The 52,264-nt window shown below is 50.5% G+C and carries 45 protein-coding genes; 25 read left to right on the forward strand and 20 right to left on the reverse strand.

The window, feature by feature from the left end:
- On the reverse strand, positions 1–922 hold a 922-nt coding region (locus CAG64_RS15695; protein WP_161489336.1), incomplete at its 3' end, for an AHH domain-containing protein.
- Positions 922–2,442, reverse strand: a complete 1,521-nt coding sequence (locus CAG64_RS15700) for a PAAR-like domain-containing protein (RefSeq protein WP_161488828.1) — start codon at positions 2,440–2,442, stop codon at positions 922–924. The genes CAG64_RS15695 and CAG64_RS15700, both read right to left, overlap by 1 nt.
- Positions 2,443–2,772: 330 nt before the next feature.
- On the opposite strand from CAG64_RS15700, the gene CAG64_RS15705 reads away from it, so the two are divergent.
- The 3 genes from CAG64_RS15705 (at position 2,773) to CAG64_RS15715 (ending at position 7,133) form a co-directional block, all read left to right on the forward strand.
- A complete protein-coding gene (locus CAG64_RS15705) occupies positions 2,773–4,662 on the forward strand; it encodes a tetratricopeptide repeat-containing diguanylate cyclase (protein ID WP_237668260.1) in 1,890 nt (629 codons plus the stop codon).
- 158 nt (positions 4,663–4,820) lie between these two features.
- On the forward strand, positions 4,821–6,569 hold the full coding sequence (locus CAG64_RS15710; protein ID WP_237668259.1) for a M4 family metallopeptidase: 1,749 nt from the start codon (positions 4,821–4,823) through the stop codon (positions 6,567–6,569).
- Between the two features lie 177 nt (positions 6,570–6,746).
- Entirely contained in the window at positions 6,747–7,133 is a 387-nt protein-coding gene (locus CAG64_RS15715) for a hypothetical protein (RefSeq protein WP_161489121.1), read from the forward strand.
- Between the two features lie 102 nt (positions 7,134–7,235).
- Here the strand turns inward: CAG64_RS15715 and CAG64_RS15720 are convergent, their stop codons facing one another.
- Together CAG64_RS15720 and CAG64_RS15725 are read right to left on the reverse strand one after the other, a co-directional pair.
- The gene (locus tag CAG64_RS15720; RefSeq protein ID WP_021707086.1) at positions 7,236–7,829 is read right to left on the reverse strand and encodes a cysteine dioxygenase; all 594 of its coding nucleotides are present in this window, start codon (positions 7,827–7,829) and stop codon (positions 7,236–7,238) included.
- A gap of 237 nt (positions 7,830–8,066) precedes the next feature.
- A complete protein-coding gene (locus tag CAG64_RS15725) occupies positions 8,067–8,579 on the reverse strand; it encodes a superoxide dismutase family protein (protein ID WP_021707087.1) in 513 nt (170 codons plus the stop codon).
- Between the two features lie 311 nt (positions 8,580–8,890).
- Between CAG64_RS15725 and CAG64_RS23900 the strand changes: the two genes are divergently transcribed.
- The 5 genes from CAG64_RS23900 (at position 8,891) to ushA (ending at position 13,742) form a co-directional block, all read left to right on the forward strand.
- On the forward strand, positions 8,891–9,046 hold the full coding sequence (locus CAG64_RS23900; RefSeq protein WP_040903170.1) for a DUF5993 family protein: 156 nt from the start codon (positions 8,891–8,893) through the stop codon (positions 9,044–9,046).
- 11 nt (positions 9,047–9,057) lie between these two features.
- A complete protein-coding gene (locus CAG64_RS15730; protein ID WP_161457321.1) occupies positions 9,058–9,597 on the forward strand; it encodes a disulfide bond formation protein B in 540 nt (179 codons plus the stop codon).
- Between the two features lie 297 nt (positions 9,598–9,894).
- Positions 9,895–11,265 (forward strand): Na+/H+ antiporter NhaC family protein, encoded by a 1,371-nt coding sequence (locus CAG64_RS15735; protein WP_161457320.1) that lies wholly within the window; start codon positions 9,895–9,897, stop codon positions 11,263–11,265.
- A 229-nt stretch (positions 11,266–11,494) separates the two neighbouring features.
- Complete coding sequence (locus CAG64_RS15740; RefSeq protein ID WP_040903173.1) at positions 11,495–11,713, forward strand: hypothetical protein; 219 nt, start codon at positions 11,495–11,497, stop codon at positions 11,711–11,713.
- Between the two features lie 334 nt (positions 11,714–12,047).
- The gene (ushA, locus tag CAG64_RS15745) at positions 12,048–13,742 is read left to right on the forward strand and encodes a bifunctional UDP-sugar hydrolase/5'-nucleotidase UshA (protein WP_161457319.1); all 1,695 of its coding nucleotides are present in this window, start codon (positions 12,048–12,050) and stop codon (positions 13,740–13,742) included.
- 64 nt (positions 13,743–13,806) lie between these two features.
- Here the strand turns inward: ushA and CAG64_RS15750 are convergent, their stop codons facing one another.
- Positions 13,807–14,055: a DUF1289 domain-containing protein gene (locus CAG64_RS15750; RefSeq protein ID WP_021707092.1), complete on the reverse strand. Its 249-nt coding sequence runs from the start codon at positions 14,053–14,055 to the stop codon at positions 13,807–13,809.
- Between the two features lie 179 nt (positions 14,056–14,234).
- Here CAG64_RS15750 and CAG64_RS15755 point away from each other — a divergent pair, with 179 nt between their 5' ends.
- The 8 genes from CAG64_RS15755 to CAG64_RS15790 all read left to right on the forward strand — a co-directional run bounded on the left by CAG64_RS15755 (position 14,235) and on the right by CAG64_RS15790 (position 23,609).
- Positions 14,235–14,678, forward strand: a complete 444-nt coding sequence (locus CAG64_RS15755; protein WP_161457318.1) for an META domain-containing protein — start codon at positions 14,235–14,237, stop codon at positions 14,676–14,678.
- Between the two features lie 263 nt (positions 14,679–14,941).
- Complete coding sequence (locus tag CAG64_RS15760) at positions 14,942–16,087, forward strand: ABC transporter substrate-binding protein (RefSeq protein WP_161457317.1); 1,146 nt, start codon at positions 14,942–14,944, stop codon at positions 16,085–16,087.
- A 6-nt stretch (positions 16,088–16,093) separates the two neighbouring features.
- The gene (locus CAG64_RS15765; RefSeq protein ID WP_161457316.1) at positions 16,094–17,803 is read left to right on the forward strand and encodes an ABC transporter permease; all 1,710 of its coding nucleotides are present in this window, start codon (positions 16,094–16,096) and stop codon (positions 17,801–17,803) included.
- The gene (locus CAG64_RS15770) at positions 17,769–18,416 is read left to right on the forward strand and encodes an ATP-binding cassette domain-containing protein (RefSeq protein WP_161457315.1); all 648 of its coding nucleotides are present in this window, start codon (positions 17,769–17,771) and stop codon (positions 18,414–18,416) included. The genes CAG64_RS15765 and CAG64_RS15770 overlap by 35 nt, the downstream gene beginning before the upstream one ends.
- Positions 18,409–19,023, forward strand: coding sequence for a CDP-alcohol phosphatidyltransferase family protein (locus CAG64_RS15775; RefSeq protein ID WP_161457314.1), 615 nt, complete (start codon positions 18,409–18,411; stop codon positions 19,021–19,023). The genes CAG64_RS15770 and CAG64_RS15775 overlap by 8 nt, the downstream gene beginning before the upstream one ends.
- A gap of 132 nt (positions 19,024–19,155) precedes the next feature.
- Entirely contained in the window at positions 19,156–20,673 is a 1,518-nt protein-coding gene (gene norR, locus CAG64_RS15780; protein WP_443084070.1) for a nitric oxide reductase transcriptional regulator NorR, read from the forward strand.
- A gap of 171 nt (positions 20,674–20,844) precedes the next feature.
- Positions 20,845–22,506, forward strand: coding sequence for a hydroxylamine reductase (gene hcp, locus CAG64_RS15785; RefSeq protein WP_161457312.1), 1,662 nt, complete (start codon positions 20,845–20,847; stop codon positions 22,504–22,506).
- A gap of 53 nt (positions 22,507–22,559) precedes the next feature.
- Complete coding sequence (locus CAG64_RS15790) at positions 22,560–23,609, forward strand: hybrid-cluster NAD(P)-dependent oxidoreductase (protein ID WP_161457311.1); 1,050 nt, start codon at positions 22,560–22,562, stop codon at positions 23,607–23,609.
- A 32-nt stretch (positions 23,610–23,641) separates the two neighbouring features.
- Here CAG64_RS15790 and CAG64_RS15795 read toward each other — a convergent pair whose 3' ends face one another.
- The 3 genes from CAG64_RS15795 to CAG64_RS15805 all read right to left on the reverse strand — a co-directional run bounded on the left by CAG64_RS15795 (position 23,642) and on the right by CAG64_RS15805 (position 26,714).
- Positions 23,642–24,580, reverse strand: coding sequence for a class I SAM-dependent methyltransferase (locus CAG64_RS15795; protein ID WP_021707101.1), 939 nt, complete (start codon positions 24,578–24,580; stop codon positions 23,642–23,644).
- An 8-nt stretch (positions 24,581–24,588) separates the two neighbouring features.
- On the reverse strand, positions 24,589–25,284 hold the full coding sequence (locus CAG64_RS15800; RefSeq protein ID WP_161457310.1) for a TIGR01621 family pseudouridine synthase: 696 nt from the start codon (positions 25,282–25,284) through the stop codon (positions 24,589–24,591).
- Between the two features lie 86 nt (positions 25,285–25,370).
- Positions 25,371–26,714, reverse strand: a complete 1,344-nt coding sequence (locus tag CAG64_RS15805; protein WP_161457309.1) for a sodium-dependent transporter — start codon at positions 26,712–26,714, stop codon at positions 25,371–25,373.
- 355 nt (positions 26,715–27,069) lie between these two features.
- Between CAG64_RS15805 and cls the strand changes: the two genes are divergently transcribed.
- Both cls and CAG64_RS15815 read left to right on the forward strand, forming a co-directional pair.
- Positions 27,070–28,524, forward strand: a complete 1,455-nt coding sequence (gene cls, locus CAG64_RS15810; RefSeq protein ID WP_161457308.1) for a cardiolipin synthase — start codon at positions 27,070–27,072, stop codon at positions 28,522–28,524.
- Between the two features lie 163 nt (positions 28,525–28,687).
- Positions 28,688–29,893 carry a cystathionine beta-lyase gene (locus tag CAG64_RS15815; protein ID WP_161457307.1) on the forward strand — a complete coding sequence of 402 codons (1,206 nt, stop codon included), beginning with the start codon at positions 28,688–28,690 and terminating at the stop codon, positions 29,891–29,893.
- Positions 29,894–29,964: 71 nt separating this feature from the next.
- Here the strand turns inward: CAG64_RS15815 and CAG64_RS15820 are convergent, their stop codons facing one another.
- The 7 genes from CAG64_RS15820 to pspA form a co-directional block, all read right to left on the reverse strand.
- Positions 29,965–30,534 carry a DNA-3-methyladenine glycosylase I gene (locus tag CAG64_RS15820; protein ID WP_161457306.1) on the reverse strand — a complete coding sequence of 190 codons (570 nt, stop codon included), beginning with the start codon at positions 30,532–30,534 and terminating at the stop codon, positions 29,965–29,967.
- 62 nt (positions 30,535–30,596) lie between these two features.
- The gene (locus tag CAG64_RS15825; protein ID WP_161457305.1) at positions 30,597–33,698 is read right to left on the reverse strand and encodes an efflux RND transporter permease subunit; all 3,102 of its coding nucleotides are present in this window, start codon (positions 33,696–33,698) and stop codon (positions 30,597–30,599) included.
- A complete protein-coding gene (locus tag CAG64_RS15830; protein ID WP_161457304.1) occupies positions 33,695–34,777 on the reverse strand; it encodes an efflux RND transporter periplasmic adaptor subunit in 1,083 nt (360 codons plus the stop codon). The genes CAG64_RS15825 and CAG64_RS15830 overlap by 4 nt, the downstream gene beginning before the upstream one ends.
- Positions 34,778–34,779: 2 nt before the next feature.
- Positions 34,780–35,808, reverse strand: a complete 1,029-nt coding sequence (locus CAG64_RS15835) for an efflux RND transporter periplasmic adaptor subunit (RefSeq protein WP_161457303.1) — start codon at positions 35,806–35,808, stop codon at positions 34,780–34,782.
- 208 nt (positions 35,809–36,016) lie between these two features.
- The gene (gene pspC, locus CAG64_RS15840; RefSeq protein ID WP_021707110.1) at positions 36,017–36,406 is read right to left on the reverse strand and encodes an envelope stress response membrane protein PspC; all 390 of its coding nucleotides are present in this window, start codon (positions 36,404–36,406) and stop codon (positions 36,017–36,019) included.
- Positions 36,399–36,632 carry an envelope stress response membrane protein PspB gene (gene pspB, locus CAG64_RS15845; protein WP_021707111.1) on the reverse strand — a complete coding sequence of 78 codons (234 nt, stop codon included), beginning with the start codon at positions 36,630–36,632 and terminating at the stop codon, positions 36,399–36,401. The genes pspC and pspB overlap by 8 nt, the downstream gene beginning before the upstream one ends.
- Positions 36,633–36,702: 70 nt before the next feature.
- Complete coding sequence (gene pspA / locus CAG64_RS15850; RefSeq protein ID WP_021707112.1) at positions 36,703–37,383, reverse strand: phage shock protein PspA; 681 nt, start codon at positions 37,381–37,383, stop codon at positions 36,703–36,705.
- Between the two features lie 193 nt (positions 37,384–37,576).
- Between pspA and pspF the strand changes: the two genes are divergently transcribed.
- From pspF to CAG64_RS15880, 6 genes are all read left to right on the forward strand, one after another.
- On the forward strand, positions 37,577–38,566 hold the full coding sequence (pspF, locus tag CAG64_RS15855) for a phage shock protein operon transcriptional activator (protein WP_161457302.1): 990 nt from the start codon (positions 37,577–37,579) through the stop codon (positions 38,564–38,566).
- Positions 38,567–38,688: 122 nt separating this feature from the next.
- Positions 38,689–40,308, forward strand: coding sequence for an ABC transporter substrate-binding protein (locus CAG64_RS15860; protein ID WP_161457301.1), 1,620 nt, complete (start codon positions 38,689–38,691; stop codon positions 40,306–40,308).
- Position 40,309: 1 nt separating this feature from the next.
- Complete coding sequence (locus CAG64_RS15865; protein ID WP_021707115.1) at positions 40,310–41,272, forward strand: ABC transporter permease; 963 nt, start codon at positions 40,310–40,312, stop codon at positions 41,270–41,272.
- The gene (locus tag CAG64_RS15870; protein WP_161454876.1) at positions 41,259–42,146 is read left to right on the forward strand and encodes an ABC transporter permease subunit; all 888 of its coding nucleotides are present in this window, start codon (positions 41,259–41,261) and stop codon (positions 42,144–42,146) included. Before CAG64_RS15865 ends, CAG64_RS15870 begins: the two co-directional genes overlap by 14 nt.
- Entirely contained in the window at positions 42,146–43,141 is a 996-nt protein-coding gene (locus CAG64_RS15875) for a peptide ABC transporter ATP-binding protein (protein WP_161454875.1), read from the forward strand. Before CAG64_RS15870 ends, CAG64_RS15875 begins: the two co-directional genes overlap by 1 nt.
- Positions 43,138–43,923 carry a peptide ABC transporter ATP-binding protein gene (locus tag CAG64_RS15880; protein WP_021707118.1) on the forward strand — a complete coding sequence of 262 codons (786 nt, stop codon included), beginning with the start codon at positions 43,138–43,140 and terminating at the stop codon, positions 43,921–43,923. Before CAG64_RS15875 ends, CAG64_RS15880 begins: the two co-directional genes overlap by 4 nt.
- 61 nt (positions 43,924–43,984) lie before the next feature.
- Here the strand turns inward: CAG64_RS15880 and CAG64_RS15885 are convergent, their stop codons facing one another.
- Positions 43,985–44,890 (reverse strand): manganese-dependent inorganic pyrophosphatase, encoded by a 906-nt coding sequence (locus CAG64_RS15885; protein ID WP_161454873.1) that lies wholly within the window; start codon positions 44,888–44,890, stop codon positions 43,985–43,987.
- Positions 44,891–45,099: 209 nt separating this feature from the next.
- On the opposite strand from CAG64_RS15885, the gene CAG64_RS15890 reads away from it, so the two are divergent.
- A complete protein-coding gene (locus CAG64_RS15890) occupies positions 45,100–46,287 on the forward strand; it encodes a putative manganese transporter (RefSeq protein WP_161457300.1) in 1,188 nt (395 codons plus the stop codon).
- Positions 46,288–46,316: 29 nt separating this feature from the next.
- Here the strand turns inward: CAG64_RS15890 and CAG64_RS15895 are convergent, their stop codons facing one another.
- The 4 genes from CAG64_RS15895 to torE all read right to left on the reverse strand — a co-directional run bounded on the left by CAG64_RS15895 (position 46,317) and on the right by torE (position 52,127).
- A complete protein-coding gene (locus CAG64_RS15895) occupies positions 46,317–48,053 on the reverse strand; it encodes a glycoside hydrolase family 36 protein (protein WP_161457299.1) in 1,737 nt (578 codons plus the stop codon).
- Between the two features lie 175 nt (positions 48,054–48,228).
- On the reverse strand, positions 48,229–50,691 hold the full coding sequence (torA, locus tag CAG64_RS15900) for a trimethylamine-N-oxide reductase TorA (RefSeq protein WP_161489337.1): 2,463 nt from the start codon (positions 50,689–50,691) through the stop codon (positions 48,229–48,231).
- A gap of 24 nt (positions 50,692–50,715) precedes the next feature.
- Positions 50,716–51,900 carry a pentaheme c-type cytochrome TorC gene (gene torC / locus CAG64_RS15905; RefSeq protein ID WP_161457297.1) on the reverse strand — a complete coding sequence of 395 codons (1,185 nt, stop codon included), beginning with the start codon at positions 51,898–51,900 and terminating at the stop codon, positions 50,716–50,718.
- Between the two features lie 50 nt (positions 51,901–51,950).
- Complete coding sequence (gene torE, locus CAG64_RS15910; protein WP_021707124.1) at positions 51,951–52,127, reverse strand: trimethylamine N-oxide reductase system protein TorE; 177 nt, start codon at positions 52,125–52,127, stop codon at positions 51,951–51,953.
- Positions 52,128–52,264: the final 137 nt, after the last annotated feature.

The following is a 52,264-nucleotide window of genomic DNA, read 5'->3' on the forward strand; positions in this document are numbered from 1 at the left end:
CCATACTTCTTCTCACTGCTTTATGGAGTTTCTTTTTATAAAAACTATGTTCTAATTCAAGATGTTCTCTGTGAGATTCACAAGGAGCTTTTTGTGCATTAGGATCATCTAAAGGTAATTTTTTTGCAGATTCTCGTACCTCTATGTTTTCATCCCCTTGGCCGTAACCAGATATTAACATAGTATTCATACAACCATTATTGTTTCCCGGTTTATAGTCAATACCTTCTTCATGGAGTAACCACTGGAACTTACCTAGTTTCTTTAAAATCTTTTTGGACACCTTATTTAAATCATTTATAAACTCATTGTGGTTAATATCCGTTTTACACCTAAAATGCTTATGTATAATCGGAGTAACCAACTTAAATACTTTTGCATGGTACGCCTCCATCTGCACATTAGGTTTCCACACTCTTTTACCATCAATTAGACTGTTTGCTGCACGATTTAAGTTTCGAGTTTCCCTATCAGTTAAATCGTATTGATCATGTCCTCCTTCGTGTGGTGGAACACCAAGATGGCAAGCTACAGTTGTACTATTAGGAAGTATCACTAAGTTTTGAGGGCTATTAACGTTATATCCGATATCTGCTTCAATTACATCCTCATAATGACTATTCAATGCCGACATCACTTGACATGATATTAAGTGATGAGGCGTTAAAAGTCTCTTCGTAGTGTATGCTTTTGCTAGCCCATCAGTAGCCCATGGGTGACGCTTTTCCCACTCTTTCTTGGCTTGCGTACGAGATGTCACATTCGAAAATTGAGGGGTAGAGCATATAGGAGCATCTAGATTCGTTAATCGATTCAAACTTCCTTTGTATAAGCCTTGTTTACCCTTTTTGTCGACCCACTGGAAATAATCTCGCCAATCAACCACACCGCCTCGAGGTGCACTTTTAGATTTCGTTGTCATTAGACCACCTTATGTCCTACACATGTACCACTTTTCTTTTTAGAAGATTTTCTCTTTACTTTTTGACATATTCTGCATTTTGTTGCCCCGCTTTTTCTCTGGTTAGCAGTTGTAGATTTCTTACCACTTTGCGAAGTTCCCTTACCAGCACTGTGGTAAGTCTTTGCAGGAAAAACGTCATCAGATTTTTTCAGAATTGACTTGAATAAGTGATCAAAACTACCCATTGCTTCAGAGATCTTATCTGCACCGAGTTTATCAACAATTTTCAACTCCCCGACTAAATCTAAAAAGTATTTCGCTAATGCATCCGCACCGATTTTGTTTGCGGCGGAAGCCAACTCCACACCGACTTCACAACAAGGTTTAATTACATCTGATAAAATTTGAGATGTTTGCTTCGCATATTCATTCCACTTGAGGTTTAAAAGAAACTTCTCTGGATCTCCTTTACCTACAGCCCTCATACACGCTAATAAATCGTCCTTAGGAGTCTGTTTACCAAGTTTAAGAGCAACTTTTGTTGTCCCTTTCATTGCACTACCAAAGACAGGAATACAACCAATTAAGGTGAGCGCCAACATCAGCCAATTTTCGGGGTCATCGCGAGCGTCCTCATCAAGTAACCTCATAACATTTGCTGCCAAATCTCGCAAGTCACCTACTTGGTCAACGACAGGAATCATTGTAATTGCGGTATTCGCTATGATCTGTTCTACTGTCGCATCCTCGTTGAAATCACCTAAAGCGACTCCCCAAATCCAACTTGCAACACCCGAAGTTTTTCTCCAAGCATTTTCCCAAAACCCTACTTCACCTTGTTTGGCATTATCTAATAAGTCTTGAGGATCAGTTGAGGGATTATATCTAGGGTTGTTCATTGTCGGCTCGTTAGGTGTAAACTCACGCGTATCTTCACCAAACTCAACCGAGAACTCTCCAGGAGCGACTCCAGAAACAGCAGCTTTACCGTTTTTGTCCAAGTTTCCTTTAAATACAGCGCCTGTAGAGTCAACTAACTCATAGGATGCTCCCTGCACTGGATCTGAATCTTCGTATTGCAGACCTAGATCTACCGTATACGTACCTTCCTGATCTTCCGTTACCGTTACAGACGGGTTCTGAGCGCCTCCCAAACACATGGTGTTGGCTTTGTTCATGGTCATCTGATCAGAGAGGCGGCAAACGCCTTTGCCTTCTATTTTGACGGTAGGAGAGGCGGAGATAAACTCTGCTTCAGATTCAATGGTGCCGGATGCTACGCCTTTTTTGTCACCGCCTGCGTCACCCGTACTTTTGGCAAATTTACTGCCTTTAATTGCAATGCTGTTGCCACCGTCTGCAGCTACGGTGGTGGAACCGTCTGCCAGATCGGCGGATTTTGCGTTGTTTCCGTACGGAATAGGGACAACCGAGTTGCCCACCGTTGTCAGGCACACATCCGGCAACGTCGCATTGGCTTCGCCCCCAGACCCTTTGTGCACGACACTCAAGCCGTTTGCGTTGATCGTAACACCCATAGTGACTCTCGATATTAGTATTAGAAATAGACTGATAAAATATACCAAGAGTCATTGGCTACTATCTCACCAAAACCTTAGTCTTTTTAACTAATTATCCAGTGAATATGTAGATTGCATATTGCCAAGAGAAAAGCGACAACAAAGACTGGAAGTAAGATCTCAAAAACCAATCTTAAGATTGAAAATCGAGTATTTTGAACTGGAATCTTGATGGAATTTTAATAGCCCCCTGTCTGTTTTATTATCAATGGCTGTCAAATATGTTTATAAGAATGTTAAACTGTGCTCCCTTTGCTCTCTGTTGAGTTTTTACTCTTTTAGTCTGCTATGTCTCTCAAGTTTCCGACCATTGCGACCTTAGGTTTTGTTCTGCTCATCAGTGGCATAACAATGGCGACTGCACAGCCTCGTTACAGCTATCTGAACGATCTGGTAGACGATAGTGAGCAGCCCATGCTCGATTTTTATTACGAAACCATGTGTCACCCCGGCAGTATCAAAGCGGGTCAACTCGTGTTACCCGAAGACGCCTCTCCAAACGAAAAAGCGTTGTACTATTTTGGTCTGAAAAATCTTCAACGTTATGAAGGGTTAAGGAATGTTCATACCCCCAATTTGGTTGCATTGGGTGAGCAGGTTGAGATGCCTTGGATCGTCGCTGAAGCCAAGCTGAACCGAGCGATTGATTTGATTGATTCTGATCTGCTTCTCGAAGGTCAGGTCTTGTTGCACGAAGTGGTCAGTATTGCCAACGGAATCGGCTATAAGCGTTTGGCGGGTCGGGCGTACCGATGGCTCGGGAACGCCAAAATTCAGCGGTCCGATATCATTTCCAGCCTGCGCTACTACAAGAAAGCGTTTAGTCTTGTGACTGAAGTGGGTGACAGTTTTCAGTCGACGATGACACTGAACAACATTGCGACGGTGTACATGCAGTCAGAAGATTGGGAAAGCGCCCGAGACTATGTTGAGCGCGCGCTGAAGCTCTATCACAGTCACAACTATGGCAACAGTCTGTTTGAAGCCGTGATGAACTCCAACGCCAGCACAATCTATTTCGCGCTCAACGATGTCGACAAAGCCAAACAGTTTATGGCACTGGCACAAAAAGAGGCGGAGAAAACCGGCTCGAAAAAAGTGAAATACACTACGCTCTCCAATTTATCCCAATTACTCAGCGGTGTTGGTCAGGCCGACGAAGCGCTGGCCATCGGTCAACAATGCCTGGCTTTAGATACCGATGGAAAAGACCTTCCACTGCAAATCGCAGGATGCTTCCAGGCGTTAGCCAAGGCCTACCTGGTCAAGCAGAATTACAACGAAAGCATTTACTACGGCATTAAAGTGGTCGACATTTTGCACCAGTCGGAAACCCGCGAGGTGGCTTGGGAAATGGAAGTGTTGGGCATTCTGATTGACGCTTATGAGGGCAAACAGGACTATCAAAACGCGTTGCTCTACTTTCGTCAACAAGACAATATTCGCCGCGATTATTACAAAGACGCCTACGGTCAAGAGCTTTTAAGCGAAAAAAACGCGCTGGAAAAGCAGCTAAATCAACGGGATCTGGCACTACTGGAAGCCAAGAACCAGCTTCAGGAAGAAAAACTGAATGCGCAACGCACCCGGGAAATTCTTTACCTGGCATTGTTTGCTCTGGTTATCTACGTTGCCGCCAAGCGACTGTTTAAAATGAAACGCATAAATCGCGAGTTAGAGAATGAAAACACTCGTGATTCACTGACTAAACTGAACAACCGGCGCTATCTGGAAAAATGGCTGAAAGCTTTTCACGCCAAACCATTTGAACATCCATATGCACTGGCTGTCATCGATATCGATTTCTTCAAAGGTGTCAACGATCAGTATGGACACGAAGCCGGAGACAAGGTGCTTCAGGGTGTCGCGAAAGCACTAAAAAATGCCATACGCCCCGAAGACGTATTAGTTCGTTGGGGCGGTGAAGAGTTTGTCTTACTGCTGCAAAGCAAAGACAAATGGCAAACGGCTAAAACTCTCGAAAGATTGCGCTCTGCTGTCGCGTCCGAAATTATTGAACTCGAGGATGAATCCATCAAAGTGACCATCTCTCTTGGCGCGGCAAGCGTGAAAGCCTCAGAGCTGAAAGTGTCCTGGAAAGCTCTGTTCTCCAACGCCGATAGTGCGTTGTACAAAGCGAAAAACAACGGCAGAAACCGATTTGAAATCAGTGACTAAGTACAGGATACACAATCCGTTCCACTGGCCTGAGAAAAAACCGACGCTATTGGCTACTTGAGGGCATGGATATGCCCCACTACACTTATCTCGTCGTCAGTTGAAATACAACCGAGTGCATTCACCGCCAGAGTGAAGTGATGACAGGGAGAGAGCCGATGCGCCTCAAGTCCGTTGCATTCGCCATAATGGCGACAGTTTCAAGCACCATTTATGCATTACCTTCCAGTGCCCCCAGTCGTATTCAGATTCACCATAATCCGGCCAAATCATTCACCCTGCCAGTTGATGTGCACCCTATCAAGATGGTTAACCTCGCAAAGCCCGGTCATCAAGCTAAACGTTATCAGCAATTTGTTGGCCTAGCTGAAGTATGGGGCGCACAGCTCACGACAATCACCACAGCAAGCGGGCAAACGTTGTTCGTCATCGGTAAGCATTATCCCGGCATTATGGCGACCAATGACGTACGAATAAGCGCCGCCGCGGCCAAAGGGATTGCCATGATGAAAGTCGGAGGCAAAGGCACATGGAAGGTCACACTCGCTTTACATCCTCGTGACGGCCGCTATTTTTATATCACAGAAAATCGCCGTGATGACAGCCGTTGGATCCATTGGATCGATGCCGACACAGGCGTGATAAATAATGCTTACAATGCCCTAACCACCGGCAGTGGGATTGGAGTTTGGGGACAATCGCGAGATTTATCAGGACTGACGGATTACAACCGGGGACGCTTCGAAATGACCGCGCCAAGACTGTCAACTTACGACGCCGGCGGGAAAACACGCCTGCCCGGTTCAATCGCCACAGACGATGACGACCTCTGGGACAGAGCCGGACGCACATCCCCGGGACAAGCCGCTCTGGTGGACGCACACTATTATGCGCATCTTGCAGACAAGTACTTCCTCACTCACTTTAATTTTGACTGGCTCGACTATTATCCTCAGGGCATCCGTTCGTCAGCGCACGTCAAGCGGAACTACAACAACGCTTTCTGGAATGGCAGTCAAATGGCTTATGGTGACGGAGACGGGATCTCATTTACCAATATGTCCGGAGATCTGGATGTCGTCGGGCATGAACTGGCACATGGTATTACCGAAGCGACCAGTAACCTTATCTACCAGAACGAATCTGGTGCGCTCAATGAAGCGTTCTCCGATATCATGGGCACCAGCCTGGAATTTGCCAACAACAGCGGTAACTGGACCATAGGCGAAGACATCATGCTTTATGACGATGGAATCCGGAACATGGCAGATCCTAATGCTGACGGCGACCCGTCACACTATGCGCAGCGCTACACAGGCAGCGGTGACAATGGCGGTGTCCACATTAACAGTGGCATTATCAACCACTGGTTTTACCTACTCTCTGAGGGCGGAGTGAACGCTAATCCAGATTTTCAAGGACAAGGGGTGATTGGCGTTGGCCAGCAAACCGCCGTTGAACTGGTTTACGATGCGTTTACCTCACTTACGCCGGATGCCCGGTTCTGTGATGCAAGAGCAGCCACTTTGGCCTTTGCCGACGACGCTATCCTGACATCAGTGATTGAATCGTGGGCCGAAGTCGGACTGGATGAAACACAGTGTGGGGGCGGCAACGAATCGCAGGAAAACAACACCGACGGCCCCCTTATTTCATCCGTCGGTAGTGAAAAACTCAAAGGTGTAAAATTCCGGATTTTCTGGACCACCGATGTCGCGTCAACCACTGAGGTCACTTTCACCTGTTGCGGGAGCTATGTCAATTCAGCGCTAACCACCACCCATTCCTACTCGTTCAACGGTTCAAAGGGAGCCACATACCAATATTTCGTTACCTCTCGCCTGTACGATACAGCAGGCAATGAAATTGGAGCGACCACTGCCGGACCGTTTACCCACCAGAACTAAATACTCCGACCTGACTTAAGCCAGCCTTTCGCTGGCTTTTTCTTACATCGGTTGCAGGTATTTTGGTCACGATAACCGATTTTGTCGAACCCGACTCACACCCTCAGTATGCACTCACTTGAAACTGTATAAATATACAGTTATTGTTTGCGGTAGATCCCGTGATGAGGTGACGTGATGAGAGATTTTAAGGCACGCGACATCAATGGCGATGTGCACATTAATGACCAATCAACCAAGTATAAATTATTGATTCAATGCAATATAGAAGAGTTACTACAGGAGGAAAGACAACGTCGAGACAATTTGCGTAGAGAGAGAAAAAGGAAAAACAGCTTGCTGGTTAAACTGTTCTGCGCCTGCATTGCCGTTCTGTCATTAGCCGCATTGTGGTACTTCGCCGAAGGTCAAATGAACGCCGTAACTCTGCTGCTCGGTTTTGCCTCCATTATGATCGGTTTCACTACGATCATAAAAGCGGAGCAGCCGACAGAGTTTGAACGCCGCCAGCTTGATACATTGCATGAAATCCACATGATTCTGCGTGATCGCGGTGTGCGCTGATTAAAACGGCAGTCCCTGAGGACCGCCGTTTTTCTATACCAGTCGAGCAAAATTAGTCTTCTACCCTTTTCTGCCTATAACAGATTGATTTATCTATTATTTTCATATCTCATAAAACCAGGAGTCATGCTGAAGATCCAACAACTCAGCCGTCCCGCTTTCGAGTTGATAGAGATAAAACTGCTTCAGGGGCGGAGAGTAGATGTGTAACGTCACTAAGGGTTCATCCCCACCTTGCAAGTTGGATATCTGATGAATATCACTGTCGTGACTGACTGTCACTTCACCGCTTGGATAGTGATTCGACTGAGTGGCGTAAATATGGCCATTCGCTGCTGGCTTAAACAAGGTTTCTGTCGCCTGACCATGCAATACTTTAACCCCGCAAGCACTGCCAATGTGATCGTGTATTTTACTCCGTTGACCATTGAGCCAACTCAAGATCAATACTTCACAATGATCATTGCGAAAAAGACGTCGCCTCGAATATGTTTCCTGATCAAACTGTGCCAGTTGTTTGATCTCATCACCGTTCAGTTCGACTTTTTCCAGCATAAAGCGAATGGTCGCCAGAGACAGCGGTTTGTCAGCCAGTTCTACCTGAGCCAGGAGTTCCTGGTAGTTGAAACGGTAGTCTGCATCCAGTAATGCGGTTAAAGCCGGTGCCGTCTGATGTTGTGTAGTTGAAGGTTGCATCGTGATCTCCTAACGTTTTGTTTTATTCGTTATTGTTATTTCTTATGCCCATTTGACACAGTTAGTAGACCACTTTCTCACGTGTTCGGCTTATGTCAGTGTTGAATTCAGTGAACAGAGTCACGACTTAACACGTAATTAACAACTATCTAACTTGCATTTCACCTTTGAACCAAAAAACAAAAAGCCCCTGACTCACAGACGGTTAGTCAGGGGCTTGCGACCGAAACAGAGCAGCTACTTGATAACCCCGCAAATCACTCTGGCACCGCCACCACCAAGCGGGTTTGGGCTGTCAGAATGATTATCACCACCAGCGTGAATCATCAACGCTCTCCCCGGCAAGTCAGCCAGTTCGACACGCGGCGCCATCACCGGCTGGACGACATCGCCGTTCGAATCCGCGTAAATCGGCGGCAAATCCCCGAGGTGGTTGTTGTCACCCCATGGAGTGCCGTGCTGTCCGGTATTTGCGGGATCGTAGTGCCCTCCGGCCGCTCCCCCTAGCACTGTTTTATCGTCTTTGGTACTGGTGTCACAAGACGGATTAACATGAATGTGAAAACCATGCAGACCTGGGGTCAAACCTTTCAATGCAGGCGTGAACACACTGCCATACTGATTTTGGGAGATTTCAATCGTACCGGCGCTTTTCCCGGTGGCCAAATCCGTCATATCAACCGTCAAATCGGCCGCCAGTGCTGACGTAGAGAAGACAGAGAAAGCGATGAGCAGAAGCTTGTTGTTCATTATCATTGTCCTTTTGTTAGCGAATGCCACCTAAATATGTAGCATCCGATCCGTCAGTTCTGCAAAAAATCGTCACTATTCAATGCTGTATTCGGCGTTATACACCATACGCTCGATATGGAATCACGATGGCGGTTAGACCGCGCACCACGCACCACGCACCACGTCCTTGATTCCCAGACATGAAGTAATCTCACGTTGCATATTTGCCACTCGTTTATGGGCTGCATTATCCCCAGATCCACTACAGACGAGTGCAAATACTTGCCTATAGTTAACAATAATTATCACTTACCTGTAAGGTCACCATTATGATGAGTTTGCTTTTCCTTTTGTTGTTCATCGCTATGCTCTGTGCGTTCTGCAACAAAAAGTCGCTTGGTTACGCGGTTTTCACACTTTCAGTGATTGCCGGCCTATATTGGTTCCACCACCACGCCACCGATGCATTAGCCATCTTGCTGTAAGGAGCATCAGAATGAATCGAACTCACGTCACGCTGCTAAATACGCTCGGTTTGCTTGGCATTACCGTCGTATTGATGATTGGTTTCGTACTCCAGTTTGCCTGGAACGAACTTCCCTGCCCGCTGTGCTTGTTGCAGCGTATCGGCTTCGCCATGGTTATGTTTGGTTTCCTTTTAAATGTGGTTTATGGTCCGCAGCAAAAACATTACGGGGTGATACTGATTGGCGCTCTGTTCGGTGCCGCGACGGCATTAAGACAAGTCTCACTGCATGTTATTCCCGGCACCCCAGGCTACGGCAGTCCGATTCTTGGCATGCACTATTACACCTGGGCATTAGTGCTGTTCGCTGCCACTATTTTGGGCGTCGCCCTGTTATTGATGATGTGGAAAGAGGAGTGGCAAGACGCCCGCTATCACATGAGCACTGTGGGTCGATTTGTTTGCCTGCTGGCTCTGGCGGCCGTCGCTCTGAACGTCATTGCCACCTTTGCAGAATGCGGTCCGTATCAGTGCCCGGATAACCCGATAAGCTACTGGATATTCAGTTAACTTTTTGGCCGCTTTCTGCGCGGGCAAAAAGGTTACTCAGGTTGTGAATGGCGAAAGCATGAATGAACCGCTGTCCGCCCAACACGTCAGGCATCAGACTCATTCCGAGTAATCAAGATGACTTCCTTTGCGGCCTGCCCTGCAGATCGGCAGGCCGCTCTACGTAGAATCAGGCATACGCGCCTGACTGAATAAGGACATTTAAAAGTCTGGGCGTTTAGACGTCCAAAAGTTGACTTTCGACGCACATCACATTACTCTGCGCTCCTGTTCTCTATAACGATAAGTTGTCGCGTCATGCAAAACACAACATCCCGCTCGTCACACACAACTTCTTCCGCTCTGGCGTTATTACCGCTGGGCATTTTTTTGTCGCTGTTTATCGGCGTTGGAACTTACCTGACATTTCAAGGTGTCGACTTTGCCTTTTATCAGTTGCCCGCGCCGATTGCGACGCTGCCGGCCATCGTCATCGCGCTGCTGCTGAGTAAAGAGTCTCTCAATCGAGCCATCGAACAATTTCTGCGTGGTGTGGGTCACCAAGACATTATTGCGATGTGCATGATTTACCTGCTGGCCGGAGCCTTTGCCGCCGTTGCCAAAGCGTCAGGTGGCGTCGACGCAACCGTCAACCTCGGTTTGTCCCTGCTACCAACCAGCATGATCCTGCCAGGGATTTTTCTTATTTCGGCCTTTATCGCCACTGCCATGGGGACATCAATGGGCACCATCGCCGCCGTTGCTCCTGTCGCGCTGGGGATCGCCCAGTCGGCCGGCATGAGCCTGCCTCTGACCGCGGGAGTGGTGCTAAGCGGTGCGATGTTTGGCGACAACCTGTCTATCATCTCAGACACAACCATCGCAGCCACCCGTTCGCAGGGCTGCGAAATGAAAGATAAGTTCCGTGAGAACATTCGCATCGCCTTACCAGCGGCGATCTTCGCGTTGGTGTTGTTTGCGTTCAGCAGCAGTGCCACACAAACACCAGAGACAACCCCAATCGAATGGCTGAAAATTCTGCCTTACCTGACGATTTTGATTCTGGCCGTGTCCGGGCTGAATGTGTTTGTGGTGTTGTCGGTCGGCATTATGCTCGCCGGTGGTGTGAGCTTATTCTCCGTTGATCAGTACACATTGACCGATCTGGGTAAAGACATTTATACCGGCTTTGGCAACATGCAGGAAATTTTCCTGCTCTCCATGCTTATTGGTGGCTTAAGTGAGCTGATGCGTCAACAAGGTGGCCTCACGTTCCTGACTCAACTGGTCAGCCGCATCATTAATGTATTTGGTGCAAAACATTCGGCTCATGCAAATTCACGCGCCAGCGAAATGGGCATTGCGGGCTTAGTTTGTCTGACCAACACCTGCACTGCCAACAACACCGTCGCTATCATTGTGTCCGGCAGCGTTGCCCGCCAACTGGCAGAGGAAAACGATGTCAGTGCGCGTCGTTCAGCCAGTTTACTGGATATTTTCTCCTGCGTAACTCAAGGTGTACTGCCTTACGGCGCTCAGGTGCTGCTGCTCGGATCTGTATTCGGTTTATCACCATTGCAGGTAGTTGCTAACTCATACTATTGCTTTCTACTGGCGTTTGCAGCGTTGGTCGCTATTTTCCTCAAGCATCCTGCGCGTAAAACCGCTGCAGTAGCGGAGTCTCAATAGCGCCGATCTGGTGTGTTTTCTCCCCACTCCCAAAAACCACCGCTCGCGGTGGTTTTCTTTTTGTCAGGCATAGTCAACACCGCTTACTCCATGATTCACCAATCATTTCCAACATAACATTACATTTGGCTATAAAAAGGACATATTTTGAGCAATAAATGGAATTTGACACCAACAAATTAGACTTCTAAGGTTTTTTATTAGTCCCACAACCATGGAGGTCATCAAAGTGAAACGCGCCAGTAACAGTTATCGTCTTCAGCTGATCAAAGAGGTCGCCACCCGACGGCAACAGCAGCTCTCTCATGACCCCATGGCAGACTACATCCACCAGCTTCTTGAAAATCGCCCTCAGTTCGAACATCACACAGAGCAACATCGTTTTGCCGGTAATCATTTTGATGAACACGCTGGAGGCTGGGTCAGTGACAAGTGGGGGCTGAAGTAAGCCCTCTCACAATTAAGACTGACCGCAAAAATTCATCGGCCCGACATAAAAATGTCGGGCTTTTTCGTTGGATTAGCTCAGTTTGTTGGCAACAAAGGCTGTTGCTATCACGATATGTAATCAAATGCTATTAACTACGGCACACTCTTACTCTAATTGAGGGTTTTAACAATACAATTTAACTAAATATGTTTGATCAGGGGCATGTCTGATAATTCTGAAATTTAATTGCAATTACATGCTCTTATTTCACACATAGATCACAGCAACTTCATATTTCTTCATTATATTTGCCCGCCTGAAGCCCAAAAACCAAAAATAAAAGGAATTTCATATGAAATTGTATAAATCAGCGCTGGCGCTCTCCGTCGGTCTGGCATTGGCTGGTTGTAACGACAGCGACAACGATAGCCAGGTTGAATGCCAAATTGCGTCACCGTGTACGCAATTTACAATCATGCACACCAACGATAACCATGGCCGTTTTTGGGAAAACGACGATGGCGAATATGGTATGGCAGCACGTAAAACCCTGGTAGATTCCATCCGTGAAGAAGTCGAAAACAAAGGCGGCTACTCATTGTTGCTGTCTGGCGGCGACATCAATACCGGTGTACCAGAATCGGATTTGCAAGATGCCGAGCCTGACTTTATCGGCATGAGTGATATCGGCTATGACGCAATGGCGGTTGGTAACCACGAGTTCGATAACCCGCTCAGCGTATTGGACAAACAGCGTGACTGGGCTGACTTCCCGATGCTGGCCGCCAACATCTATAAAGCCGACGGCAGCCGCTATTTCGAACCTTATACAGTGTTCACGCTGGGTGACTTACGTATTGCCGTTGTCGGCTTGACCACGGAAGACACTGCGAAAATCGGCAACCCGGAATACATCTCTGAACTCACTTTCACTGACCCTAAAGAAGAGATTAAAAAGGTTATCGCCGAAATCGAGAAAAACGACGAAGCGGATCTGGTTATCGCTACCACTCATATGGGTCACTATGCAAATGGTCAACACGGTTCGAATGCACCAGGTGACGTGGCGCTGGCTAAAGCTCTAGAGGAAGGTCAGCTCGCAGCCGTGATTGGTGGGCACTCTCAAAACCCTGTGTGTATGGAAGCCGATGGGTCTGGCTACGATGCCGACTTTGAGCCTGGCGACGATTGCAAACCGGATCAGCAAAACGGAACCTGGATCATGCAGGCCCATGAATGGGGTAAATACGTGGGTCGCGCGGATTTCGAATACGCCAATGACGAACTCCACCTACTGAGCTACAAACTCATTCCGGTCAATCTGACCAAGGAACTGGATGACGGCTCTCGCGAACTGATCGGCGACAAGATCGAACCGAACCTACCGCTGAAAGAAAAACTGCAAGTGTATCAAGACGCAGGCCAGGATAAGCTGGATGAAGTCATCGCAAGTTCAGACGGTAAACTGGAAGGTGACCGCAGCGTAGTACGGAATCAGCAGACCAACCTGGGACAACTAATTGCTGTTGCCCACAAAGAAAAAGTCTCCGCAGATTTTGCCGTCATGAACTCCGGTGGCGTACGCGATTCTATTGCGGCAGGCGACATCACATACCGTGACGTGTTAACGGTACAGCCTTTTGGCAACCAAGTGACCTACAGTGAGATGACGGGAGCAGAGATCAAAGATTACCTTGGCACGGTCGCCACAATGCAAGTGGGTTCGGGCGCCTACGCACAATTGACCGGCCTGACCATGACCGTCGACTGTATGGCCAACACCGTTGATATTTCCGATATCAACGGTAAGGGCTTTAGCGACACAGCCACCTACTCCTTTACCGTACCAAGCTTCAATGCGGCCGGTGGTGACGGTTACCCTGAGCTGGATCCGGTTCAAACTGGTTATGTGGATGCCGATGTCCTTTACGGCTTCCTGAAGAGTAAGGGCTCTATCGCCGTAGGCGACTACACGCCTCCAGCAACCGTAACTTACACCAACACGGAAGATCCGTTGGCTAATGGCTGCTTGATCACTACGCCTTAACCGGGATCACACGGTAAACAATCAAAAAGCCAGCGCAACTAGCTCTGGCTTTTTACATCTGAACTTAAAACAGATCCCGTTGCGGACTTTCCGGTTCCACCGGTGATTGAGGTGTCAGTTTCCCCTGGCGGACTTTGCGTAAATAACGTTGTCGACACAATTTAATAATGTGCTGTTTTTCCGCCACGGTGTAGCTCAGCCAGTTAAAGCGCTCTTCCCTTTTGCGCATACATCCCTGACAGTAACCTTTATCGTCAACCGTACATACACCAACACAGGGGCTGGGTACATCGAAGAAATCCAGCTGTTCCATGCCTATTCTACCTTCCTCATCTGCTGACTTTACATTATGCCAAAGCGTCACAATTGTCACTTTTTCGCTCAATTTAACCGTACGCCTCTAACGACAAACTGACAAAATTTGCAGGTTGTTTTCTATACTTAAGCTTTTGATGCGCCGTCCTCACTGTTGGCAAATTAAGGAGTCTTATTATGAAGCTTAGTGTCACCACTCTGCTGGTTGGTATACCGCTAGCGTTACTTTCCGTCGGCTGCAGTATGTATTCAGGCAGTGCCGACCTCACCCCGCAGGATCTCCAGCATCACAACTGGGAGCTGATTCAGGTCGATGGTCAGGCGATTACTCAAGGTGATCGACAGCGCATGCCACGCCTTGAAGTGGGTGAAAAAATGACGGTCAATGGTAATGCTGGCTGCAATAATTTTTTCGGCCAGGGTGAACTCAAAGACAACCAGTTTCGGGTCGATAAAATCGGCATGACCATGAAATCCTGCTCTAGTGAGGCGATGCAGATCGAACAGGCGGTGGCCGAAACATTATCAACCTGGAGCACGATCACTCTGACCAAAGAACATCTGATTCTGCGTGATGAAAACCATGAATTAACCTATCGACTGCGAGATTGGGTTAACTAAACCGTCCTTCCTTCTTAGCGAGCGGCATGCATGCCGCTCGTTTTTACGACCACGCATTTTTTTCTTATGTGATGTAAGAATCTCCAGCCTTATCCGGTCATAACTAGCAAGCAATAAAAGTCTTGTGGCAGAAGTTGTTACGTGAAGAGTGGGTGAAATCACACAAGCGTCAACGACCAGCACGGTTGAGGTTGATAGTCCCTGCCCAACGATTACTATTTCTTATACAACACTCCATCATCAGAGCTTCAAACGGAATAATTATGAAACAACTGCTCACCACCGTCGCCGCAGTCGCCACTGCCTTCTCACTGTCAGCGGAACCGCTAGACTGGAAACAAGTAGAGCAACAGGCCGAAGGACAAACCGTCTATTTTCATGCCTGGGGAGGCAGCCAGGAAATTAACCGTTACATCCAATGGGCAGGTGCACAGTTGCAACAGCAATACGGTGTCACGTTGAACCACGTTAAAGTCACCGATATCGCTGAGACCACCACACGTCTCATCGCTGAAAAAGCAGCAGGTAAAAACGACAAGGGCAGCGTCGATTTGGTCTGGATTAATGGTGAAAACTTCAAGTCTATGAAAGACAACCAACTGCTGTTTGGGCCGTTCACACACTCTTTGCCCAATTGGCAATACGTTGACCAAGGCCTGCCGATCGATGCAGATTTTTCTGAACCAACAGAAGGGTTAGAAGCGCCATGGGGAGTGGGCCAACTGGTGTTCATTCACGACCAAGAGACACTCAACAACCCGCCACACTCCTACGCTGAGCTGCTCAGCTACGCTCAAGCCTACCCGAGCCGGGTGACTTACCCCAAGCCGCCAGAGTTTCATGGCACCAGTTTCCTCAAATCATTACTGATTGAACTGACTGACAATGATCCCCAGCTCGAGCAACCAGTCAGTGAAGGCGACTTTGCCGCCGTGACCGCGCCACTTTGGCGTTATCTGGATCAGTTCCACAAAGTGGCCTGGCGGGGTGGCAAACAATTCCCTGCCGGTACGGCCGAAATGATTCAGTTGCTGGATGACGGTCAACTGGATTTAGCCATCACATTCAATCCTAACGCCGTCTATTCAGCACAGGCCTCCGGTAAACTGGCCTCTTCCACCAAAGCGTATGCTTTTGATACCGGTGCCCTCTCCAATATTCACTTTCTGGCCATTCCCTGGAACGCGAATGCGAAATCCGGCGCTTTGGTCACCATCAACTTTCTACTCAGCCCACAGGCTCAGTCACGTAAAGGGGATCTGAACATTTGGGGCGATCCTTCGGTACTAAGCAAACAATACCTGACAGGCAGCGCCAAACAGACACAGCAATTCAAATCGGTTTCAGAGCCCCACCCAAGCTGGCAATCTGCTATCGAAAAAGAGTGGCAAAAGCGCTACGGAAGCTGATTTGAAATGCTAAGAACCCTGTATCTGCTCATCGTTGTCGGCTGTATTGTTCCGACGATTCCGGGACTGCTCGGTGTGCTGGCATCGTCACTGGGCTACCTTCCACCGCTGGACATGCAGACGATCAGTCTGACGGGCTTTCGCCAGGTGTTCGAATGGCAAGGCGTCTGGCACTCTATCGGCTTAACCCTGTACTCATCGGTGATCAGCAGTTATCTGGCGTGCGTGCTTACATTTGCGGTCCTGCAAGCCAGTTGGGGGACGCGCTTCTGGCGCAGAATCGAGTTGATGTTGTCCCCGCTCTTAGCCATGCCGCACGTGGCATTTGCTATCGGATTTGCCTTTTTGTTTGCTCCGACAGGACTGGGGGCGCGTTGGCTGCATGAACTGATTGGATACGACCCCAATGCGCGTCCTGTCGACGCGCTGGCGCTGCTGGTTAACGATCCGCACGCCCTTGGGCTGATTATAATGCTGGCGCTGAAAGAAGTGCCCTTTTTATTGTTGATGAGTATTCCCATCGTACAACAACTGAATGTCTCACAAGTTACCAAAGTCAGCGCGTCATTGGGGTACAGTCGCAACGCCATGTGGTGGAAGTGCCTGTTACCACAGTGGTTGAACAAACTGCGCTTTCCTATGCTGGCGGTCATGGCGTACAGCCTGTCGGTGGTGGACATTGCGCTGATCATCGGCCCGACGAATCCCCCCACATTCGCCGTGTTGGTGTGGCAATGGTTCAGTGATCCGGATCTGACACTGCTCCCGCGAGCGGCCGCGGGTGCTGTGGTATTGTTTGCCCTCGCGGCACTGGTGATTGGCCTTGCACGCATGGTGGAATGGCTGCTCACACGCGGCATTCGCCGCTGGCAATGGTCTGGTCGAAGTGGTATTTCTCTGGCTGGGCGTTCGCTGTTTAGTGTGATCCTGTTCATCAGCCTGATAATGATTCCATTGTTAACGCTATGGAGCTTTGCGCAGCGCTGGCGTTTCCCGGATGTACTGCCCAGCAGTTATACTCCGCGCTTCTGGCAGTACGAATGGCAGTCGGTTGCCAGCACCGTGCAACAAAGCCTGCTGCTGGCGTTGGTGTCAGCCACCGTCGCACTGGTCTTTGCACTTCTGGCCCATGAGTACCGGATCCGGTATCGAATGCAGATACCGGGATACATCATCGCCGTGCCGATGCTTCTCCCGCAGCTGTCCATATTATTCGGCCTTCAGATCATGACGCTGTATCTTCATGACAGTGCACATTGGTTTTGGGTTTGCTGGGCACACCTCTTTTTTGCATTCCCTTATGTCTATTTGTCACTGGATGGCCCTTGGCGAAGCTATGATCACAACCTGACCCGAGTATCACTCAGCTTGGGTCAATCGCCCCTGCGTACCTGGTGGCGGGTTAAAATGCCGCTGCTACTGCCCGCCATTGTTTTTGCCTGGGTGATCGGAATCAGCGTCAGCCTGGCACAATATCTGCCGACGCTGATGCTTGGCGCAGGCCGGATCCGCACCATCACCACTGAAGCGGTGGCGCTGTCGAGTGGCTTCGATCGCCGTGTTACCGCCATTTACGCCCTCTGGCAAGCGGCGTTGCCGCTGCTGTTTTTTGCTTTTGCGATCACCATTAGCCGTTTACAAGCTAAATATCGCCATTTATCGATTAAAGGTCTGTTGCCGAATGAGTCTTTGTCTAGAAAACCTCGCCATTCATAAACACAATGGAGAGGCACTGTTTTCTTCCCTCTCCTTACAGATAGAAAAAGGGGGCATTGTGACGCTGATGGGCCCGAGCGGTTGCGGAAAATCCACCCTGCTTGACGCGATTGCCGGACACTTATCGGAGGAGTTTCGTCTTACTGGCAGCATTCTACTGGATGATCGCCCACTCAACGCACTACCAGCCCACAAACGTCAGGTAGGAATCCTGTTTCAGGATGATCTATTGTTCCCGCATTTAAATATCTGGGAGAATCTGGCGTTTGCCCTGCCCGATGCCATTAAAGGCCGCGAGCGCAAAGAGCGCGCGCTGGATGCGCTCAAAAATATCCACCTGACGAAATTGGCTCAATCCTATCCGGACCAGATTTCCGGAGGTCAGCGAGCACGCATCAGCCTGACCCGAATGCTGCTCGCCCAACCACAGGTCGCATTGCTTGATGAACCGTTCAGCAAGCTCGACAAAGCGCTGCGAAGCCAGTTTCGTGACTGGGTAATGGCGCAATTGCAATCGGCCAATATTCCCGCGCTGATGGTCACGCACGATGAGGCCGATGTTCCGCCGGGCAGCCAGGTATTGCGCTGGCCTTGGGAGGTGAACCATGCTTGATCGCCTGAGTATAAAACTGATCCGCAAGCCGCTGTCTGCCACTGCCGGCGTCATAGATAAAATGGGCCTGAGTGCCAATCAGGTCACGCTGCTGGGTTTCGTTGTCGGTTGCTTTGCCCTACCGGCACTGCTCAATCAGCAATACCTGCTGGCACTGGTGCTTATCCTCATCAATCGGGTTTGCGATGGATTGGACGGTGCACTGGCAAGAATCCAGGGCATCACGGATGCTGGTGGGTTTCTCGATATCAGTCTGGATTTCTTATTTTATTCGTTGATCCCGTTTGGCTTTGTGCTTGCAAGCCCGGAGCACAATGCTGTCGCCGGTGCATTTCTGATCTTCGCGTTTATCGGCACTGGCAGCAGCTTTCTCGCGTTTGCGGTCATGGCCGGGAAACGCGGCATTGAAAACCCGATCTACAAAAATAAATCGCTTTACTATATGAGCGGACTGACCGAAGGAACCGAAACCATCGCCTGTTTCATTCTGTTCTGTCTCTTTCCTGCCCATTTCGCCACCATTGCCTACACGTTTGGCGCCATGTGCTGGTTTACCACACTGACGCGTATTTATTCTGGCTTTCATACTCTGACCAACAACAAATAGGCTCTGTCGCAGGCGGAATTGATCGTCGTCAAACAGACATCATTCTTCACCAAAAGAGCGATGTTTAAATGACATCCGCCTGATACCATCGGACAACTCAGTCCTGATTATCCTTCGTTTATGCGCCCGAATATGGAACACGCCCTACTCAATATCGCCCTGAACCTCAGCTCTAATCTGGCCAGTGAAAAACAGTACCAACACTTGATTGACGGGATCAATCAGGTTTTTCCCTGTGATGCGAGCGCTCTGTTTATTCTTGACCAAGATGGCTTTCTGACTCCGGTAGCCGTCAACGGCTTGGCCAGCTCAGTGCTCGGACGACGTTTTTTTCCTGCCGCTCACCCGCGGCTGGAGAAAATCATCATCAGCCGCACCCCGGTGCGTTTCGATGCCGATTGTCCACTGCCTGATCCGTTTGACGGCGTGCTGCTCTCAGCGGAAAGCAGTATTGATGTCCATGATTGCATGGGTTGCAGCTTGTATGTCGATGACAAGCTGGTGGGCGTGCTCACAATGGACTCGTTGACCATTGGCGCATTCGATCACATTGAACCCGTAACGATGGAAACGTTCGCAGCTCTGGCAGCCGCAACGCTACGTAACATTGGTCAGCTTAAAGCGTTGAAAGCCAAACATAAAAAACAACAATCCGTCACAGCCACGCTCATTCAGCAAGCCCGTTCTAAACAGGGTGAGATGGTCGGGCTCAGCCCACAAATGCAGCAGCTTCGCAACAACATCGCAACCGTCGCACAATCAGACTACGCGGTACTGATCACCGGCGAAACCGGAACAGGAAAAGAACTGGTCGCTCACCAGCTCCACGCACAATCGGCACGCCGCGACAAACCCATGATTTACGTCAACTGTGCGGCGCTGCCGGAGAGCCTGGCTGAAAGCGAATTGTTCGGTCACGTAAAAGGCGCATTTACTGGCGCCAATACACACCGTGCCGGTAAATTTGAACTGGCCGACGGCGGTACGCTGTTTCTGGATGAAGTCGGTGAATTGCCATTATTGCTTCAGGCAAAGCTGCTGCGGGTGATCCAGCAGGGCGAGCTGCAACGGGTCGGCAGTGACCAACATTTACTCGTGAATGTGCGGATTGTTGCCGCGACCAACCGTCACCTTGAGCAGGAAGTCGAAGCCGGTCAGTTCCGTGCCGACTTATTCCACCGCCTGAACGTGTTTCCTATCGCCGTCCCCTCATTGCGCAGCCGCCAAGGTGACATACCGGTCCTGGCGGGTTACCTGCTGGAAAAAGTGCGTCAGCAGTTCAATGTCCCTAACCTGCATCTGCACCCGAAAGCACTCATCATGCTTGAAACACAAGAGTGGCCGGGCAATGTGCGTGAGTTGGAACATACGCTCACCCGCGCCGCGCTGCGCGCGATTCAGGCGCAAAGTCACACCATCCAGTTACCCCACTTTGATGTGGCAGTGACCGACAGCGATGTCAAAAGTACAACCCACTATTTTCCGGTGCAAAGTCAGGGAATGCGCCCTTTGGTCGAGCGTTATCAGAAGGATTTGATCCTGCATGCACTCAATAAATCGAACGGAATTTGGGCGAAGGCAGCGGAATTCCTGCAGATGGACCGGGGGAACTTGTACCGGATGGGTAAAAAGCTGGGCATCGGCCACTAGCAACGAACACAGCATTGATGTCATTTACACAACAAGACTGCTGTAAAAAGAACATCACCACCAAGTAGTGGAAGTACTACTTTTACAATAAAAACAATAGGATAGAACTTGGCACAGAGATTGCCATTCAGTAGGCACCGGATTACTCAATCATAATACTGGAGACCTGCAATGTTCTGTATTCAATGCGAACAGACGATTCAAACCCCAACCGTCAAAGGCTGCTCATTTACTCAGGGAATGTGCGGCAAAACCTCTGAAGTTTCAGACCTGCAAGACGTGCTGGTGTATTCATTACAAGGGGTTTCTTACTGGGCGGATTTGGCACGCCAGTTTGATATTATCGACGACGAAATCAATCAATGGGCTCCCAAAGCGTTTTTCTCAACACTGACCAATGTCAACTTTGACCCGGAACGGGTTCTGGCGTTTACCCATCAGGCGTCCCACTATCACCAGCGCCTGAAAACACAGGTTGAAGCCGCTGCAACGCTGGCCAACCGGACTCTGGAACCTCAACCTGCCGTCGCCCACTTCGTGCTGCCAGAAGATGCCGACGCGATTCTGGCGTTCGCACCTGAGGTTGCGGTCAACCGTGGTAAAGAAACCTTGCATGAAGACGTCATTGGGCTGCGTCTGCTCTGTTTGTATGGCCTCAAAGGCGCGGCCGCATACATGGAACATGCCCGTGTGCTGGAGCAAACGGATAACGCGATTTACGCCGAATACCACGAGATCATGGGGTGGCTGGGACGCGATCCGGACGGGCTCAATGCCTTATTGGACTGCTCCATGCGTATTGGCCTGATGAACTACAAAGTGATGGAGATGCTTGATCGCGGTGAAACGTCTACCTTCGGTCACCCAGTGCCGACCCAGGTTAACGTCAAACCGATCAAAGGCAAATGCATCCTGGTCTCCGGGCACGATCTGCACGATCTGGAGAAAATTCTTCAGCAAACCGAAGGCACTGGCATTCAGGTTTACACCAATGGTGAAATGCTGCCCGCACACGGCTACCCGGAACTGAACAAATATCCTCACCTGGCCGGTAACTACGGCAGCGCATGGCAGAATCAACAGAAAGAATTCGCCAACTTTCCGGGGGCGATTGTAATGACATCCAACTGCCTGCTCAATCCCAACGTCGGCCAGTATGCTGACCGCCTCTTCACGCGCAGCATTGTCGGCTGGCCGGGCGTATCGCATGTCGATGGCGACGACTTCAGTGCCGTGATTGACTGTGCGTTGGCGCAGCCTGGTTTCCAACACAATGAAATCGAGCAGATGATCACCGTCGGTTTTGGCCGCAATGCATTGATGAACGCAGCGCCAGCGGTGATTGATGAAGTGAAAAGAGGCAATATTCGCCACTTTTTCCTGGTCGGTGGGTGTGACGGAGACAAAGCAGAGCGTAGCTACTATACCGATTTTACCGCCCAGGCGCCGGACGATACCGTGATTCTGACCCTGGCATGCGGTAAGTTCCGTTTCAACAAAAATCAGTTCGGCGACATCAATGGCATTCCCCGCCTGCTGGATGTTGGCCAGTGCAACGACGCCTATTCCGCCATCCAGCTCGCACTGGCACTGGCCAAGGAATTTGACTGCGGTATCAATGAGCTGCCACTGACACTGGTACTGTCCTGGTTTGAACAAAAAGCCATTGTGATCCTGTTGACTCTGTTTGCTCTGGGCGTCAAAGGCATTTACACCGGCCCAACCGCACCCGCGTTCCTGACCGACAATCTATTGGCCATCATTCAGGAAAAATTTGATATGCGCGCCATCTCAAGCGTCGACGCCGACATGAGTGCCATTCTGGCGGCCTAAATTTCACAGCCCTCCATGGCGGAGGGCTTCGTATTATCTCTTCAGGATCAGATATGTTTAGCGAATGGGAACACAATCAACCCGTCGAAATGACATGCATCGAAAAATGGGCCGAAACCGGGGATTGCGTCAGCATTAAGCTGGCGCATGCCTCACTTGCCCGTTTTAGTTTTAAGCCCGGTCAGTTTGTCACATTGGGAGTGTCTATCGATGGTCAGAGCGAATTCCGGGCGTATTCCATCAGTTCACAACCCGATGAGGCGTACATTCAACTGACCGTCAAACGGGTGTCAAACGGTAAAGTCTCAACATTTATCGTTGACCAGCTGGAAGTCGGACACAGCGTCCAAGTGATGAAACCAAGTGGCGCGTTTAACTGCCTCGACCTTGCCCCCTGGCCATCGGAAGACGGTATCGCCAAAGTACTGCTGATCAGCGCAGGTTGTGGCATTACGCCTGTCTATACCATGGCCCAGTATTGGATAAACCAATCTCATCCGGTGGATATTGAGTTTCTGCACGTTGCGAAAAGCGCAGCGCACGCGATCTATTTTGATCAACTGGCCACGCTGGATGAGCAATATGCTCAGTTCCATCTCAGGCTGCTGCTCAAAGATGCCACTGGTACGCCCTACCCACAAGGACGCCTCACCTCTGATTGGCTGATGCAACGGGTTCCGGATCTGCAAGACAGACAAGTTTATCTGTGCGGGCCGGAACACTTCATGTGCGATGTAAAACAGTGGTTAGAACAGGCGCAATTCGATATGGCCGCCTTTCATCAGGAGAGTTTTACCCCCGCAGCAACACCCGAAGCCATATCCGAAACCGTGCACACCGAGGTGGAGATTGAGGTTCCCGCGTTTGCCAGGAGATTGACGGCTCAACATGGCACTGTTCTGGCCGACGTCCTCGAACAAGCCGGTTTACCTGTGATTGTGGCCTGTCGCAGCGGAATCTGTGGCTCGTGCAAATGCAAAGTCACGCGTGGCAGCGTCAATACCTTCAGTCATGAAGCGCTGACTGAACAGGAGGTGGCACAAGGATACATTCTGGCTTGCTCGTCGACACTAAGCGAAAACATCGGCGTTGACATCGGATAAAAAAATCCCCTCAACTTTGGAGGGGGTACTCATTACTGACGACGGAACATCATCACTTTCAAACTGGCTTCATGATCAACATCAGCAAACTCCGGCGGATTGTCAAGGCGTTCGACAAATTGCAGCTCCGGCGCTTCCTGTGCCATAGCATCAATCAAAAACTGGCTGGAAACCGCAGGTGAGTTGACACAGGCCATCACCTCACCGCTGGCGGTCAGCATATCGGGCAGACGGCGAAGGATCTTGGCGTAATCCTTAGTGAGTGCAAAGCTGCCCTTTTGAAATGACGGTGGATCGATAATGATCAAATCATACGGACCGGACTTCTTAATTTTTCCCCAGGACTTAAAAATGTCATGGCCGAGAAAGCTCACTGCATTGAGATTGTGGTCGTTCAGTTTATGGTTGTCCCGACCTTTACTCAAAGACGCTCGCGCCATATCAACATTGACCACTTTGTCTGCTCCTCCTGCCATCGCGGCAACGGAAAAGCCACAAGTGTAGGCAAACAAGTTGAGGACACTTTTGTGTCTTGCATGTTGTCTGACCCAATCGCGGCCAAATCGCATGTCGAGAAACAAACCGAAGTTCTGGTTGCGACCGATATCCAACTGATACTTCAGCCCGCTCTCTGCTACTATCGGGCGCTCCGTCAGTTCACCCGCGAGAATTTGTGTCGGTGCGCCGTTTTCATAGCGGTGCTGCACCGCTATGCAGCGACCCTGTTTCTGTTGCCAAAGTTCACTGTGCGCTAACGCCGTCAGGCCTTGTTCAAGTTGACGAAGAAATGCGTCGTCAACGCCTTTGAACAGGTTGACGATCAATTGCCCCTGAAGCCAGTCACAAGTCAGTTGCTCCAATCCGGGCCAACGTTGGCCACGACCATGGAACAACCGACGAATTTCATCCGGTGCCTGACGTAACTGCTCCGTCAAATGGTCAAAAAAAACCGGTAACGCCGCAGTTTGCATTGTGTTATTTATTTCTTGATGGTCGGCCATTGCAATTCCCAAGGTGTGAGCCAAAGTTCGATCGTGTCTGTGACTGGATGATGGCGCCATTTATCGCCCAATTGCGCATGTTGGCGGGGATCACAAACCAGCTCGTATCTCTGCTGCTGATATTCAAAACGCAGCGAAAAAGCATGCAGGTAGCCGCGATCGGCATGAGAGGCTGGGTTGTAAATAGCGTCGCCGACAATCGGTGACCCCAGCGACTTGAGCGCCACACGGATCTGATGCGTTTTTCCGGTATGCGGCTTGCATAAAAACAACCGTTCTCCCGCCTCAGCAGCGGCAGAGAAAAACTGGGTAATGGCAGGATTGTGCTGCGAGTTCAACAGTTTCCACGACGCCCGACGCGAGCGTTCCATGTCCCCTTTGACTAATCCCTGTTTCTTCTTTGGTTTTTTAGCCCCAATCGCCAGATAAAACTTTTCTACCTGACGCTGCGCAAATGCCGCAGACAGAGCACTGGCAGCCTGGGCATGACGTCCAAGCAACAGCAAACCAGAGGTCATCTTGTCCAGGCGATGAATCAGATACAGTTGTTCGTCTCCGGTAGCTCGGGCGACTTCCTGCAACAACATGGTGTCGCCATCGTCTTTGTGAACCGATACACCCGGATGTTTGTTGATGACCAGAAAATCATCGTGTGTATAAAGAATATCGAACATAGGCCCTCTTCATTTCAGGCGACGAAGTATAACCAACCGAAACGAAAAAAGCTGCCCGCAGGCAGCTTTTGATGATGTGTTTTCAATCAAACAATCGAGAAGATGAAGACAGACAGAATCGCCACCGGACAGACAAAGCGTACGTACCAAGGCCAAATCTTCCAGAACAGCCCCGTGGCTATCTCAGGGTTCCCTTCTTTCAGCTCATTGAGCAGGTTATTGCGATTCCAAATCCAGCCAACCACAATGGCCCAGATTACGCCCAGTAGTGGCTGCATGTACACTGTCGAAACATCAGCGACGATGCCAAACAATGCACCGAAATTGAGCGATATAATAATACTCAGAACCAGAATAGCGCCACCGATTAGCCAGGTCGCTGTCGTACGTTCCATGTTCAGTTCGTCCTGAGCGCAGGAAACTGGCACTTCAAGTAGCGAGATGGATGACGTCAGCGCGGCGATCACCATCAATACAAAGAAACCGATCCCAACGACAACACCCACACCACCCATGGTATCGAACATAGAAGGCAATACAGCAAACACCAGATCGCCAGAGCTGAGGAGCTCACCGGCCTCATTGAAGATTTCCACACCATTGTGCTTGGCCACGTACATCGCAGGCAAGATCAGTAAGCCCGCCGCAAACGCTACCCCGGTATCAATCGCTGCAACCTGACCCGCAGTTTTGGGGATGTTGACGTCTTTAGTCAGATACGAACCGTAGACCATCATAGAGCCGACGCCCAAAGACAGGGAGAAGAACGCCTGCCCCATAGCATCCACAACCAGGCCTGGGTGTACGTGAGACAGATCCGGGACCAAGTACATCTTCAGACCTTCCATCGCGCCATCTTGCGTAAAGATATAGATGATCATGACAGCAAACAGTACAAATAGCGCTGGCATCAGACGGGTTGACCACTTTTCGATACCGTCGGCCACGCCTTTTTGTACCACCAGAATGGTCAGAACCGAGAACAGGACCGCTAATATCACGTTGCGTGGTCCACCGAAATTCACCAACCAGTCGGCTGCCGTTTGTAACCCGATGACATCCAGTGCTGGTGCGGCCGCAAAACCCATCAACCAACCTGCCAAGATGGAATAGAAACTGAGAATCATTGAAGCCGCAATCATTGCAATCAAACCAAAGAAACCGGCGGCTGCACGGTTTTTAGTCCAAATCGACTTTAGTGACGCTATCGGGTTAGCCTGTCCGTGGCGACCGATCGTCAGCTCTGCGACCAGCATTGGAAAGGCGAGCAGAAACACCATCGCCAGATAGATGACAAGAAACGCCGCACCACCATTACTGGCAGCTTTAGTTGGAAAGCCCCATACGTTCCCCAAGCCGACGGCAGAACCTGCTGCCGCCATAATAAAGCCAATTCTCGACGAGAAGTGACCACGATTACTGTTTGCCATAGTTGTTACCACTGTTGTGTTTGCATTGACGGCGCCGAATAATGTTATGTGTAAAATTTTATATACACTTTATAAAAAGTTGAGTGGCGCTCATGTGGTGGCAAGTAAATCAGTTTGGGCTTAAAATTGAAAGCCCGCACAGCCTAATTTTCCAACACACATCAATTTTACAAGTTTAAATGCTGAACTTTTAATCAATTGTTAAATATTCCACTAGTTTTTACAAGCTTGTAACATACAAAATCTTTTGCATATTCTTACTATTCTTAACAGTGGTGGTTAAGGTAGTGATTCCTTTCCCCCGAGTTTCGATTTACTATTCAACCAGTTGTTGATTGGAGTTCCAGAGAGCGGAATGGACAAGTTTTACCATTTTCTAACCCTTGCAAGTATTGGTCTGTATTGGCTTTTGGTGGCCGGCGTGACCTTACGCGTAGTGTTTAAACGGCGTGCAGTGAGTGTGTCGCTTGCCTGGCTGATGATCATCTACATCGTGCCAGTAGTTGGGGTCGCTTGTTACTTCTTGTTTGGCGAACTGAATCTGGGGCGCAAACGTGCCGATCGAGCCAAAGAGATGTTTACGCCGTTTGCCAATTGGTTTTCGCAGCTCAACGAATGCCACGCCCACACCCCAGAACGAATGGGTCGGCACATCTACCGTATTGACGAACTGTGTAACAATCGTCTCGGCTTACCCGCATTGAGCGGTAATACGCTGTCACTGCAAAGCTCCCCTCATGACATTCTGCACTCCATCATTGAAGATATTGAGCAGGCACAATCCAGCATCCGGATGGTGTTTTACATCTGGCATCCTGGAGGTCTGGCCGACTCGGTAGCCTCTGCCCTGATCCGCGCAGCAAAGCGGGGAGTGGACGTTAAGCTGCTGCTGGACTCTGCTGGTAGCCCTCGCTTCTTCCGTAGCTCCTGGCTGAAAATGATGAAAAATGCCGGTATCGAGGTCATTCAGGCACTGGAAGTCAGCCCATGGCGTATCTTCCTGCGTCGACTCGACTTGCGTCAGCATCGCAAAATCATCGTGATTGACGACAACATCGCCTACACTGGTTCGATGAATATGGTCGATCCGGCCTACTTCAAACAAAATGCCGGCGTCGGTCAATGGATCGATATCATGGTACGAGTGACCGGCCCAACAGTGAACGTTCTGTCCGCTATTCACTGCTGGGACTGGGAAGTGGAAACCGGAGCACGCATGCTGCCTGCAAACCCAGAGTGCAAACTGGATCCAAACCAGCCCCATCATCCGGTGCAAGTGGTTCCATCCGGACCGGGGATGCCGGATTATCTGATTTCGCAAGTGCTGACATTGGCTATCAATCAGGCCAATGAATCGGTACGGATCACAACGCCTTACTTCGTGCCGAGTGCCGATTTGCTCGAGACGCTGAAAATGACAGCGCAACGCGGCATTAATGTGGCGTTGATTATTCCACACAAAAACGATTCGATGATGGTGCAGTGGGCATCGCGGGCTTTTTACACCGAGCTGCTTGAGGCCGGGGTGAAAATCTACGAGTTTTACGGCGGCTTGCTGCACACAAAATCTGTGGTGATCGATAAACAGTTCTGTCTCGTCGGCACGGTCAACATCGACATGCGCAGTTTGTGGCTCAATTTCGAAGTCACATTGGCAATCGATGACGAAGCGTTTACCAAAGAGATGCACTGGTTGCAGGAGAGCTACATCGAACAGTCACACTTTGTCGAACTGAAAAAATGGGAGCAACGCGGCATGTACTATCGTTTTCTGGAGCGTTTGTTCTACCTGTTCAACCCATTGCTGTGATTCTGCTGTCCGTATCACTGGACACAATGCCGTGATGCGGACACTAACCCCATCCATAACCTGCCGGCATAACATGTAGGGATAAATTCCTTCGCTATACTTGCCAATCAGGTCAACAACATGGTTTAAATAGAGAAATCATTCGTAATGACAAGGATTTCTCATGTCGGAAGGCAAAAAAACCAAATACATCAACGCGGGTCGCGATCCGAAATGGACCAACGGGGTGGTCAACCCACCCGTGCAGCGTGCTTCCACCGTGGTGTTTCATACCGTGGCAGAAAAAAACCATGCGGCCATCAACCGCACCAATAAAACCCTGTTCTACGGTCGACGCGGTACCCACACCCACTTTGCCTTTCAAGATGCGATGGTCGAGATTGAGGGCGGTGCAGGCTGTGCGCTGTACCCGTGCGGCACTGCGGCGATTTCCAATACGATTTTATCCTTTGTAGAAAGTGGCGATCACATTCTGATGGTCGATACCTGCTACGAACCAACTCGTGATTTCTGCGATAAAATCATGAAGAAGATGGGCGTAGAAACCACCTATTATGATCCCACCATCGGTGAAGGCATCCGTACGTTGATTCAGCCCAATACCAAGATCCTGTTTACGGAATCGCCAGGTTCTATCACGATGGAGGTGCAGGATATTCCAACACTGGCTCGCATCGCCCATGAACATGATATCATCGTGATGCTCGATAACACCTGGGCTGCCGGGGTAAACTTTTCACCGTTTGAACACGGTGTCGACATTTCGATCCAAGCAGCGACCAAGTACATTGTCGGTCACTCGGATGTGATGTTAGGAACTGCGGTCGCTTCAGAAAAATACTGGGATCAATTGCGAGAGCAAAGTTATCTGATGGGACAATGCGTATCGCCGGACGACGCCTACCTTGGCTTGCGCGGTATCCGCACACTGGATGTCCGCCTACGTCAGCACGCAGAGAATAGCCTGAAAGTCGCGCAATGGCTGCAGACCCGTCCAGAAGTGGATCATGTACGCCACCCTGCGCTGGAAAGCTGCCCGGGTCACGAGTTCTTCAAACGCGATTTCACCGGGGGCAACGGCCTGTTCTCGTTTGTACTCAAGACCAGCTATCCGCGCGCAACCACCGCTCTGCTTGACGGTATGCAGCACTTCAGCATGGGTTACTCCTGGGGTGGCTATGAGAGCCTGATACTGGCCAACGAACCACGCAGCTTCAACAGCCTGCGCACTGTGGCCAATCCAAACTTTGAAGGTACGCTCATCCGGCTTCACATCGGCCTGGAAGATGCCGATGACCTGATTGCCGATCTGGCTGCCGGCCTGGAGCGCTACAACGTGGTGATGCAAGAGCACGCGTCGGTGAGCTAATTCAAGCGTAATAATAAAAAAGTCCGCCTCAATAATCCGGGCGGACTGTTTACTGTCAGCGCTTTGCATTCTCAAAGGCAAGACTGTCGCTGCGGACAGTTCACCAAGTGATCATTGACCATCCCGGTTGCCTGCATAAAGGCGTAGCAGATGGTTTCTCCGACAAATTTGAAACCTCTCTTCTTCAGAAACTTACTCATCGCTTTCGATTGCTCTGTTGAAGCCGGAACCTCACTCATCTCCGTCCAGTGGTTGATTTGCGGAACGCCATCCACAAACTGCCACAACGCATTCGACAGCGAGCCATACTCTTTCTGCAGCTCAAGAGCAGCCCGGGCATTGTTGAATACTGAGGCAATCTTGCCTTTGTGCCGCACCACATCATAATCAGCGATGATTTGCTCAATTCGCTCTTCACCGTATCCGGCCAGTGTATCGATGTTAAAACCCTCGAATGCCTGACGGTAGCCCTCGCGCTTTTTGAGGATAGTGATCCAGCTCAGGCCAGCCTGAGCACCTTCCAGGGTCAGAAATTCAAACAGTACCGTGTCGTCATAGACAGGTACGCCCCACTCCTCATCGTGGTAAACCTTCTCCAGTTCATGATTCAGCGCCCAGGCGCAAGTGTGTTGCAATGTCATAACTTTCCTTATCAAAAACGCCTCTGCGAAGAGAGGCGCTGGCTTTTCCTCATTGGCAGGGATCAGTGCGGCACCTCGACCTTATGGAACAGACGGTACAGCACAGGCACGACAATCAGTGTCAGGACAGTCGCAAACCCCAGACCAAACATAATCGTTACCGCCATCGGTTTGAAGAAGATATCCGGCAACAAGGGAATCATCCCCAAGATGGTGGTAATTGCCGCCATACACACCGGACGGACCCGGCTCAGCGCAGCGTCCACCACCGCAATGTACGGATCTTTACCGGACTTCATTTCGATTTCAATCTGATCAAGCAACACAATACCATTTTTCAGCAACATGCCCGATAAGCTCAGGAACCCAAGTAGTGCCATAAAGCCGAATGGTGTATCCAGCACTAGCAGGCCAGTCGTCACCCCGATGATGGCCAATGGTACAGTCAACCAGACAATCAAAGGCTCTTTGACAGAATTGAACAGGAACACTGTAATCAAAAACATAAACAGGTAGCCGAGTGGCATGGTAGTAAACAACGACGCTTTCGCATCTCCGGAAGATTCGTATTCCCCACCCCACTCCAGTGAATAACCTGATGGCATCTCAATGGCTTCTATTTGTGGCTGGAGACGAGCTTGCAGTGTCGCGGCCGTCTCTTCACCCAAGATATCCGGGTCAGCCATTACCGTCAGCATACGCTTACGATTTTTACGCATGATGATGGGATCTTCCCAGCGCATGTCGTAACCGAGCGTCACTTGCTGCAACGGAATAAACTCAGTCAGCGCCGGGCTCCAAATCTTCATTCCTTCGATGTTGCGAATGTCCACCCGCTCATCGTCCGGTAAGCGCGCTACGATCGGCATCAATGTAGTCCCATCACGGTAGATACCCACGTTTAGACCGGAAAATGACATCGACAGAAAATCATCCACGTCCGATTTAGTGATACCGTAACGGCGGGCCTGGCTTTCATTGAACTGCGGCTCCAACACTTTGGTCCGCTCTCGCCAGTCATGGCGAATATTGGTCGCAGCCGGATCGGCGTACAAGATATCACTGACCTGCTTCGCCAGACCGCGCAACACGTCCGGATCTGAGCCGATAAGACGCGCTTCAATTTTTGCACCGCCTCCAGGGCCCAGTTCAATCTGTTTGAGTTTGAAATTGATTTGCGGATAGTGGGCTGCCACATGCTCACGGAACTTCGCCATCAAAGGTTTGAGTGCTTCGTATGAGGTCACCCGGGTCGTAATTTCACCGTAGGCGGCGTAGCTCTTTTCTGGTGAATAGGTCAGCATGAAACGCTGCAGCCCTCTGCCCGCAGTCGAAGTAATATGTTCAACGCTGTCCTGTCTTGCCAACCAACTTTCCAGCTCTGTCAGCGCCTCATTGGTCGCGCGAATATCCGTACCTTCCGGTAACCAGATATCGGTTTGAAACATCGGCGTGGTGGAAGAAGGGAAAAACGCCTGTTTGACCAAAGTGAAACCATACAGGCTTACGCCTAAACCGACGACCAGCACCACCATGGTCAGCCAGGCTCGCTTGAGACAAAACTCAAGAAAACCTTTGTAAAGAACAAAGATCATTCCGTTGTACGGATCCTGATCAGCGCCACCTTTCGGTGTTTTTTGTTGCTTAAAGAAAATGTCAGCAAAAAATGGCGTGAGAGATATGGCCGTAAACCAGCTTAACATCAGCGAAATCAACAGTACGGTAAATAACGTTCTACAGTATTCGCCAGTTGAGTCCTCCGACAAACCAATTGGAGCAAACGCCGTTACCGCAATCACGGTCGCCCCCAGCAACGGCCATTTTGTCTGAGTCACGATATCCGTCGCGGCTTGCATGCGGGTGCGACCTTTTTGCGTCCCAATCAGTATCCCTTCAACCACCACGATGGCATTGTCCACCAGCATACCCAATGCAATCACCAACGCGCCGAGCGAGATCCGCTGTAGATCGATTTTAAAATATTGCATGAAAATGAAAGTGCCAAACACCGTCAGCAGCAAAATCAGTCCGATCAGCAGACCCGAGCGCAATCCCATGAAAAACAGCAGTACAATGATCACAATTGCCACCGCCTGCCCCAGGCTGATCACAAAGCCACTGACTGATTTATCCACCTCTTTCGGCTGACTGTAAATCTCTGCAATGTCGATACCAACAGGTTGCTGATATTTCAGCTCTGACAGCCGGCGATCAAACCGTTGCCCGACTTCCACCACATTGACACCCTGTGCAAAAGACACACCCACATTAAGCGCCAACTTGCCGTTAAAATTGATGATATTGCTGGGAACATCAACATAACCACGTTTGATATCCGCCACATCACGCAAATAAATTAGCCCCTGCGCGCCACTTTCTGTGATGATAAGGTCGCCGAGTTGATCCACATTCTGAAACTCACCAGTCGGCTGAATACGGATATATTCACTCCCGATGCGCACTGCCCCTGCATCCGACACCACATTTTGAGTCGACAGCAGATTAAACACGGTATTCGGCGCGAGCCCGAGAGAACTCAAACGCTTCATCGAGATCTCAATAAACACCTGTTCTTGCTGCTGACCCGATACCGACACTTTGCTGACACCGTTGATCAACTCCAGCTCCCGGCGCAGGTAATCGACGTAGTCGAGCAGTTCCTTATATGAGTAGCCATCCCCGGTGACCGCCAGCAAGATCCCATACACATCGCCAAAATCATCGATCACCTGAGGTTCATTGACACCAGGCGGCAGCGAGCCTTTCAGGTCATTCACTTTTCGCCGCAGTTCATCCCAAATTTGGGGTAAGTCATTCGGGCCATAGTTGTTTTTCATGGTCACCGTAATTTGCGACAGTCCGCGACTGGAAATCGAATTGACTTCATCCACATACATTAGCTGTTGGATGGCTTTTTCAAGCGGATAGGTAACCTCTTCTTCCACCTGTTGCGGGGTCGCGCCCGGATAAGACGTCACCACTAAGGCATCTTTGATAGTAAAAGCGGGATCTTCAAGACGTCCGAGGTTGAAAAAGGCGGCCACACCACCAATCAGAAAGATCAGCGATATCATCCAACTGATGACACGGTTGCGGATAAAATACGCAGCAATGCCCGTAATATCCTCGTCCTTTTGAGGCGGTTCTTGTTTTTGTTCGCTCATTGGCTAGCCTCCTGCGGCACCACTTCCACTTTCATGCCTTCCCTTAACCGACTGATCCCAGCGACGACAACACTCTGTTGATTCGTCAGACCGCTGAGGATCTGTAAGGTAGTTTGCGACGCTGAGCCTACCGTTACCGCTTGCTTAGATACGGTTTGGTCATCGTTCAGCACCCAGACAAATTTGTTGTCGCGCGACAACTCATCGCCGTCGGCGTTAAATACCGCTTCCACTGGCACCCGCACCCCTACATTCAGATTGAGTCCGATATTCTCTCCTGCCGTTGTCACATCAACCGCCATCCCGTCCAACACATATTCTTCTTTGGGCATTGGCATCGACAGGGTGGCGGTAAAGGTCCCCGTTGACGGGTCCGGCTCGGTGGTAAATTCTTTCACCCGCGCGGTATATTGATTACCACTTGGCAGGCGCACGACGGCGCGCACGCTGTCAAGGTGGTCTGGTCCGGGCTGGTTGATGTATAAACGGTCAGGAAGCTGAATCAGCACTTCAACATTATCAAGACTGTGGATATTAACCACTTGCTGGCCCACCTGAATGTTTTCAAACTGGTCCACATTGACCCGCGAAATGATGCCGTCCATCGGCGCCATAAGCTGGGTAAATGACAGTCTGAGCTTGGCCAACTGCAGTTCGGCAGAGGCAATCTGGCGTTCGGCTGCAATTTCATCAAACTGAGATTTGGCCAACAGGCCTTTTTTGACCAGCGGCGCAGAGCGCTGATACTGACTGTTCACAACAGAATAACGCGCCGACGCATTGTCCACATCAAGCTGATAATCGGTCGGATCGAGTTCTGCCAGCACATCGCCCTGTTGGACCCTGTCCCCTTCTTTCACAGCGAGTTTGCTGACCTCACCCGCGACACGAAAACTGAGACGAGAACGTTCTGCGGCATTTGCCACCGCAGGAAAGTACAGCCGGTCCGGCGCATGTTTGCGATCCAGACTGACGGCTTTCACTTTGGGTACCACGGAAACCGCAGGCTCACTGTGTTTGCTGCAACCACCAAGTACGATGGTCGTCGAGAGCAGGCTAAATACCAGGTATCGATTCATCGTTATAGTCCCCGCTCTTTGATCCATTCACGCACTTTAATGCCCGGCTGAATACCACTGACACCCGACACGATGATCTGGTCGCCATCGTTAAGCCCGGACATGATCTGACGCTGGTCGTTGATCGTAATCGCCACTTGCTCCACGATGCCCTGAGTATTGACCCGCCAGACATAGGTCTGATCGTCTTGTTGAAACAGCGCCGCTGCGGGCACTGGGATCGCACCCGACGAGTCTGCAGATACCAGAACGTTTCCCGACATGCCTGGCAAAATACCGACATCTTCAGGGCGCTCCATCACCATGGTCACTTTGTAACTGGCTGTTTTGGGATCGGCCTCAGTGTCGATTTCCTGATACGTCAATTTGAACGACCGCTCTGGAAATGCATCGAAGGTCACTTGCGCATCGGGTTGCGCCGCCGAGTACCGATTCAGAAGATAATCCGGGATCTGGAAAATCACTTTCAGTAAGCGATGCGACTGAATGTTCATGACTCCTTGCTTGGCGGCGACAAACTCATAGTTCTCCGCGGGCAGAATGGAGATGGTGCCATCATAAGGCGCGACTAGTTGGGTATAGCGGAGATTGGCTTTGGCCTGAGAGAGCGTTGCCTGAGCGGAATTGAGATTGGCTTGGGCTTGGTCGAAGTCCTGTTCAGAGACCACCTGATCTCTGCGCAACTTCTTAAAGCGATCGTACTGCACTTTAGCCAGTTGGAAGTTGGCCTGAGCCTTTTTCTCCAGTAACGCATATTCATCAGGATCCAGTTTGGCCAACACATCGCCTTTTGTGACTCGCTGACCAGCCGTGACATCGATCGACATCAGTTGTCCCGGGACACGAAAGGCCAGAACCGCTCGATCACCCGCTTCTGAGGTGGCAGGAAAAGTACGTTCAAACTTGGAATTACCAACAGAAACCGAGAATAATTTTGCCGGTCTGGAGTCGGGCTCTGGAACCGGAGGAAGTTCTTTCCCGCAGCCTCCCAGAGCAGAGGCTACGGCTATCAGGATCATTGCCTTACGCATGTCAGGACATCCATTCAAATTCAATAGCTAAAAGATAGATGAATGCCCAGCCAGTTTCCACACCAGCAGTATGGAGTTCTTTTGAAATGAACGGTTTGAGCGGGGAAAAACAACTCGGGTTTCATTTATGAACCGTATCTGAGTCTCAATCCCGTGCAATGACAACCCCAATCCGATATTGATGAGGCGTTCGCCTCATCACCTGACGTTACAATTTGCTGAATTCACGGTTCACTTTAAATGCATCAGAGGTAACGTATGCTTCCACATCTCTGATCCGGTTTTCGATGCGGTCAAAATCCGCTTCCAGTGTGTGCAGTAGCTGTTTCGGCGTCTGCCCCTGTTGCCAAGGCTTATTTTTCAACGAGTGTTGCTGCTGGGTTTTGATGCTTTCACCGTAACCGGCCGGCTGCTTTTCCAACATCAGAGTCAGCGCAATATAGGCCAGCAGCACCAGAAAGCTCCCGCCCAGCAACGCGGCCGAGATCACCAGAATACGCACCAGCCATACTTCGGCACCAATGTAATTGGCTAACCCGGCACACACCCCCGTGATCTTGCCGTTCACTGTGTCACGATACAGCTCTCGGTTACTCATAGCGTTTTCTCCAGTTTGGTGACTCTGCGTCCAGAATTCGCTCCAGGGTTTCGATACGTTGCTGCATCGATTCTGCCCGCTCAGACAGCGTATTCAGTGTCTGTTGTTCATCCTGAGATAAACCGCTGGCAACTTTGCGTTTACTGCGATAATGCAGAAACAGCCACAATGGGGCGACGAAAATCAAAAAGACAATCAATGGTCCTGCAATCAAAAATGATGACATTGGCAACTCCTAACTCAACCAGATTCTGTGACGCGCCGGAGACGATATCCGGCGCACTCTATGACTGTAATTATTCAGTATCTGACTTCTTACCTTCAACCTGAGCTTTCAATTTAGCCAGCTCTTTTTCAATTTCATCCTCAGCCTGCAACTCGGCAAATTCCTGCTCAAGTGATTTTGCCTGACCAGATTGTGCATACAGATCCGCTTCCGCTTCCAACTCATCCACTTTGCGTGAGTACTGCTCAAATTTTGCCATGGCCTCATCTGTGCGGCTGGCATGCAGATGCTTTTGTACATCACGGCGGTTATGCGCAGTCTGATTACGGATAGCAAGCGCTTGTTGCTTTGCCCGGGTCTCCGCGATCTTGGTTTCCAGCTTGCCAATTTCACCGGTCAGTTTATCGATGGTTTCGTCCACCAACGTCTGCTCGGTGTGCAAACCTTTGATCAGGTCCTGTAGCTTCTGCTTTTCAATCAGGGCTGCACGAGCCAGATCTTCACGCTGCTTGGTTAGAGCCAGCGTGGCTTTATTCTGCCATTCACCAATCTGCGCTTCCATTGCGTCTACTTTACGCGCCAGTTCTTTCTTATCAGCAATCGCTTTCGCGGAATTGGTGCGCACCTCCACCAAGGTGTCTTCCATTTCCTGGATGATCAGGCGGATCATTTTTTCTGGATCTTCCGCCTTGTCGAGCAACGCACTGATGTTTGAGTTCACAATATCTGCAAAACGAGAAAAGATACCCATGATGATTCTCCTGTCGATAGAGTTTATGAATAGACCATTCACGGCCATTTCCCCTTTACATATCAAGTCTCGTGCCAGCTTTTAAAGTTAAATATATTCAATAGGTTAACTTTAACACCTCCCAGCGCGACCGTTGTGCTAAGATGTGATTCACTAACAGTTGGTAAATTTAACCACTTCTCTGAGGTCCACGATGCAACAGAACCTAATTGGCGAGTCTCCACGCTTTCTGTCAGTGTTGGATAAAGTATCAAAGCTGGCGGCAATCGATCGACCAGTGCTCATTCTGGGCGAACGCGGTACCGGTAAAGAACTGATTGCCCAGCGTTTACACTATTTGTCTAAACGCTGGGATCAGCCGTTGGTGTCGCTTAACTGCGCCACATTAAGTGAAGGCCTGATTGACTCAGAGTTGTTTGGTCATGAAGCTGGCGCCTTCACTGGCTCCAAAGGCCGGCATCAGGGCCGCTTCGAGCGCGCGGAGAATGGCACTCTGTTCCTGGATGAACTCGCCACCGCCCCTCTGCTGGTTCAGGAAAAGCTGCTGCGGGTCATCGAATACGGCCAGTACGAACGCGTAGGTGGCAATCAGTTGCTCAGCGCCAATGTACGATTGATTTGCGCCACCAATGCCGACCTCCCAGTTCTGGCGAGTGCCGGGGAATTCCGCGCTGATTTATTAGACCGTCTGGCGTTCGATGTCATTCATTTGCCGCCACTGCGAGCGCGCCGTGAAGATATCCTGCTACTGGCCGAATACTACGCCATCAAAATGTGTCGCGAATTGGATCTGGCGCTGTTTGTCGGCTTCTCTACCCGAGCCATTGAGCAGTTGTTGGCTTATCAGTGGCCGGGCAATGTGCGTGAACTGAAGAATGTGGTCGAACGGGCGGTGTATCAGCATGGTATCAGTGACGCGCCAATCGACGAAATCGTACTGGATCCCTTTCAGGTCGAGTGGCAGGAAGAGGCAAAAACGGAACCCCCAGAGAAACCAAACGAGCAAGAGTTCAGCTTTCCGATGGACTACAAACAGTGGCAAGAACATCAGGATAAGTGGTTGTTAGGTCAGGTGATGGAAGCGGCTAAATTCAATCAACGCCGCGCAGCAGAACTGCTCGGGCTCAGCTATCATCAGTTCAGAGGCATGATGCGTAAATACGACATGACCGGGCAAAAATAGACAATTTTTTGAGGAATCCCCTTTCTACTCAATGTTTTTGTGCGTTTTAGTGATACATTGGCAAAAATCTGGGGCATAATATCAGGCTTTGTTCCGCCGTGAACCACTTTACTGTTCTTTCTATGAAAGCGATCATTCGACTGACACTTGGACTATGCAGCCTCGGCCTGCTGGCTGGCTGTGGCGACAAAATCGACCATAGCAAGGTACGCCAGACGGGCTTTGTTTATTGCGGTCAGGGTAGTCCGGACACATTCAACCCACAGCTGGTCGACAGCGGGATCACCTCTGAGACACTGAGCCCGCAGCTATTTGATACGCTGCTGGTTCTGGATCCTAAATCTCACCGACCCATCGCCAATCTGGCGAAAAGCTGGCGGGTCGATGCGTCCGGGACGCAATACACTTTCACCTTACGCCAGGACGTCTGGTTTCAGACCACCCCATGGTTTACGCCGACCCGCACGCTGAACGCAGACGATGTCGTGTTCAGCTTCCGCCGTATTATCGATTCGTCGCACCCCTTTCATTACGTAGGTAACGGCCAGTATCCCTGGTTTCACGGCATCGGCTTCTCCAACCTGATTCAGGAAGTCCGTGCGCTGTCTGACTCTGAAGTATTGTTCATCCTCTCCCGTCCGGATAACACCTTTTTGTCGAACATCGCCACCAGCCACGCTGTGATTCATTCGAAAGAGTATGGCGACGAGTTGGTGATCAACGACGAAAAGCCGTTAATGGACTCACAGCCGGTTGGCACCGGGCCATTTTATCTCGATGACTATCAGGTCAACGATCTGGTGCGTCTCAAGCGCAACCCAACCTACTGGAAAGGTCCGGCGAAAATGGAGCAAGTCGTCTTTGACATCTCCCACCGCGGCACTGGTACACTGGCGAAACTACTGCGCAAAGAGTGCGACGTACTCAATTCGCCAATTTCAAGCCAGTTGCCAGTCATCGAGCGCCAACCAGGGCTCGATTTGGTGGCCAAACCGTCAATGAACATCTCGTTTATCGCCGTGAATACATCGCATCCGGCACTCAATGATAAGCGGGTGCGAAAAGCACTTAACTTCGCCATTAACAGGCAGAACATTCTTGATTCTGTGTATTACGGCACTGGCCAGGTAGCGTACTCGGTATTGCCACCCGATTCCTGGGCTTATCAGAAAGACACCATTCAGGTTCGTTATGATCGTAATTATGCCATCGCTCTGCTGCGTGATGCCGGTTACAAAAATGGTCTGGAACTGAATATGCTGGTACCGCTTGAGCCACGCGCTTACAACCCAAGCCCCCGGAAAACAGCAGAGTTGATTCAGGCTAACCTGGCCGACATCGGTGTCAAAGTGAACCTGTTGACCGATGATCGCTTTAACCGTAAAGAAGCGGTGGAGCAAGAGCACGTTGATCTCTTCTTAACTGGTTGGAATGCCGCGACCGGCGATCCGGATAACTTCTTCCGGCCACTGCTGTCATGCGATTCCGAACGCGCCGGGCTTAACGTGTCATTATGGTGCAACAGCGATTTCGACTTCTTGCTCGATCTGGCACGGGAAGTTGATCGGCCTCGTTACCGCCTCAATCTGTACAAGCAGGCACAAAACATCCTCAATGAGGAGTTCCCGGTGATTCCTTTGTCACACGGGATGCAATTTCAAGCTAAGGACAAATCACTGGTGGGCTTTAAAATCAGTCCGTTTAACTCTCAGCCTTTCGATCTGGTAGAGAGGGCTAAATAGTATGTTTGTGTATACAATTCGTCGCTTCAACCTGTTTATCATCACGCTGTTGATTCTGACCATTGTCGGCTACAGCCTGTTGCGCCTCGATCCCGAGTCTCCCTGGGCGCTGCAGGATTTCTGGCAAGGCTGGGTGTCCTACCTGCGCGAGTTGATCCAATTGAATTTCGGTGTAAACAAAGCTGGCACGCCTGTGATTGAAGAACTGAAAATCGTCTTCCCTGCGACGCTGGAGCTGTGTTTTATCGCTTTCATTGTCTCGCTGCTGATTGGCATCCCACTGGGCACCATTGCCGGCATGAAACCGGGAAAATGGCTGGATACGGTGATCTCGTTTGTCTCCATGTCCGGTTACTCAGCGCCGGTCTTTTGGGTGGCGCTGCTGCTCATCATGGTGTTCTCTCTCCACTTTCAGATCCTGCCCGTATCCGGTCGTTATGACTTACTGTATGAAGTCGAACATGTCACGGGGTTTGCTCTGATTGATACCATGCTGGCCAAAGATATCTACCGCGCACATGCACTGCAAAGTGTCATTGAACACATGATCTTACCGTGTCTGGTTCTGGCGCTGGCACCAACAACCCAGGTTATTCGCCTGATGCGTACATCGGTGGCGGAAGTCATCACACAAAACTACATTCGGGTCGCTCGCATCCGCGGTCTGTCCAACTATGAGATTGTGACCCAACACGTGCTGCGCAACGCCATTCCACCGATCATCCCGAAGATTGGGGTTCAGCTCTCAAGCATGCTGACGCTGGCAATCATCACGGAATCGATTTTCAACTGGCCGGGCATCGGCCGCTGGCTGCTGGACGCTCTGGCTAATCAGGATTACGTCGCCATTCAGGCAGGTGTGATCGTGGTTGCGACCTTAGTTCTGACCGCCAACATTCTGTCTGATTTGATCGGCGCGATGGTCAATCCGCTGGTAAGGAAAGAGTGGTATGCTAACAAATAACATTTATCAGGAAGAACGCATCCCGACTCAGTTTGAGCGCTTCTGGCGCAGCTATCGGGCCAATAGCCTGGCGATGTTCGGCCTTTGGTGCCTTGTCTTGCTGCTGCTCATCACTCTATTCTCTCCCTGGCTGACACCGCATGATCCACAGGCTCAGACTGGCGAGCTATTGGTCCCGCCCTCCTGGAACCCGGCGGGCACCGTTGATTATTTCTTCGGCACCGACGATCTTGGCCGCGATATTCTGTCACGCCTGATCAGCGGCTCACAACTGACCTTTGGCGCCGCAATTCTGATCACGGCTATCGCGACCGTAGTTGGCTGTGCGATCGGTATTCTGGCCGGCATGACCAGAGGGCTGTTGTCCAGTACGCTCAATCACCTGCTGGATACCGTGATGTCTATCCCGTCACTGCTCTTAGCGGTTATTTTTGTAGCTCTGCTTGGTTTCGGGGAATTCAATGTCCTGTTGGCGATTTGCTTGGCTCTGATCCCCCGATTCATCCGTTCGGTCTACATAGCGGTGCATAATGAAGTCGAAAAAGACTACATCATGGCGGCACGATTAGATGGCGCCAACGATTTTTATTTGCTATGGAACTCTATTCTGCCGAACATACTGATTGTGATCGCGCATGAGATTACTTTTGCTCTGTCTCTGGCTATTCTTGATATAACGGCACTGGGTTTTCTCGGTCTTGGTGCACAGGCACCAAGTACCGAATGGGGCGCCATCATCGGTGACTCTGTGGAGCTGATTTATCTGGCTCCATGGACGGTGACACTGCCCGGCCTGGCGATTATGTTCACTGTTATTGTTGTCAACCTGGTCGGCGAAGGCGCCCGCCAAGCGTTGAATGCGGGGACGGAATAATGCCACTTTTAGATATTCGACACCTGACCATTGAAATCGATACCCCACAGGGCATGGTCAAAGCAGTCGACCGTATGAGTATCACCATGAGTGAAGGTGAGATCCGCGGCTTAGTGGGCGAATCTGGCTCAGGGAAAAGTCTGGTAGCAAAAGCCATCGTAGGTGTCTGTAAAGACAACTGGAAAATTACCGCTGACCGAATGCGGCTCGGTAACATCGATCTGTTGCAACTGACGCCCCGAGAGCGACGCCGGGTAATCTCACGTGACATCGCGATGATATTTCAGGAGCCCTCCACCTGTCTTGATCCTTCTGAAGAAGTCGGCAAGCAATTGATCGAATCCATTCCATGGCGTGCTTTTGAAGGCAAATGGTGGCAACGGTTCGGCTGGCGAAAAAAACAGGCCATTGCCCTATTACACAAGGTCGGCATCAAAGACCACTCACGGATCATGAACAGCTACCCGTATGAACTGACCGATGGTGAGTGTCAGAAAATCATGATAGCAATGGCGATTGCCACCAAGCCTAAGCTGCTGATAGCCGATGAGCCGACTAACGACTTGGACCCGATTACCCAATCGCAGATCCTGCGTCTGCTCAGCCGGATGAACCAAATCAACAACACGGCGATCATGCTGATCGGCCATGACCTGACGACCATTACCCAGTGGGCTAACCGCATTACCGTGATGTATTGTGGTCAGTCGGTTGAGTCCGCTGACACCGCCAAAATTCTCTCTGCGCCAAAGCACCCGTACACCGCTGCGCTGCTGAAAGCGATGCCCGATTTCAGTGACTGGATTCCGCACAAAGAGAAGCTGCAGTCACTGCCAGGTTCGATTCCTCCGCTCCAGCACCTGCCGATTGGTTGCCGCCTAGGGCCTCGCTGCCCATACGCACAACGCCAATGTGTAGAAAGCCCGCATACGCGCCGGGTAAAAAACCATAAGTTTGCCTGTCACTTCCCGTTGAATATGGAGAAATCGAAATGAGTGCGCTGCTAGAAGTCAACGGTCTGACGAAAGACTTTGTGACCCGCAGCGGATTGTTCCGCAAAAAAGTGCATCACGCGGTAAAGCCGGTCAGCTTTACGCTTGAAGCAGGTCAAACGCTTGGTTTTATCGGCCAGAATGGCTCAGGCAAGTCAACGTTGGCACGTATGCTGGCCGGGGTTATTGAGCCATCTTCAGGCGACATTTTCGTTAATGGGGACAAGCTGGAACATAAGGATTATTCCACACGCTGTAAGCTAATTCGGATGATTTTTCAGGATCCCAATACCTCATTGAATCCGCGTATTCAGATTGGCCGGATTCTCGAAGGTCCGCTGAAACGAAACACCAACATGCCGCCAGAAGCGCGCATAAAAAGGGTCAAAGACACTCTGCGGCGGGTGGGCTTATTACCAGAGCATGCCTACTTTTATCCGCAAATGTTGGCGGCCGGTCAGAAACAACGGGTATGTCTGGCTCGGGCACTGATTCTGCAACCCTCAATTATCGTGGCCGATGAAGCGCTCAACGGCCTGGATATGGCGATGCGCTCGCAGATCATCAACTTGTTTCTCGAGTTGCAGGAAGAGATGGGGGTATCGTTCATTTACGTATCCCAGCACATTGGGATCATCAAACACATCACCGATAAGATCATGGTTATGCATGAAGGGGAAGTGGTTGAATTCGGCGAGACACTCGATATTCTCTCGAACCCGCAGCACATCATTACCCAGCGCATGGTCGAGAGCCACTTTAACAAAGCGCCCTGTTTTAAGTAATCGCAGCGCATCCGCCCGGCATAATAAAGGCTCCATCAGGAGCCTCTACTACATTGACAGATTACGCCAGTTCAGCTTGTAGCCATGGCCAACCCTGCTTCTTACGACTCAGGGTATTCTCCATCATCAACTGGCCATTCTGTTCATGTTTTTCCAGTTTAGACGCCCACTCACCCTTGTAGATCAAGCGAGTTTGAGCTGTCGTGATGTCTGTCAACATCACCGCCGCAAACGCCAGTTGATCTTCCTCGCAGCGACGTTGCAAATCCGCTTCCAGTGCTTCGATCATACCATCCACCTGATCCAGGGTTGCCAGTTCAACCTGACCAACCACCACATCACGGCCGTTGAATGGGTAGGCTTTAAGATCTTTTTCAACCAATTCCGCCGCCGACAAGCCTGCAATGTCCGTTTTTGCGATCAGCAGTGCTTTGATGAAGCCGTCAAGATCGGTCACACCAGCGATCTCTGCCAGTGCGTGTACCGCTTCTTCATCTTTTGGCGTGCATGTCGGAGAGGCGAAACCCACGGTATCTGACAAGATGGCCGACATCATCAGAATAGCTAACGGACGCGTGATGGTCGCTTGTTCCATTTTGAACAGGTTAAACAAAATGGTGCAGGTACATCCTACTGGCCAAATCCAGGCTTCCAACGGATTCGTGGTCATCACATCACCCAGACGGTGATGATCGACAATACCTAAGATTTCCGCTTGCGCAATGTCATCCGGCGCCTGAGCCAGATCCGTATAGTCCACCAACCAGACTTTCTCACCGGCCACACTGGTGCACAGCTCAGGTTGATCGACTCCGGCTGTGGCGAGAATGTGTTGCGTCTCACGGTTGATTTCACCTTGACGAACCGGCTTCGCGCTCAGACCACGAGCTTTCAGCAACTCAGTCGCTACCAGAGCACCACAGATACTGTCACTGTCTGGGTTCTTATGACCTACCACTAGAATCATGTTATTTCCTGTTATTTGATGTTGTCCCTGAACGGCGGAAACCATCAGGGTAATTGCTCACAAAGGCGGCTACTTTACCTGAAAACGACAGATTGTCATTGTCTGAGAGCAAGAAAAATCTGACGGATTGGCGGTCAAAAAAACTATTGCGAATGATTATCAATTACCTATAATGAGAATAATTCTCATTATAGGTAATTGCGTTGCGTATGCTGACAATAACTCTTCCCCGCTGGCTGTCGGTTTCACAGTTTCAGCTCGCACATAAACGGTTAATTTTACCAGCATTGTTATCCGCCCTGCTGTTAGCACAACCGACACGGATGGTGACCGTCACGACCTTATCTGATGCTTTTTGGGCAGTCTCCTGTTACGTGGCCTTTACCCTGGCGCTGTATCACTACCTGGCCATTGTAATGAGTGGCAAAAACCGCCTTGTCGCGCTGTATCAGAGCTCACGCTCAGGCCAAGTTGTATTGGCCTCTCTGCTGGGTGCCTTGCCCGGGTGTGGCGGTGCGATTGTCGTAACTACTCAGTTTGTCAGTGGCCGGGTCGGATTCGGCGCCGTCGTCGCGGTGTTGACCTCAACCATGGGCGATGCGGCCTTCCTGCTACTGGCGAGCGAACCAGTGACCGGGTTGTTGGTCATCACGATTGGTATTGTCGTTGGATGCGTCTCGGGTTTGACCGTGAATGTCCTTCATCGCGACGATTTTCTGCGGCCAGCTCCCCCTTCAAGTGCACTGACCTGCCAACGAGAGGCGTCCCATACTCCACTTGAACAGACCGCCATTAATCTGCAAGGCGCATTCTGGAAATGGTTACTGCCTCCGGCAATGATCGTGGCATTTCTGGGATCTTTTCAGGTCGACGTCAATCATCTGTTGACATTGCCGGGCATGACCATTGAATGGTTAGGCGCGCTGTTGGCGGTAGTGAGCACGTTACTCTGGGCGCTGACGAAAGAGATCAGCGACTACGAGTCAACCGTATCGGAAGACAACAAGCTGGTTTCGTCTCATCCGCTGCAAAAAACCGCTCAGGACACCAATTTTGTCAGTGCCTGGGTCATCGTGGCCTTTCTGATTTTTGAGTTGTCCGCACACTTTACCGGTGCCAACCTGGCTACGCTATTTTCGGGCTGGGGATGGCTGCTTCCTTTGATGGCCGTGGCCGTTGGTATGCTGCCAGGTTGTGGCCCGCAAATCCTGGTCACCAGTTTATACATATCCGGTGCGGTGCCTTTGTCTGCACAACTTGCGAACGCTATTTCCAACGATGGCGATGCACTGTTCCCAGCCATCGCCATGGCGCCCAAAGCGGCCCTGATGGCCACTGTGTACTCATCAATTCCTGCCCTGTTGGTCGGTTACGGTTATTTTTTGATGTTTGAATAACTCTGATTAAGGCCCAGATCTGTGTGCACTCAGGCGGTAATAATCGCGCGGCTCGATAAACCGGCCTGCAACGGAATTTCCATGATCTGTACGGGCTCTTCACACAGCTTTTCACCACTCCAGTAATCGTACCAATACACTGGGTGATCCGCGGTCAGTACCACATCCCGTGCACTCTGCTGATAATTAAACAGGCAGTGCAAATCGTTGCGATCGGTGAGTTTCAAAAATGCATGATTAAGGCCGAGTGCGGTAAAACGGGCCGCTTCCTGCGTGTGCTTATGGCGGATCATGAGTTTAGCGAGCGATGTTTTGGCAAAAGAAGTCAGCTCAGGCAAGGGATCCCCCGACAACAGCAAACCACCACACGCCAACAACACATTACGGTGAAACTCGTAATACTGCCGCTCCGTCGCCTGATTCGGCAAGGAAACCAAAGTGGCGCAATCGGGATCGATCTGCCATAGCTGACGATGTTGCCAACTGCGAAAGAAGGTTTCTTTCGCAATTTGTTCAAAGCGACGAGGATCCCGCTCCACGTCATCAGAGACACGCATTGCGTCCACCAGCCCCAGTGATGGCCACATCGGTGCGTTGCACCCCAATAACCAGGCATCGCCCGCGCCCTGTGCTATCGCTGCCATACCCATTCGATATGCTTGTACGCCAGTTACGCCGCTTTGCCAGCGGCGCCCTTTGAGCGTCCCCCAATAATTCGCATCCAGCTTAAACAGCTCCACACCCCACTCTTCACGCATGGTGCGTACCACCGTCGTCAGGTGCTCTTGCACATCGGGGTTAGAGGTATCGAGAATGTACCAGGGTGTGCAGCGCCATCCTCCATAGGTGACGTCTTCCGCTTTCAGCAGTGAGCCGTCCGCTTGGCGCACAAACCAGTCTGGGTGGTTTTGAAACACTTGTGATTCCGGCTGAGCAATAAACGGCGCCAACCAGATGGCCGGCTTCTTACCCCGGCGGCGAATATCCTGAATCAAGGCTTTCACGCCGGAAGGGAACTTATCAGACGGCGTCAGCCAATCCCCCATGAACGCCTGATACCCGTCATCCAGCAGAACCCACTCCAGCTTATCGAGTTCATGGTTCATGTGTTCGACATTGTCGAGAATATCCTGCTCGGTCACATCGGCGTAGTAGGCATACCAAGAACACCAGCCAATCGGCGCAGTCTGTTTGACGCCTGCTCTGGGAAAATGATGGCCCGTAATCCGTTCTGCATACTCGCGCAACAAGCAGGATAATGATGTCGCAGACAACACCACTACCGATTCCAACTGGTTCGTTTCCCAGTCTTGCGGACAGGTGTACTCACCATCCAGATAAGCGGTGATGACTGGTTTGCCTTGCTGCTCACTGATTTCAAAATAGCCGGCAAAACGGTAGCAAGAGGTGAACCCATACAAAGTGTAACCAAGTGAATCTTCAACCAACAGATAGTTGTAGTAGCGTTTGCGAGCCTGATGGGAATAAATCCGATAGCTGGTGCTGTTGTCCGGGCAACGTCCAATGTCGACGGGGTGCGCAACGGTTCCCGAAGTCTGCGCCAACATCTGAAAGCCGTCGCCGAGCAATACCGCACTTGATTCACAATCAAACGAGCATTGGAACAGCGGATACGCATCGGACAGCGCGTCATTGGACAAGCCAGAATAGGTAAAACTGACCTGATTGCCTTCCACCTGTGCGTGCAGATTCGAGTTAAGCACCTCAAGTTCACGATGGTTGGCAAGGGTAAGGAGGTAAGACATGGCAGTGACCAAAAACATATTAACTGTTTAAATTACAGCACCCTGCCCGCTACTTGTCTATTTGAAACGCTGTACAAATAGTTACCCAGGTCACGCTTTTTTCCTTTGTGCCGCTGCCGGAGACACAAAAGTGCCGGCCCAAAGGCCGGCATTTCAGCCGCTAAAGCAAACAGGTTTAAGCCACTTCGATTGGCCCGCCGAACGCGGTGACTGGCGGCACTTTACCACTGAATTTCTCAAAGTCGACAATGCAGGTATTGGCTGATGTGGCCTGAGCCAGTTCAGACGAGCCTATATCCAGTGTCAGTGTATTCGGGTCGCCATAAGTACATATCGCGCCTTCTTTTTCATTCAGCGGTCCGTACCAGGCGCCCTCTTCGATGCGGATAACACCTCGTGGATAACTGTCACTCAGAACCGCTCCGGCCAGCAATTGGCCGCGGCCATTGAACACTCGCACCAAGTCTCCATCCTGAATGCCTTTGGCTTTGGCGTCATCCGGGTTGATGTAAACAGGTTCGCGCCCTTGTACCGCATAACTCGCCCGGAACGCTTCAGATTCACACATCTGCGAGTGCAGACGTTTATCCGGGTGGCATGACTGCAACCCAAACGGATACCGCTCTGAGCCAGGCCCGCCGTGCGAACGTTCCGTTTTTTCAAACCACATCGGGTGTTCCTGACAGTGCTGGTAACCAAAGCGCCCGATTTTACGAGATGTAATCTCGATAAAACCAGATGGCGTCCCAAGTGCATTAAGCTCCGGATCATTGCGAAAATCGGCATGGCGAACCCAGGTTTTGCCTTCACCAAACTCCAGGACACTCTGCTGCCAGAATTTCTCGAATTCCGGCATATCGAACTTACCGTCATTGGCTTTTTTGCAATCGTTATATAACGAGCGCACCCACTCCATCTCATCCATACCACGCGTGTATTCTTCGTGGCGGCCAAAGCGGCGTGTCAGCTCAGTAAAGATCTCAAAGTCGGTGCGCGACTGGAACAGCGGATCGACCAAGCGATGCATCGCAATGAGCCCTTTTCCTGAATACGATCCGTAAGAGTCAATGTCATTACGCTCCCACTGTGTACAAGCGGGCAGGACGATGTCGGAAAAACGGCAAGTGGCGGTCCAGTTGAAGTCGACCGTAACGACGGTTTCCAGCTTACGAAACGCCTGCTTCATCTTGTTACGGTCCTGATGGTGGTGCCATGGGTTATTGCCGGAAATTACCATCATTTTGAAGCCAGGGAGCGTGACCGAATTACCGTTGTGGTTGATCTTCTTACCCGGCTCCATCAGCGCATCAATCCATCGCGCTACGGGAATGGTGCGGCTGTAACCATTGAAATCGTTATTGTCCCATTTCGGCTTACTGCCCTGATCCAGGTTGCGCGGAAAACCGCCCGGACCGGCGAAGCCAGTTGATGGAACACCGATACCGGAATAGTGGTGACCATAAGAAATACCGCCGCCAGGCAAACCAATCTGACCGACCATTGCCGCCAACACCGCCCCCATCCAGTAAGGCTGCTCGCCGTGCTCCTGACGCTGAATACACCAGCCAAACAGTAACTGAGTACGGCCTTTCACCAAAGAGCGGGCAAACTGACGAATCGTCTCCGCCTCCACCCCGCAAATCCCCGCCGCCCACTCAGGGGTTTTCTCTACTTTGTCTTTGGTTTCCCCCTGTACATAGGTGATGAACTCATTAAAACCCAGGCAGTAGGTCTTGATAAACGCTTTGTCGTACAACGCTTCGTTATACAAAACATGGGCCACCGCCAGCATAAAGGCGACGTCCGTTTGTGGATTGATATACAAATGGTCGTTTTGCAAAAACCGTTGCGTCTTGTTTTTGACCGGATCGACCGAGATAACTTTGATTTCACCCTTAGCAACTTTCTCTTTGAGTTGATCCAAATAGCCGTAAGACTGGTGCGTTTCACAGTTCCAGCCCACTTGCAGGTTTTTCACCGGATCGTTCGCCCACAATACAATGGTATCCGAGTTGTTGAGGATCTCAGGCCAGGATGTCCCCTGAGCGTAGACTTCTGTCGACCCCAGTACGTAAGGCATGATGGTCTGCCCGGCACCGGTCGAGTAATCGCCAACTTTGGTAATAAAGTTGCCGTGCATATTGACAGCACGCTGCATCATCGCGGTACAGTTGTGGAAAGATCCTGTCTGATTCCAGCCGGTTTGACCGGCATGTAAGGCCCAAGGGCCATACTCTTTCTGTACCCGCTCCAGCTCGCGGTAAAACAGATCGATGGCTTCATCCCAGGTGACGCGCACAAAGCGGTTGTTCCCCCGAGTATCAGCGCTGTATTTGTGCTTTTTCAACCAATCCAAGCGTACCATCGGATAACGCACGCGCGACGGGTTATAGATAATCCCCTGAATACCATTCAGCATGTCCGTGGGGTGAATATCGGTTTCCAAGGGTTTAATCGCCTGAACCTTACCTGCGTAGACATGCGCACGGAACGCGCCCCAGTGTGAGCCGGACACTTTCCAGCTTCCGGTCGTTTCTGCCGCGCTTGCCGAGGCTGACGCCAGCAGACTCGGACCTATCACAGAGGCTGCGCTAGTAGCAGCCACACCTTTAAGAAAACTTCTACGTGTAATCGCCATTTCAGTTACTCCATCTGACGCAGATTAGTGATGACCTTCAGAAAAATCTGAAGAGTGCTTTTGCAGGTATTTCAAGACCAGGGCTTCGGTGTCAGTGTCAAAGTTCACAAACGCCAGCATACCGTCAAACATACCAGGCCAGGTGTTGGCGTCGAAATGGTCTTCTTTAGGCTGGGTATGGCAAACGGAACAGTTCGTTTTGTAAGCGGCACCGGCCTTCTCCCATACGGGCGTAATATCGTTCAGCATGGCTTGTTTCTTCATCCATACTTTGGCGGTCACTTGCTCCCAAGGCAGGCCGGTCAACTCATCCACTTTCTTCTCTCCTTTGGTCACGACCGCGTCACTCAGCGCTGCATCTTTCAGCAATGATGCTGTGGCGATGTTCATGCCGAAATCTTCCTGAATCACGCGGCCAAAGCCTTTGGCTTTGCGCCAGCCAGAGATTTCAACCGCCACCATTTCACCTTTGGTATCCACCACCGTGATGGCGGAGGCCGGATTGAGCAGTCCCGCTTCCACTGTCGCGTTTGCATCTTCATAAACCGGCAGATGACGCACGCTGATCAAAGTGGCCCCCTTGGCGTAATCCGTATTGGAAGCAAGTGCTTCCAATTCACCGACAATGCCAGCTGCACTGTCCATATTTTTCGGCAGGTTATGCGCTATCCCTTTGTGGCAGTCGAGACAACTCTGATCTTTTTCTGCCGCCTGTTTCATCTGAATGCGCGCCGTCGGTGACATCTGCTCAAAATCCATCGAGTCATAGTTATGGCAGTTTTTGCACTCTAATGATTTATTGGCCGAAAAACGGTCCCATTCGTGTTTCGCCAGTTCAATTCGGTGCTCTTCAAACACGCCTTCTTCACCATAGTTGCCAAATACCTGGGCAAACACTTCTTTGGACGCCTGCATCTTGCGTGCGATCTTATCTGTCCAATTATGAGGAACGTGACAGTCAGGGCAGGTAGCCCGAACGCCAGAATGGTTCTTCCAATGGACGGTTTCCTGCAGTTCCACATAGACGTTGTCACGCATGGTGTGGCAACTGATGCAAAACTCTTCCGTATTGGTGGCTTCCAGCGCCGTATTAAAGCCACCCCAGAAGATGACCCCGGCAACAAAACCGCCCATAGTCAAAACACCCAAACTGATGTGGACGGCCGGACGAGTCAGGGTATGCCAAAATTTAACGATAAATGCTTTCATGATCGGTTCTCTCAATATTCTCGATGAAACGTAGTGCGGCGTATCTACGGTTATCCGTGTGCACCTGGAGGTCCGAAGACAAACATTTGCAGCATCCAGACAATGAATCCGTACCCACCGACGAAAGCGACGCTTAAAATCGGAAACAAAAGAACAGTGATGAAGAGGAACGCCTTCCACTCCAAAGCGCGTTTTTCTCCGCCTTCTTTTTTATTAACATTGCTCATACATTTTCCCGTATTATTTTTGGAAACATGATTTATTTAATAGACAGTGGCTGACTACCCACTACAAATAATAAGGAGAAATGTTAGACCACACATTTATTGTGGTTCAATCAAATTCGTCTCTTCAAACCTTGTTA

This window comes from Vibrio sp. V38_P2S17PM301 (assembly GCF_009904845.1).
GTDB classification, from domain to species: Bacteria; Pseudomonadota; Gammaproteobacteria; order Enterobacterales; family Vibrionaceae; genus Vibrio; species Vibrio proteolyticus.

What these genes read in the sequence shown, in the direction of transcription:
- CAG64_RS15700 (WP_161488828.1), bottom strand. Translation starts at nt 2,442, where the DNA reads ATGGGTGTTACGATCAACGCAAACGGCTTGAGTGTCGTGCACAAAGGG.
- CAG64_RS15705 (WP_237668260.1), top strand. Translation starts at nt 2,773, where the DNA reads ATGTCTCTCAAGTTTCCGACCATTGCGACCTTAGGTTTTGTTCTGCTC.
- CAG64_RS15710 (WP_237668259.1), top strand. Translation starts at nt 4,821, where the DNA reads ATGCGCCTCAAGTCCGTTGCATTCGCCATAATGGCGACAGTTTCAAGC.
- CAG64_RS15715 (WP_161489121.1), top strand. Translation starts at nt 6,747, where the DNA reads ATGAGAGATTTTAAGGCACGCGACATCAATGGCGATGTGCACATTAAT.
- CAG64_RS15720 (WP_021707086.1), bottom strand. Translation starts at nt 7,829, where the DNA reads ATGCAACCTTCAACTACACAACATCAGACGGCACCGGCTTTAACCGCA.
- CAG64_RS15725 (WP_021707087.1), bottom strand. Translation starts at nt 8,579, where the DNA reads ATGAACAACAAGCTTCTGCTCATCGCTTTCTCTGTCTTCTCTACGTCA.
- CAG64_RS23900 (WP_040903170.1), top strand. Translation starts at nt 8,891, where the DNA reads ATGATGAGTTTGCTTTTCCTTTTGTTGTTCATCGCTATGCTCTGTGCG.
- CAG64_RS15730 (WP_161457321.1), top strand. Translation starts at nt 9,058, where the DNA reads ATGAATCGAACTCACGTCACGCTGCTAAATACGCTCGGTTTGCTTGGC.
- CAG64_RS15735 (WP_161457320.1), top strand. Translation starts at nt 9,895, where the DNA reads ATGCAAAACACAACATCCCGCTCGTCACACACAACTTCTTCCGCTCTG.
- ushA (WP_161457319.1), top strand. Translation starts at nt 12,048, where the DNA reads ATGAAATTGTATAAATCAGCGCTGGCGCTCTCCGTCGGTCTGGCATTG.
- CAG64_RS15750 (WP_021707092.1), bottom strand. Translation starts at nt 14,055, where the DNA reads ATGGAACAGCTGGATTTCTTCGATGTACCCAGCCCCTGTGTTGGTGTA.
- CAG64_RS15755 (WP_161457318.1), top strand. Translation starts at nt 14,235, where the DNA reads ATGAAGCTTAGTGTCACCACTCTGCTGGTTGGTATACCGCTAGCGTTA.
- CAG64_RS15760 (WP_161457317.1), top strand. Translation starts at nt 14,942, where the DNA reads ATGAAACAACTGCTCACCACCGTCGCCGCAGTCGCCACTGCCTTCTCA.
- CAG64_RS15765 (WP_161457316.1), top strand. Translation starts at nt 16,094, where the DNA reads ATGCTAAGAACCCTGTATCTGCTCATCGTTGTCGGCTGTATTGTTCCG.
- CAG64_RS15770 (WP_161457315.1), top strand. Translation starts at nt 17,769, where the DNA reads ATGAGTCTTTGTCTAGAAAACCTCGCCATTCATAAACACAATGGAGAG.
- CAG64_RS15775 (WP_161457314.1), top strand. Translation starts at nt 18,409, where the DNA reads ATGCTTGATCGCCTGAGTATAAAACTGATCCGCAAGCCGCTGTCTGCC.
- norR (WP_443084070.1), top strand. Translation starts at nt 19,156, where the DNA reads ATGGAACACGCCCTACTCAATATCGCCCTGAACCTCAGCTCTAATCTG.
- hcp (WP_161457312.1), top strand. Translation starts at nt 20,845, where the DNA reads ATGTTCTGTATTCAATGCGAACAGACGATTCAAACCCCAACCGTCAAA.
- CAG64_RS15790 (WP_161457311.1), top strand. Translation starts at nt 22,560, where the DNA reads ATGTTTAGCGAATGGGAACACAATCAACCCGTCGAAATGACATGCATC.
- CAG64_RS15795 (WP_021707101.1), bottom strand. Translation starts at nt 24,580, where the DNA reads ATGCAAACTGCGGCGTTACCGGTTTTTTTTGACCATTTGACGGAGCAG.
- CAG64_RS15800 (WP_161457310.1), bottom strand. Translation starts at nt 25,284, where the DNA reads ATGTTCGATATTCTTTATACACACGATGATTTTCTGGTCATCAACAAA.
- CAG64_RS15805 (WP_161457309.1), bottom strand. Translation starts at nt 26,714, where the DNA reads ATGGCAAACAGTAATCGTGGTCACTTCTCGTCGAGAATTGGCTTTATT.
- cls (WP_161457308.1), top strand. Translation starts at nt 27,070, where the DNA reads ATGGACAAGTTTTACCATTTTCTAACCCTTGCAAGTATTGGTCTGTAT.
- CAG64_RS15815 (WP_161457307.1), top strand. Translation starts at nt 28,688, where the DNA reads ATGTCGGAAGGCAAAAAAACCAAATACATCAACGCGGGTCGCGATCCG.
- CAG64_RS15820 (WP_161457306.1), bottom strand. Translation starts at nt 30,534, where the DNA reads ATGACATTGCAACACACTTGCGCCTGGGCGCTGAATCATGAACTGGAG.
- CAG64_RS15825 (WP_161457305.1), bottom strand. Translation starts at nt 33,698, where the DNA reads ATGAGCGAACAAAAACAAGAACCGCCTCAAAAGGACGAGGATATTACG.
- CAG64_RS15830 (WP_161457304.1), bottom strand. Translation starts at nt 34,777, where the DNA reads ATGAATCGATACCTGGTATTTAGCCTGCTCTCGACGACCATCGTACTT.
- CAG64_RS15835 (WP_161457303.1), bottom strand. Translation starts at nt 35,808, where the DNA reads ATGCGTAAGGCAATGATCCTGATAGCCGTAGCCTCTGCTCTGGGAGGC.
- pspC (WP_021707110.1), bottom strand. Translation starts at nt 36,406, where the DNA reads ATGAGTAACCGAGAGCTGTATCGTGACACAGTGAACGGCAAGATCACG.
- pspB (WP_021707111.1), bottom strand. Translation starts at nt 36,632, where the DNA reads ATGTCATCATTTTTGATTGCAGGACCATTGATTGTCTTTTTGATTTTC.
- pspA (WP_021707112.1), bottom strand. Translation starts at nt 37,383, where the DNA reads ATGGGTATCTTTTCTCGTTTTGCAGATATTGTGAACTCAAACATCAGT.
- pspF (WP_161457302.1), top strand. Translation starts at nt 37,577, where the DNA reads ATGCAACAGAACCTAATTGGCGAGTCTCCACGCTTTCTGTCAGTGTTG.
- CAG64_RS15860 (WP_161457301.1), top strand. Translation starts at nt 38,689, where the DNA reads ATGAAAGCGATCATTCGACTGACACTTGGACTATGCAGCCTCGGCCTG.
- CAG64_RS15865 (WP_021707115.1), top strand. Translation starts at nt 40,310, where the DNA reads ATGTTTGTGTATACAATTCGTCGCTTCAACCTGTTTATCATCACGCTG.
- CAG64_RS15870 (WP_161454876.1), top strand. Translation starts at nt 41,259, where the DNA reads ATGCTAACAAATAACATTTATCAGGAAGAACGCATCCCGACTCAGTTT.
- CAG64_RS15875 (WP_161454875.1), top strand. Translation starts at nt 42,146, where the DNA reads ATGCCACTTTTAGATATTCGACACCTGACCATTGAAATCGATACCCCA.
- CAG64_RS15880 (WP_021707118.1), top strand. Translation starts at nt 43,138, where the DNA reads ATGAGTGCGCTGCTAGAAGTCAACGGTCTGACGAAAGACTTTGTGACC.
- CAG64_RS15885 (WP_161454873.1), bottom strand. Translation starts at nt 44,890, where the DNA reads ATGATTCTAGTGGTAGGTCATAAGAACCCAGACAGTGACAGTATCTGT.
- CAG64_RS15890 (WP_161457300.1), top strand. Translation starts at nt 45,100, where the DNA reads ATGCTGACAATAACTCTTCCCCGCTGGCTGTCGGTTTCACAGTTTCAG.
- CAG64_RS15895 (WP_161457299.1), bottom strand. Translation starts at nt 48,053, where the DNA reads ATGTCTTACCTCCTTACCCTTGCCAACCATCGTGAACTTGAGGTGCTT.
- torA (WP_161489337.1), bottom strand. Translation starts at nt 50,691, where the DNA reads ATGGCGATTACACGTAGAAGTTTTCTTAAAGGTGTGGCTGCTACTAGC.
- torC (WP_161457297.1), bottom strand. Translation starts at nt 51,900, where the DNA reads ATGAAAGCATTTATCGTTAAATTTTGGCATACCCTGACTCGTCCGGCC.
- torE (WP_021707124.1), bottom strand. Translation starts at nt 52,127, where the DNA reads ATGAGCAATGTTAATAAAAAAGAAGGCGGAGAAAAACGCGCTTTGGAG.